The organism is Neobacillus citreus (assembly GCF_018343545.2).
GTDB classification, from domain to species: domain Bacteria; phylum Bacillota; class Bacilli; order Bacillales; family Cytobacillaceae; genus Neobacillus; species Neobacillus citreus.
In genome coordinates this window covers 1-51,979 of record NZ_JAGYPE020000042.1, presented here as the reverse complement: position 1 = coordinate 51,979, position 51,979 = coordinate 1, and the positions used below count along the sequence as shown (strand labels likewise).

Sequence of the window (51,979 nt, the reverse complement as noted above, 5' to 3'; positions counted from 1 at the left end):
AAGTGTCCGAACCCGGGTAACCTTCGGACAAAATCGTTCCGGACTTACTCGAAAAAAGTATTTGAACTAACCCCAATTGCTTTAAAGTGCTTATTCAAAATCCTTCTGATTCTCTTTTTAGATTCAACAACCCCGCACCATTCATAAACAACATTAGTCGTTATTTTCATCCCAGGAAAAAGCAGCTTAATTTCCCTCACACATCGCAAAACAGCGTCTGTCACCAACTCTTCATGCCCGCAATCCAAGCAAATACAATTCTTTCCTTCAATAGAAATCGAAAACGAGTCGCAGATTTTACAGGTATGTCCTTTTCTCAGCTGGTCATATCGATATGAAGGCAATTGTGTATAAGGTGATTTTTTAATATGGAGAGAAACTAGTTTATCTGCAAGCCTCTTGTGATAGTCAGTTAGCTTCAATGGCGACTTGTCCAATTTTTCTAAATAACTGGATACCTGTGTTGGAAAAATAAAGGGCTTGGTGAGGGGAGCCTGGTATAGCGTGAACTTGGGATTGATGAAAATCACCTTGGCTTCAATCGGCAGATTAACTCCGAGGTTCTGGAGCAATTGGCGGAGCAAAGAATTACTTTTATTTAACTGGTAAAGTGGATTAGTATATTCAGTCTTTGGCAGCTTATATAATCTATCTGATTCTGGTTCGGATTCTGGTCCTAACTCGTAAAAATAATTACCTTCATAATTTTTTACTTCACACAAATAAATCTGTCCAGGCACAATAATCAATGAGTCAATTTGAAAAGTTTGATTGTTTACCGTAAACAGCAAATCGTTTAAAATAAAGCATTCGCATCTGAGCTGTTCCGTCAGCTCATCAAACATTATCACTCCTTCATATCCCTTTTTTAGTCGTAGATAATGCTTCTTGTCATCATCTGATAAAGTCATCCGGGCATTTAACACTCTTAAAATGAGTAATTCTTCAGACTCGGTTCGCGGTTTATATGCCATTTAGCCACATCCTTTCTCCAAATTTATTTTAATAAAGAATGATTCTCCTAGGAATGAATATTTTGTTAACTTTTACCTGTAATAAAAATATGTTGAATAATTTCCGCTTTCCTGGTAAAATAAATTTCGTTGTCACAAAAGGAGTTCATTTGACAAAAGTTCTTTGCTTGTGATATAGTATCTAAGGTATAAATTGAATACTTGTTTCTAGGAAAAGAAGAAGCACCCGCTTCTCACCTGATTGACGCAGTTTGGCAGTTGGCAGGTTTTACGAGGACTTTTAGTTATTTTAACTTTGTTCGTAAAGTGTGGGTGTGTACATCCACACTTTTTTATTTGTACTTCTCATGGACTGCCAAACATAAAAAAATCTTGGTGGGGAGTATGTTTTTCCAAACGTTGTATTCTTGATTAAACCTTGGAGGTGGCTAATTATTAGCAAAGACATGTTAGTAAATGATGGGATTCGCGCTCGTGAAGTTCGCTTGATTGATCAAAATGGCGAGCAGTTAGGAATTAAATCCAAAATCGAAGCGCTGGAGATTGCCGGACGAGTGAATTTAGATTTAGTGCTTGTAGCACCAAACGCTAAGCCTCCGGTAGCCCGGATTATGGACTACGGCAAATTTAAATTCGAGAATCAAAAGAAAGAAAAAGAAGCTCGAAAGAACCAAAAGATTATCACGACAAAAGAAGTTCGTTTAAGTCCAACAATTGATGAGCACGACTTTAATACAAAGCTTCGCAATGCTATTAAGTTCTTGGAAAAAGGCGACAAGGTAAAGGCCTCCATCCGTTTCAAGGGCCGGGCAATTACCCATAAAGAAATCGGTCAGAAAGTATTAGACCGTTTTGCAGTAGAGTGTAAGGAAGTTGCTACGATTGAGTCTCATCCAAAAATGGATGGCCGTAGCATGTTCTTGGTTTTAGCACCTAAAATCGAAAAGTAATAAGGAGGACATCCCAATGCCAAAAATGAAAACTCACCGCGGCGCTGCTAAGCGTTTCAAGAAAACTGGATCTGGTCAATTAAAGCGTGACCACGCTTATACAAGCCACTTATTCGCAAACAAATCTACAAAAGCTAAGCGTAAGCTTCGCAAGTCTTCACTTGTATCTAAAGGTGATTTCAAACGCATTCGTCAACTATTAACTAACGTGAAGTAATCGATATAAGCATTGATTTAAACTAGGAGGGAAATTACATGCCACGTGTAAAAGGCGGTACAGTTACTCGCAAACGTCGTAAAAAAGTTCTTAAATTAGCTAAAGGTTATTACGGTTCAAAACATACATTATACAAAGTTGCTAACCAACAGGTTATGAAATCTTTAATGTATGCATTCCGCGACCGTCGCCAAAAGAAGCGCGACTTCCGCAAACTTTGGATCACTCGTATCAACGCAGCAGCTCGCATCAACGGTCTTTCTTACAGCCGTTTAATGCATGGCTTAAAGCTTGCTGGTATCGAAGTAAACCGCAAAATGCTTGCTGAATTAGCAATCAGCGATGCTAACGCATTTGCTGAATTAGCAAACGCTGCTAAAGCTCAAATAAATAAGTAATTAAAGATATGGCCATTCTCTCTGATGAGGATGGCCTTTTCTGTAGAGGAGATTTTTTATGGCAGGATTATGGGCAGCTATTATGGCTATAAACATAATTGCGTTCAGCTTAATGGGCGTTGATAAAAACAGAGCGAAGAAACATCAATACCGGATTCGGGAAAGAACGTTATGGCTTGCAGCGTTATTTGGCGGTGCTGTTGGCGCTGCGGTTGGGATGTACTTTTTCCGGCATAAAACAAAGCATCTGCAGTTCAAGATTGGCTTTCCGATTCTGGCAATCATCGATGTGATACTTATTATAAAGGGAGTGTTTTAAAAATGAACCTTGTGAAGTTGTTTCAAATGCAAAAGGCATTAGATTCGCATATTGAAGAAAAACACCAGCTTCAGGACGAGGATTTATTCAGCCGAAAAATTCTCGCCTTATTAGTTGAGCTTGGTGAGCTCGCTAACGAAACCCGCTGCTTTAAATTTTGGAGCGTTAAGCCTTCATCACCAAAAGATGTGATTCTTGAGGAGTTCGTTGATGGGGTGCATTTTATTTTATCGTTGGGGATTGAGTGCGGATTTGATCAAAAGGGAATGGAATTAATGGCTGCACAGCCTGAGTGTAGCGTGACAGAACAGTTCTTAAGTGTTTATGAAGGGGTCACAATTTTTCAAAAATCAAAAGGTTTTGAGGATTACCTGCGATTATTCGTAGCATATTTGCAGCTGGCAGCCCTGCTTGGGATATCTTATGAAGAAATGGAACAGGCATATTTTTCAAAAAACGAAGTAAATTATCAAAGACAGCAAAACAACTATTAATTTGTTAATTGTCAAATAGTTTCGTTATAATGAAAATGATCGTACATATAAAAGGGGGCTAAATAATGGCAAAAATGGATGAAACATTGACCATGCTGAAGGATTTAACCGATGCCAATGGAATTCCAGGCAATGAGCGTGAAGTGCGCGAAGTCATGAAAAAATACATAGCACCATATGCAGATGAAATCACCACTGACGGATTAGGCAGTTTAATTGCCAAAAAGGTTGGAAAAGAGGGCGGCCCTAAAATCATGGTAGCCGGTCACTTGGACGAAGTTGGCTTTATGGTGACGGCGATTGATGACAAAGGCTTCCTGCGCTTTCAAACGGTCGGTGGCTGGTGGGGCCAGGTGATGCTTGCCCAGCGAGTGACCATTGTAACAAGAAAGGGCAATGTAACAGGGATTATCGGATCTAAGCCGCCGCATGTTTTATCAGCGGAAGCCCGCAAGAAGCCAATTGAAATCAAAGATATGTTTATTGATATCGGTGCATCAAGCCGGGAGGAAGCATCTGAGTGGGGCGTGCGTCCTGGAGACATGGTCGTGCCATATTTTGAATTCACCGTAATGAACAATGAAAAGATGCTTCTTGCGAAAGCTTGGGATAACCGCATCGGCTGTGCGATTGCGATTGATGTTTTAAAGCAATTGCAAGGTGTTGATCATCCGAATGTTGTTTACGGCGTCGGAAATGTTCAAGAAGAGGTTGGCTTACGCGGTGCCAAGACAGCTACTTATAAAATCCAGCCTGATATCGGCTTTGCTGTTGATGTAGGTATTGCCGGCGATACACCTGGAATTAGCGAAAAAGAAGCGATGAGCAAAATGGGCAAAGGGCCGCAAGTGGTTGTCTATGATGCTTCAATGGTAGCGCACAAGGGATTGCGTGATTTTGTAACGGATACTGCGGATGAACTCAACATCCCTTACCAGTTTGAATCCATCCCAGGCGGTGGAACAGATGCTGGCTCCATCCATTTAACGCATAATGGTGTACCTGCACTGGCGATTACGATTGCGACTCGCTATATTCATTCACATGCTGCAATGCTCCATCGTGATGACTATGAAAATGCTGTTAAGCTGATTGTAGAGGTCATAAAGCGTTTGGATCGCGAGGCTGTTGACAAGATTACGTTTGAATAGGTTATTGGGGTCCCCGGTTGCTGTGTTTGCGCCGGGGATTTTTTGTATTTTGACGATTCGCCGATAGAGTGCTCCGATTCGCTGATAGAACTCAATAATTCGCCGATAGCCCCTACCCTCCCCTCAAAAAAACAGCCGCCAACCCATCGGCCAGCGGCTTCCAAACCAATTTTTAATGCTTTAACCCGCTTTCAAGCGTGCTAAGCATCTCTTTTTTCTCTTGTTCAGATGAATTTTGCCAAATAACTTCAAATAACACGCCCAAACCTGGCAGCATTTTCTCTTCTCCGCTTTGAATCGCATCGACAATGGTATCCTCTAATTGGTCTTGCGAATTATTGGAAACATTGTGAATTACAGCATTTCGCAAATTGAAATTCATAATGGGCCACTCCTTCTTTAAGCTTAAATTCTTTAGCTAATAGGGAATTATAAAATTCCCCAAATATATAATTCCCTAACGCATAAATTCAACTACGCTTCTGTCTTCGTCCTATCGGACTCGCCAATCAGCGAGTTTTCATTTATTATCATTTCTAATTTTGGTTTTAATATGTATTTTAATTGGGCTATAATGTTAAAATCAGAGTAATTTTTTAAAGGGGAAACAAAATTGAAATATATACAATCGCAGCAAAATCCGCAGGTTAAGCAATGGAAAAAGCTTTTAACGAAAAAAGAGCGAGACCGCTCAGATACATTTTTAGTGGAAGGCTTTCATTTAGTGGAAGAAGCACTTAAACAGGATGAACAGGTTTTAGAAATCATTATTTCTGAAAAAATAGGTGTGCCGCCTCGCCTCGATGCTGGTCAGACACCCATTTACATGGTGACGGAGGAAATCGCCGATTCCTTATCGGAAACGGAAACGCCCCAGGGGATTTATGCTGTCTGCCGGCAAACCGATCAAAAAACAGACTTGAAAAATGCAAAAACGTACCTCCTAATCGATGCTGTTCAAGATCCGGGAAATCTCGGCACGATGATTCGGACAGCAGATGCGGCGGGAATCGATGCGGTAATTGTAGGCAAAGGCAGCGTCGATGTCTTTAACGGAAAGGTTCTGCGTTCCGCTCAAGGAAGTCACTTTCACCTTTCAATCATAAGAGGCGACCTTCAAGAATGGACGGCAAAACTGAAAGAAAAAAATATACCTGTGTATGGAACAGCACTTGAGGGAGCTTCTGCATATACTGATATTTCAACCGGTGAAGCTTTCGCCCTGATTGTCGGCAATGAAGGGAGCGGCATGGATAAAGAACTTCTGTCCCAAACAACCGCCAACCTTTATATTCCGATTTACGGCAAAAGCGAATCGCTGAATGTCGCGGTTGCGGCAGGAATTCTTTTATATTACTTGAAAAAATAAATTTGAAACACTCAAAAAATTAGTATATAATAATCAACAATGTTGATATTTAAAAGACAATGACGGAGAAGAGTATCTTGTCAAATGGCCATTTTTAGGGAGAAAGTGCCGCGACTGAAAGCACTTTTATGGACAGGGCAGGAGAAGTTCACCTCCCGAGTCGGCATCGGGACCATTTCCGTTGGAGATGTAAAGATGCGCCCGGCTACAGCCGTTATCTGAATGAAGCGAACACAATATGTGTATACATACGTGTTTACAAGGGTGGTACCGCGATCTAATACCTCGTCCCTTTTTTGGGGGCGGGGTTTTTTATTTTTTACATAAAAAATAAAGGAGGAAACAAAATGCAAGAGCGTTTAAAAGAATTGCAGGAAGAAGCAATTCAGAAAGTGGAACAGTCTTCAAGCTTAAAAGACTTGAATGACATCCGTGTTGCATATTTAGGGAAAAAAGGCCCGATTACCGAGGTATTGCGTGGCATGGGCAAATTATCGGCGGAAGAGCGTCCGGTGATTGGAGCTCTCGCTAATGAAGTACGTGAAGCCATCGCTGCTAAAATCGAAGCTAAGCAAAATCACCTGGAAGAAGCTGCTGTCTTAGAAAAATTGGCTTCTGAAAGCATTGACGTCACCCTTCCAGGGCGTCCTGTTAAGGTTGGGAACCATCATCCATTAACAAAAATCATCGAGGAAATCGAAGACTTGTTTATCGGAATGGGCTATGAAATAGCAGAAGGACCTGAGGTAGAGCAGGATTATTATAACTTCGAAGCGTTGAACCTGCCGAAAGGCCACCCAGCCCGCGACATGCAAGATTCCTTCTACATTACGGAAGAAATCTTGCTTCGCACCCATACATCGCCGGTTCAGGCCCGGACGATGGAAAAGAACAACGGCAAAGGTCCGATCAAAATCATCTGCCCTGGTAAAGTATACCGCCGCGACAATGATGATGCGACGCACTCACATCAGTTCATGCAAATTGAGGGCTTAGTGGTAGGCGAAAATATCCGCATGAGTGACCTTAAGGGAACATTGGATGTATTTGCTAAAAAGATGTTCGGCCAAGACCGTGAAATCCGTCTTCGCCCAAGCTTTTTCCCATTCACAGAACCTTCCGTTGAGATGGATATTTCCTGTAAAGTATGCGGCGGCCATGGCTGTAATGTTTGTAAGCAGACAGGCTGGATTGAAATCCTTGGCGCAGGAATGGTTCATCCAAACGTACTTGAGATGGCTGGCTATGATTCAAAGAAATACACTGGATTTGCTTTTGGAATGGGACCTGAGCGGATTGCGATGCTGAAATACGGTGTTGATGATATCCGTCATTTCTATACAAATGATGTTCGTTTCTTAAAGCAATTTTCGGTGGAAGAATAGGAGGTTGACGATATGTTCGTTTCATATAAATGGCTCCAGGATTACGTAGACTTAACTGGAGTTTCGGCAAATGAATTAGCTGGAAAAATTACCAAAAGCGGGATTGAAGTAGAAGGTGTAGAAATCCTGAATGAGGGCATTAAGGGTGTAGTTGTTGGTCACGTTGTAGAACGCGTGCAGCATCCAAATGCCGATAAATTAAGCAAGTGCCAGGTTGATATTGGCGAAGGTGAGCCGGTTCAAATTATTTGCGGTGCACCGAATGTCGCCCAAGGACAAAAGGTTGCCGTTGCGAAAGTAGGCGCCGTGCTTCCAGGCAATTTTAAAATCAAAAAAGCGAAGCTTCGCGGGGAAGAATCAAATGGTATGATTTGTTCTCTACAAGAGCTTGGCATGGAAGGAAAAATTGTTCCTAAAGAATACGCAGAAGGAATCTTTGTTTTTCCAGCAGATGCAGAGGTCGGGACAGATGCACTTGCCTTGTTGAATCGCGACGACGAAGTTCTTGAACTTGGGTTAACGCCAAACCGTGCTGATTGCTTAAGCATGTTAGGTGTTGCTTATGAAGTGGCAGCGATTCTTGGCAGAGAGGTTACGCTTCCGGAAACAAGCCTAGAGCCGCTTAGTGAAAAGGCAACGGATTATGTAAAGGTTGTTGTCGAGGCGACTGAGGATAATCCGCTATACGTTGCGAAAATGATTAAAAATGTGAAAATCGGGCCGTCACCACTTTGGATGCAAACCCGCTTAATGTCTGCGGGAATCCGTCCGCACAATAACGTGGTTGATATCACAAACTACATTCTTCTCGAATATGGCCAGCCGCTTCATGCGTTTGACTACGACCGTTTAGGTTCAAAAGAAATCCTTGTCCGTCGTGCGAATGATGGCGAGAAATTTGTGACGCTTGATGATGTAGAGCGCACATTAACGGCTGACCATTTAGTGATCACGAACGGAACAGAACCTGTTGCGCTTGCTGGTGTAATGGGCGGTGCCAATTCTGAGGTAACTTCTGATACGACTACTGTGTTATTGGAAGCAGCTTATTTTAACGGAGCAACAGTAAGAAAAGCGTCTAAAGATCACGGCCTGCGCAGTGAAGCTAGCGCCCGGTTTGAAAAAGGGGTAGACCCGAACCGTGTACGTGTTGCTGGTGAACGTGCAGCTTACTTAATGGCTAAGTACGCTGGCGGTGAAGTGTTAGAAGGTGCAGCAGAGGTTGATACATTAACTGTTGAGCCGGCAGTGGTTTCAGTTACTCTTGAAAAAATCAATCGCGTACTTGGAACCGGCCTTGAAATGAAGGATGTGGAAGCCATCTTCAACCGCCTTCAATTTGGGGTTTCTGTTGAAGGGGACACGGTTACTGTAACGGCACCAACACGCCGCGGCGATATCAAAATCGAAGAGGATTTACTCGAAGAGGTTGCCCGCCTATTCGGCTATGACAACATCCCGAAAACCTTGCCGATTGGTTCCACAACACCAGGAAAGCTATCTGAATACCAAAAGAAACGCCGTGTCGTCCGTGCTTATTTAGAAGGAGCCGGTCTGTACCAGGCCGTAACTTATTCTTTAACAAGTGAAGAAAAAGCATCTCAGTTTGCTATGGAAAAGCGGGATTTCATTCGCCTGGCGATGCCAATGAGCGAAGACCGCAGTATACTTCGCCTAAGCATCCTGCCACAGCTGCTGGAAGTATTGAAATACAACAGTGCTCGTCAAAATGACAGCCTAGCAGTATACGAAACCGGAAATGTCTTTTTATCCAACGGTGTGGAAGTTCTTCCTGAAGAAAAAGAGCATTTGGCTGGAGCGATTACCGGTCTTTGGAACAATCATTCTTGGCAGGGCGAAAAGAAACCTGTTGATTTCTTCGTTTTAAAAGGTATTTTGGAAGGATTATTCGCAAAGCTAGGTCTGACAGAACGTGTCTCATATGTTCAAGCACAAGTAGAAGGCATGCACCCAGGGCGCACCGCTGAAATCCGGTTGGATGGCTCGAAAATCGGGTTTGCCGGCCAGCTGCATCCAAGCGTCCAAAAAGACCTAGATTTAAAAGATACCTATGTATTTGAATTATCATTAAAAGCAGTTCTTGGTGTAGAAACGGAAGCACTGCAATATCAGTCTATTCCGCGCTACCCATCCATTACAAGAGACATTGCTCTTGTAGTAAACAGAGAAACGGTGTCAGGCACGTTGAAGGATATTATCGTTAAAGCTGGTTCACCTCTTTTGAAAGAAGCTTATGTCTTTGATTTATATGAGGGCGATAAGATGGAGGAAGGCAAGAAGTCGATTGCGTTCTCATTGAAATATGTGGATCCAGAACGTACTTTGACAGATGAAGAGGTAACAAAGGTTCACGCGCGCGTGCTTGAGGCATTAAAAGAGCAAGCAGGTGCGGTTTTAAGGGGATAAGTATTAAAAAAGAGTATCCATTGGCGTGGATACTCTTTTTGCGTTTAGTTGTATTTTTCGTAGAGGGTGTCATATTGTTTTGCAAGGGAGATATCTAGGTCAGTTAAACCTCCAGCATGCCAGGAGGTTATTTTTAAAGTGACCATTTTATAGTCAATCGATATGAATGGATGGTGATTTTTTTCTTCGGATAATTGGGCGATGTCATTAACGAATGCAATCCCTTTTAAAAATTCTTGAAAGCGGTACTTTTTTACGATGAACTTGCCGTCCAGTTTCCAGCCGGTTAGACTATTAAGCACTAAAGCAACTTCTTCATCACTTAATCTCAATTTGACCCCTCCCCAAAATCTTACTTCTTCTTTTTATTAACTAATGCCAGCGCCTTATCCGTATTTGCAAAATGAATCTTCACAAACCCCGGCAGCACTCTTTGCCCTTTTTTCAAAATAAGCTTGGCAGCAGCCTCATCCACCTGAGACCCGGCCCCTTTCGGCAGGCGAAAACCGGCCGCTTCGCTGAGTTTATCGATGTATTGGATAAAAGCATACCGGGCGAGAATACTTGCTGCGGCCACGGCTAAATGGATGCCCTCGGCCTTCGTGCTGAAATAAACATTCTCCCTAACAATGGATTTCTGCCCTTTAAGATGCTGATAATAGGTTCCCGACTGCACAAATTGGTCAATTAAAACAGCGTCAGGCTTCTCCGGTGAAATTTTTTCTAAAACCTTCAATATCGCCTGGTTATGAAGCAATGCCTTCATTTTTCCCTGTGACATTCCTGCCGCCTGAACCTGATTATACTTTTCATTTTTTAATGTCATGAGGCTAAAGGGAACAATATCCTTGATCACCTTTGCGATTTCAATTATTTTGTCATCGTTTAAATCCTTCGAATCTCTAACTCCCAATTCTTTTAATAAAGGAATATCCTTTTTCCGTACATAAGCAGCGACAACCGTAATCGGACCGAAGAAGTCCCCAGTTCCGACTTCATCCGAACCAATGACAGACCATTCACTAAAACCGGCCGGAAGCCCCGCCCCTGCCTTGGCAGAGGAAGACGTCATTTTTCCATTGCCGGCTGCCTTCGTGGCAGGCCCGGCTCCTGAAGCGGCCCCGCCCCATCTTCCCGCTTCCTTCTCACAATCATTCCCCTGAAACAAAACCTTTCCCGATTTATAAGCGGTAATGGCACAACCGGGAGTTTTCGCGGCAAACACGCTTCCGGGCGGAACCTTATCCGTTAAATGCTTGCTGTAAAAGTCTTTCATCTTTAAAATTGTATTCATATTACATACTAAAACAACATTTGCCATTAAAAGCACCACATTTCTATTAAATATATTCATTATTACAACTTTTCGACTTTAATCTTTTCATGTTATGATATACTGTAGGATTCCTGAAAGGGGCATTAACATTGTCGAATACTCAGAAAAATAGAATTACCGTAGAAATTTACGGGCAACAATACGTGATCTTAGGCACGGAAAGTCCGAGTCATATTCGCTATGTAGCATCGTTGGTCAACGCTAAAATGCGCGAAATTAGTTCTAAGAATCCAGGACTCGAGGTAAATAAACTTGCAGTTTTAACAGCAGTTAACGCAGTCAATGATTATATCAAAATAAAAGAAGAGATGGAACGACTGACGATAGAACTTCAAAAAGAAAAGGAATAAAAACAATGTTAGATTTAGTAATTATTTTATTTTTGATTATTGGTTTTTTTGTCGGCCTTAAAAGAGGCTTTATTCTGCAGCTTGTACATTTAACAGGGTTCATCATTGCCTACATCGCCGCCTATATTTACTACGACGAACTTGCGCCAAAACTGACCCTTTGGATTCCTTACCCAAACCTTGGTGAGGATACGGCATTAAAAATTATCACTGATGCCGCAAACATGGAGACCGCCTTTTATCGGGCGATTGCTTTTGTTATTATCTTTTTTGCTGTAAAGGTGATTATGCAGATTATCGGGTCCATGTTTGATTTTATCGCCCATTTACCGGTACTAAGGCTGTTGAACGTATGGGCTGGTGGAATTTTAGGATTTTTGGAAGTCTATTTAATTATCTTTATTGTATTATATATTGGCGCCTTATTACCAATTGAGATTTTCCAAAATATGCTAGACGGCTCCTTCATGGCAAAGGCGATTGTGAATTACACCCCGGTCCTCTCACAGCAGATCAAGGACTGGTGGATCGAATATAAAGCTGCGTGAACTTCTCTAATGCAGAGAAGTTTTTCTATTGTTGGAAAAAAGGTTAAAATGAAAATGTGTTAATTAAAGGCAGGTGGAGTTAATGGAAGTGAATAAAAAAGAAGTTATTCGCCTATTAGAGACAATAGCGATTTATATGGAATTAAAGGGCGAAAATCCTTTTAAAATTTCAGCTTTTCGGAAGGCAGCCACAGCGCTTGAGACCGACGACCGAAGTTTAACAGAAATAGACGACTTTACAGCACTATCCGGTATCGGCAAAGGGACGGCTGCTGTTATCGAAGAATACATAAAGGAAGGTTCTTCCACCGTTTTAAAGGAGCTAAAGGAAGAGGTTCCGCCAGGTTTGATTCCGCTTCTGCAAATCCCAGGTCTTGGTGGTAAAAAAATCTCCAAGCTTTATCAGGAATTAGAAATTACCGATGTATCAAGCTTAAAAGAAGCATGTGAAGCCGGCCGAGTACAGGGGCTGGCGGGTTTTGGAAAGAAGACGGAGGAAAAAATCTTAAGTGCAATCTCGAACGTGGGGACAAGACCAGAGCGGCTGCCCCTCGCTTACATGCTTCCGATTGCGGAGTGGATTGAAGTGAACCTGGGGAAATTCACCAATATTGACCGGTTCTCAAGGGCTGGAAGCCTGCGGAGGATGCGGGAAACTATTAAGGATCTGGATTTTATCATTGCTACTGATCAGCCAGAAACTGTCCGTGAACAGCTGTTAAAATTGCCGAATATTAAAGAAGTGATTGGCGCAGGGGATACAAAGGTATCAGTTACCTTGGAATTTGATTATGATATATCCGTTGATTTCCGCTTGGTGAAGCCGGGGGAATTTATTACAACGCTGCACCATTTTACCGGTTCAAAGGACCATAACGTGCGGATGAGACAATTAGCTAAGGAACGCGGCGAAAAAATAAGTGAATACGGCGTTGAAAACTTGGAAACAGGGGAAATCCTCACCTTCTCTTCCGAAGAGGAATTTTTCAAGCATTTCGACCTTCCATTTATCCCTCCTGAAGTGAGAGAGGATGGCCGAGAAGTAGATACATTCAAAGCCGATGAGGAATTAATCGAACTTGAAGACATCAAAGGCGACCTGCACATGCATTCGGCCTGGAGTGATGGGGCCCATACGGTTGAACAAATGGTGGAGGCCTGCCGGGCCAGGGGCTATCAATACATGGCTATTACCGACCATTCTCAGTATCTGAAGGTGGCGAACGGATTAACTCGCGAAAGACTGTTGCAGCAAAAAGAAGAAATTAAGAAGCTAAATGAAAAATATGATGACTTTTTGATTTTATCTGGTGTGGAAATGGACATTTTACCGGACGGAAGTCTGGATTACGATGATGAACTTCTAGCGGAAATGGATTTTGTGATCGCCTCCATCCATTCAGCTTTTTCACAGCCAAAGGAAAAAATCATGGAGCGCCTAAAGAACGCTCTGCAAAATGCCCATGTTGATTTAATCGCCCATCCGACCGGCCGGAAAATTGGCCGTCGCGAGGGCTATGAAGTGGATATGGACCTACTGATCCAATTGGCGAAAGAAACGAACACAGCATTAGAGTTGAACGCGAATCCAAACCGGCTTGACCTTGCCGCAGAGCATTTACGGAAAGCCCAGGAGGCTGGCGTAAAAATATTAATCAACACCGACGCCCATCAATTGGATACATTAAAGCATATGGAAATCGGTGTGTCCGCGGCTAAAAAAGGCTGGATTAAAAAATCAACTGTAATTAATGCCCTGGATAAAAAGGACTTGCTTAATTTTCTGCATAATCGATAAAAAAGGAGGCTCGCCCTCATGCAAGATAGAGTTTTAAAGGTTTTAGAGTTTACCAAGGTCAGGGAGCAGTTGTTAGAGCATTCTTCCTCCTCCCTTGGAAGAGAAAAAATAAAAAATTTGGTGCCCTCAACAGACTATGATGAGGTCGTTAAGCTGCAAGCCGAAACAGATGAGGCGGCAACTGTTTTACGTATAAAAGGCAATGTACCGCTCTCAGGCATTCACGATATTCGCCCGCATATAAAACGCTCTGTAATTGGTGGTGTTTTGAGCCCGCATGAGCTTGTTCAGATTGCCAGCACAATTCATACAAGCCGCCAAATGAAGCGTTTCTTGGAGGAAATTGCTGAGGAAAGGACGGAAATTCCAATATTACTTGATCAGGTGGATCAAATTATTCCACTAACGGATCTCGAGCAGGCCATCAAAATGGCCATTGACGAAAGCGGTGAAGTCCTTGACGGCGCAAGCGAACTGCTTCGTTCGTTAAGACATCAGCTTCGTACCAGCGAAGCGCGGGTACGTGAAAAGCTGGAAAGCATGATTCGCTCTTCTAGTGCTCAAAAGATGCTTTCCGATGCGATTATAACGATTCGTAATGACCGTTTTGTCATACCTGTAAAGCAGGAATACCGCGGGCATTATGGCGGGATTATTCATGATCAAAGTTCATCGGGGCAGACGCTATTTATCGAACCTCAAGTGATTGTGCAGCTGAATAACCAGCTCCAGGATATCCGAGTGAAAGAGCATCTGGAGATTGAGCGGATTTTAATAGAGCTTTCCGCCAAGGCAGCAGAATACGAGAGTGAACTTCAGGTCATTGTAAAGATTTTGGCCAATTTGGATTTTGTTTTTGCAAAAGTCCGCTATGGGCGAAAGATAAAAGCGTCTATGCCGGCGATGAACAATGAGGGCAGAATCTCCTTATATAAGGCAAGACACCCCTTAATTCCTTTCGAGGAAGTGGTCGCGAACGATATTATGCTCGGCAAAGACTATACGACCATTGTCATTACCGGTCCAAACACCGGGGGAAAAACGGTTACCTTAAAAACGCTCGGCCTATGCACCTTGATGGCACAGGCGGGCCTGCAAGTACCAGCCCTGGATGGTTCTGAACTGGCTGTGTTCGGGGCCGTCTACGCCGATATTGGTGATGAGCAATCGATTGAACAAAGCTTGAGTACATTTTCCTCTCATATGGTGAACATTGTTGACATTTTAGAAAGGGTTGATTTCAACAGCCTCGTCCTGTTTGATGAACTGGGGGCTGGTACGGACCCGCAGGAGGGGGCTGCATTGGCCATTTCCATTCTAGACGAAGTTCATAATCGAGGAGCAAGGGTGGTTGCTACAACCCACTACCCGGAATTAAAAGCATACGGCTATAACCGTGAAGGTGTGTTAAATGCAAGTGTTGAGTTTGATGTAGAAACATTAAGTCCAACCTATAAGCTGCTCTTAGGCGTCCCAGGCCGGAGCAATGCTTTTGAAATCTCGAAACGGCTGGGCCTGAATGAGCGGGTCATTGGGGCCGCACGATCGCATGTAAGCGAGGATACAAATCAAATTGACAAGATGATTGCCTCTCTTGAAGAAAGTAGACGTCAGGCTGAAAACGACCGTGATGAGGCTCTTGATTATTTAAAGCAGGCTGAAATGCTGCACAAAGACTTGCAACAGCAAATGATCGAGTTTTATGAGAAGAAGGACTCGATGCTTGAGAAAGCCGCAGAAAAGGCGGAGGTAATCGTCGAAGAGGCGAAAAGAGAAGCGGAACAAGTAATTCGCGACCTTCGCAAGATGCGGACCGAAAAGCATGCTGATATCAAAGAACACGAATTAATTGAAGCAAAAAGGCGCCTAGAAGGTGCGGCACCGGAAATCAAGAAATCGGATAAGCTCATCAATAAGAAAACGAAACAGTATACTTTCACACCAGGGGATGAGGTAAAGGTACTTACGTTTAACCAAAACGGAATTCTGGTGGATAAAGTCTCGGATAACGAATGGCAGGTGCAGATAGGCATCTTAAAAATGAAGGTTAGAGAAAAGGATTTAGAATATATCGGTGCTTCTCAAACAAAACAAACGGAAATGAAGCCGCTGGCGATTGTTAGGGGGCGGGATTCCAATGTGAAGCTTGAATTGGACCTGAGGGGAGAACGTTATGAGGATGCTCTCTTAAAAGTGGAAAAATATATTGATGATGCCCTGCTGGCCAATTATCCGCGTGTTTCCATTATCCATGGAAAAGGAACAGGTGCATTGAGACAAGGAGTTCAGGAGTATTTGCGGAACCATCGCTCCGTCAAGAAAATCCGCTTTGGAGAAGCCGGTGAAGGCGGTTCAGGTGTCACCGTCGTTGAATTTAAATGAAAACTCGCCGATTGACAAGTCCGTTAGGACGAAGGCAGAGGAGTAGTTGAATTTATGCGTTCGGAATTTGAAAAAATTCCGATTAGCAAATAGATTCAGGGGAGAGTAGGCAATGGACCAGTTCTGGGAAAACGAATATATTCAAATAGCGGCCTATTACAGTGTTGTCATTTTATGTATGATTGTATTTTTAGCCATTTTCGAAATGGTTACGAAATACAAAAATTGGGATGAAATAAAGAAGGGAAATTTGGCTGTGGCAATGGCAACCGGCGGAAAAATTTTTGGCGTTGCCAATATTTTTAGACATACCATTGAAGACCACAGTTCATTGCTTTCCATGATTGGCTGGGGCATATACGGCTTTGTACTGCTGCTGGCCGGTTACTTTATCTTTGAATTTTTAACTCCAAAGTTTAAAATTGATGAAGAAATTCAAAATGATAATCGGGCTGTAGGCTTGATTTCGATGATTATTTCCATTGGGCTATCCTATGTCATCGGGGCAGGAATATCATAAGGGGAGAGAGTTTGTGGAAACATTAGCAAAAGTACTAATAGGATTATGCGGACTATTCGTGGTGCTGGGCGTTATCTATCTCTTATTTTAAATATAAGGAAAATCACCGTGTGAAATTATTGCACGGTGATTTTTTATTTTATAAACATAATGATTACGAAAAAAATCATGAATTTGAAACGTGAATAGACTAGATAAACTATTGCTTATTTAGTTGATAGACAAAAGGTAGTAATTATTTCAAGATATGGAAATGGAAATTGTTTATTGTAAAAATTTGTTCTATAATAGGTTTAGATGTTAGAATTTTCACAATTTAATAAACGTAAGGGGGCATATTATGTCGGAGTTAAAACCGTGGTTGAAAAATTATCCTAAAGAAGTACCTGCCACACTGGAATACTCCACAGAACCAGTACACAAATACTTGGAAGTAACAGCCAAGAAGTTTCCGGATAAAGTGGCACTCCACTTTATGGGGAAGGAGCTTACCTTTAAACAGCTCTATGAAGATGCCCAAAGCTTTGCCGGCTATCTGCAGGCAAATCTTGGAGTTCAAAAGGGTGACCGTGTTGCAATTATGCTTCCGAATAGCCCGCAAAACGTTATCTGCTTCTTCGGAATTCTGATCGCCGGCGGGGTAGTCGTGGAAACCAATCCATTATACACAGAACGAGAGCTTGAACACCAAATGAATGATTCTGGCGCAAAGGTCATTGTCACAATGGATATCCTTTATCCGCGCGTCGCAAAAGTAATGCCGCACACTGCTTTAAAACATATCATTGTTACCGCTATCAAAGATTTCCTCCCATTTCCTAAAAACTTAGTTTACCCTTACATCCAGAAAAAACAATACGGAATTGTTGTAAATGTAAAACATGAGGGCAGCACCCATTTGCTGACAGAGGTTTTAAAACAAAAGAAGAAAAAATTAATGGAATATGACTTCGATATTGATGAGGATATTGCCTTGCTTCAATATACCGGTGGAACGACCGGCGTGGCCAAAGGGGTCATGCTAACCCATAAAAATGTTAATGCCAATACCACGATGAACCAGGCCTGGGTCTTTAAAGTCCAGCCAGCAAAAGAAGTCATCTTGGGAATATTGCCGTTCTTCCATGTCTTTGGCTTAACCACAGTTATGATTCTGTCCGTAAAGATGGCCGCTAAATTAATTTTAATGCCTAAATTTGATGCGCTTGAGACGTTGAAAGCAATACAAAAACACCGAGTAACGCTTTTTCCGGGAGCACCAACGATTTTTATCGGCCTGTTAAAACATCCAGATTTGAAAAAATATGATTTATCCTCAATTGAGGCATGTATCAGCGGCTCGGCTCCGCTTCCGCATGAAGTCCAGGAAAGATTTGAGGCTATTACAGGTGGTAAGCTTGTCGAGGGCTATGGTCTTTCAGAAGCATCACCAGTTACTCACTCCAACTTCTTATGGGGGGCAGTAAGAGTTAAGGGCAGCATCGGCGTTCCGTATCCTGATACGGATTCCAAAATTGTATCTTCTGAAACGGGAGAAGAGATGCCTGCTGGAGAAATTGGCGAACTGATCATTAAAGGTCCGCAGGTAATGAAGGGATACTGGAATCGTCCCGAGGAGACAGCGCAAACAATAAAAGACGGCTGGCTGTATACAGGTGATCTGGGATACATGGATGAAAACGGTTATTTTTATGTGGTTGACCGGAAGAAAGACATGATTATCGCCGGCGGATTTAATATTTATCCGCGCGAAATAGAAGAAGTTTTATATGAACATCCCGATGTCGTCGAAGCAGTCGTCGCGGGTGTGCCTGACCCTTATCGGGGTGAAACGGTTAAGGCGTACATTGTTTTAAAAGAGGGCGCAACGGTTACCGCAGAGGAAATGAACAAGTTTGCCAGAAAATTTCTTACTGCTTATAAAGTGCCAAGACTTTACGAATTCAGAAGAGAACTTCCGAAAACCGCTGTAGGAAAAATACTGCGAAGAATACTGGTCGATGAGGAAATTCAAAAACTGGAAGAAGAGGCTAAAAAGCACGCATAACTTGCCAAATATTAATTTTTAAAATATTATGAAGAAAGTAGCTTGTCTTTCTTGACAGAAAGATATATAAAATCTATTATAAAAATATGAATGATTATTCATTCATATTTTTCTTTTTAATTTTGATTGGTTTGTAAATTTTTCTTCAAAGGGGGGAACGTAAGTGAAAAAAATGAAACCAAAATACATGCAAATTATCGATGCTGCAGTGATTGTCATCGCTGAAAACGGCTACCACCAAGCCCAGGTTGCAAAGATTGCCAAGCAAGCAGGAGTGGCTGATGGCACGATTTATTTGTATTTTAAAAACAAAGAAGACATCCTTATCTCACTCTTTGAAGAAAAAATGGGTAGTTTTGTTGAAAAAATAGATGAAGAAATTGCAGGAAAAAAGACAGCGGCAGAGAAATTATTAGTGTTGGTTGAAACTCATTTTCAGCTTCTATCGGAAGACCATCATATGGCAATCGTCACACAGCTGGAATTACGCCAATCCAATAAGGAATTGCGGATGCGGATCAATAATGTTCTGAAAGGCTACTTGCAGGTGATCGACAAGATTATCATTGAAGGCATAGAAACTGGTGAGTTCTCAGAAACCCTGGATGTTCGACTGGTCCGGCAAATGGTCTTCGGCACCATTGATGAAATCGTTACTTCATGGGTGTTGAACGAGGAGAAGTTTAATTTAACAGCGCTTGCACCTAAAGTCCATCGTCTTTTAATCAACGGGTTTGCAGGCTGCTAGATCACAAATTAGAGGAGGGATACTATGGAATATTTAAAATGGTCAGTGGAGGACTCCATCGCAACCATTACGTTGCAGCGTCCTCCGGCAAATGCGCTTTCATCAGGCCTTTTACGGGAATTAACCGCAGCACTAGATGAAATTGAACCAAGCCGCGAGATTAGAGCAGTTGTCATCCATGGTGAAGGCCGCTTTTTCTCGGCAGGTGCCGATATTAAAGAATTTACAACAGTAAGTTCTTCAGAAGGTTTTTCAAATCTTGGCAAATTTGGACAAGATTTGTTTGACCGGATGGAGAAGTTTCCAAAACCTATTATTGCCGCAATCCATGGTGCAGCACTAGGCGGCGGGCTTGAACTGGCAATGTCATGCCATATCCGTCTTGTTAGTGAAACCGCGAAACTAGGTCTTCCTGAATTGCAGCTTGGGATCATTCCAGGCTTTGCTGGTACCCAGCGTCTGCCAAAATATGTTGGAACAGCAAGAGCGGCGGAGATGATGTTAACCTCCGAGCCAATCACTGGATTGGAAGCGGTTCAATATGGGCTTGCTAACCATGCTTATCCGGAAAATGAAGTCTTAGAACAAGCCTATAAACTTGCAGGAAAAATTGCCAAGAAGAGCCCTGGCTCTGTCAAAGCCGCTATTGAACTATTAAACTATTCAAAAACAAAAGAATTTTATGAAGGTGTAAAGCGGGAATCAGAACTTTTTGGTGAAGTATTTGTTTCAAAAGATGCCAAAGAAGGCATTCAAGCTTTTATTGAAAAAAGAGAACCTCATTTTAAAGGTGAATAAACTTTCCTAGTCCTCCGAGCGAGTGCTCGCTAGGAAGCTTATTATATTTTTTTACAAAAAATTTTTTCAATCTTTCAAACTAAACAAATGTTTGAATATTTAGGAGGGTAACCATGAACATTTTTGTATTAATGAAAAGAACCTTTGATACAGAGGAAAAGATTGCGATTTCCGGCGGCAAAATCAATGAAGATGGTGCTGAATTCATCATTAACCCTTATGATGAATACGCCATTGAAGAAGCGATTCAGGTCCGTGATGCAAACGGCGGCGAAGTAACCGTTATTTCTGTCGGCAACGAAGAAGCTGAAAAGCAATTGCGTACTGCGCTTGCCATGGGTGCAGATAAGGCTGTTCTCATCAATACTGAAGATGACGTTGAAAATGGCGACCAATTTACAACTGCCAAAATTCTTGCTGAATACTTAAAAGATAAAAATGCTGACTTAATCCTTGGCGGAAATGTTGCCATTGACGGCGGATCTGGCCAGGTTGGACCGCGTGTGGCTGAACTTCTAAACATTCCTTACGTAACCACGATTACAAAGCTTGAAATCGATGGAACAAAGGCAACTGTTACTCGTGACGTTGAAGGGGATTCTGAAGTAATTGAAACAAGCCTTCCGCTTTTAGTAACTGCTCAGCAAGGCTTGAACGAGCCGCGCTATCCATCATTGCCTGGGATCATGAAGGCAAAGAAAAAGCCTCTTGATGAGCTGGAATTAGATGATCTTGATCTTGAAGAAGATGATGTGGAAGCTAAAACAAAAACAATTGAAATTTACCTGCCGCCAAAGAAAGAAGCAGGCAAGGTTTTATCTGGCGATTTAGCCGACCAAGTAAAAGAACTTGTTCAACTGCTCCACACTGAAGCAAAAGTAGTCTAATCGGTTTATCATAAAAATTGATTTGCAGGAGGTAAACACTAATGTCTAAAAAAGTATTAGTTTTAGGAGAAGTTCGCGACGGATCCTTACGTAATGTATCTTTTGAAGCAGTTGCTGCAGCTAAAACTGTTGCTGAAGGCGGAGAAGTAGTAGGAGTATTGCTTGGAGAAGCAGTACAAAGCCTTGGTGCAGAATTAATTCAATCCGGTGCAGACCGCGTCGTTGTTGTTGAAAACGAAAAATTAAAGCAGTATACATCAGATGGCTATTCTCAAGCACTATTAGCTGTCATTGACCAAGAAAAGCCAGAAGGTCTTGTTTTCGGTCATACAGCACTTGGAAAAGACCTTTCTCCAAGAATTGCTGCTAAGCTTTCATCAGGTCTAATTTCTGATGCTACAGCTGTTGAAGTGGCTGGAGGAAACGTTGTCTTTACACGACCAATCTATTCCGGTAAAGCATTCGAAAAGAAAATTGTGACTGACGGTTTAATCTTTGCTACTGTTCGTCCAAATAACATTGCTCCACTACAAAAAGATGAGTCAAGAAGCGGTGAAGTTTCTTCCCTTTCTGTGGAAATCAAAGACCTTCGCGCCATCGTTAAAGAGGTAGTCAGAAAAGCTACTGAAGGTGTAGACCTGAGCGAAGCAAAAGTCGTTATTTCCGGCGGACGCGGCGTGAAGAGCGCGGAAGGCTTTGCACCTCTAAAAGAATTGGCTGCTGTATTAGGTGGAGCAATTGGAGCTTCCCGCGGTGCATGTGACGCTGAATACTGTGATTACTCCCTGCAAATTGGCCAAACTGGTAAGGTTGTAACTCCAGACCTATACATTGCCTGCGGTATTTCCGGCGCTATCCAGCATCTTGCAGGTATGTCCAACTCTAAAGTTATTGTAGCCATTAACAAAGATCCTGAAGCAAACATCTTCAAAGTGGCAGACTACGGTATCGTTGGTGACTTGTTCGAAGTTGTTCCACTTTTAACTGAAGAGTTTAAAAAGCTTAAAGTTCATTCATAATAATTTATGAGGGCGAGCGGGATGTTCCGCTCGCCTTTATCATGAGTTTGCATAGAATACTTACTAGGCAAAATGGGAAAATTACCTGCGAAACAGATTATTAGCGTGATTTTCCAAACGATGTTATACTTTCGTTAGATTTAAGTAATAATTAGGGAGGCAATGAAAAATGGCTATTGCACACGTAACAGATCAAAACTTTACGGCTGAAACAGGTTCAGGTCTTGTTCTTGTAGATTTCTGGGCACCATGGTGCGGACCTTGCAAAATGATTGCGCCAGTTTTAGAAGAGCTTGATGCTGAAATGGGAGATAAAGTAAAAATTACGAAACTTGATGTGGATGAAAATCCGCAGACAGCTTCTAATTTTGGAGTAATGAGCATTCCAACTTTACTAGTGTTGAAAAACGGTGAAGTTGTTGATAAAACTGTCGGCTTCCAACCAAAAGAAGCTTTAGCAGGGTTACTACAAAAACATCTATAATCTTCAAAACAAAGAAACCTTAACCGGAATATCGGTTAAGGTTTTTTTATTTCTAGAGACTCCCACTTTAATTTACCTGCAGATTGTTTTAAAATTTATAAGTATATGATTAAAACGGCAGAGAGGAGAGCGGCCGGAATGAATGAAACCATTAAACAAAAGTTAACGCTGCTGCCGGATCAACCCGGCTGCTACTTGATGAAGGATCGTCAAGGATCGATTATCTACGTTGGTAAGGCGAAAGTATTAAAGAACCGTGTCCGGTCTTATTTTACCGGTTCGCATGATGGGAAAACACTTCGCTTGGTAAATGAGATTGAAGACTTTGAGTATATCGTGACCTCATCCAATATCGAAGCACTTCTGCTTGAATTAAATTTAATAAAAAAATATGACCCAAAATATAATGTCATGCTTAGGGATGATAAGACTTATCCATTTATTAAGCTGACTGCAGAAAGACACCCAAAGCTAATTATTACAAGAAAAGTAAAAAAGGATAAAGGTAAGTATTTTGGTCCATATCCCAACGTAGGCGCGGCCAACGAAACAAAGAAACTGCTTGACCGGATTTACCCGCTCCGCAAATGTTCTACGCTTCCTGACCGAGTTTGCCTCTATTATCACTTGGGGCAGTGCCTGGCGCCTTGCGTAAATGAGGTTTCTGAAGAACAGTATAAACAAATGACCGATGAAATTACCCGCTTTTTAAATGGCGGTTATAATGAAATAAAAAAGGACCTAACTGAAAAAATGCAGGCTGCCGCGGAAGAGCTTGATTTTGAAAGAGCAAAGGAATTCCGTGACAAAATCATTCATATTGAAACAATCATGGAAAAACAAAAGATCACGATGACTGATTTTACTGACCGTGATGTATTCGGCTATGCCGTTGACAAAGGCTGGATGTGTGTTCAAGTATTTTTTGTGCGCCAAGGGAAGCTGATTGAACGAGACGTTTCGATGTTCCCTATCTATAATGAGCCGGAAGAAGAAATCCTTACCTTCCTCGGCCAATTTTATCAAAAGACGAACCATTTTAAACCGAAGGAAATTCTCATCCAGGACGATGTGGATTTGCAGATGGCAGAGCAGTTATTGGAAGTAAAAGTCATTAAGCCGCAGCGGGGCCAGAAAAAGGACCTTGTCAAAATGGCAATTAAAAATGCGAAAATCGCCTTGAATGAGAAGTTCTCTCTTATTGAAAAAGATGAGGAAAGAACGATCAAAGCCGTTGAAAACCTTGGAGAAATGCTTGGCATATATACGCCTCACCGGATCGAGGCATTTGATAACTCTAACATTCAAGGGACAGACCCGGTGTCAGCGATGATTGTTTTTACAGACGGGAAAGCAAACAAGCGGGAATATCGGAAATATAAAATTAAGTCTGTTGAAGGCCCGGATGATTATGAATCGATGAGAGAGGTAACGAGACGAAGATACTCGAGGGCTCTAAAGGAAGAGCTTCCGCTGCCTGATTTGATCATCATTGACGGTGGAAAGGGACATGTGGAAGCTGTCCGTGATGTACTAGAAAATGAATTGGGGCTGGACATTCCTCTTGCTGGACTGGTCAAGGATGAGAAGCACCGCACATCACAGCTTATGTATGGGAATCCATTGGAAATTGTAGCGCTTGCCCGCAATAGCCAGGAATTTTATTTACTCCAGCGAATCCAGGATGAAGTTCACCGCTTTGCGATTACCTTCCACCGGCAGACACGCGGTAAAACTGCATTCCAATCCTTACTTGACGACATTCCTGGGATTGGCGAAAAACGCAAGAAGCAGCTATTAAAGGAATTTGGCTCCGTTAAGAAAATGAGAGAGGCAACCCTTGAGGAATTTAGAGAGATTGGCATCCCCCAAAATGTGGCAGAAGAATTAATAAAAAAACTTCAGTCACAGTAATTGTCACTCTAGTATTACTATGCTATAATGAATAAAAATTTAATAGACTATCACTTTTATAAGTAAAGTGAAGGTAGAGGTGCGAGCTTCAAGAGTAAAGGCCCGGAGAAGGATGAGCTTCAACGATGGGCTTTGAAAGGGAATGTTCGCCGAAGTTGGGAAACACTCATTATTTTCCTTGCTGGTTCGTCATTGAAAAAATGCCGGATTGTCAAGACTGTTGTCTTGGAGCGCTATCTTTCATTGTCTACTAACGCGAAAATGTTAATTTTGTGTTTTCAAAGCAATGGGATATGCTCCCATTGCTTTTTATTTTTTTACAAGAATGACTGAGAGAAGGGGAAGACATGGGCTTAATAGTACAGAAATTTGGCGGAACCTCCGTTGGCAGCATTGAAAAAATTCTAAATGTCGCAGAATGTGTGCGGGGGGAAAAGGAACGTGGAAACCAAGTAGTGGTCGTTGTTTCGGCGATGGGAAAATCAACGGACCAGCTTGTTAATATGGCAAAGGAAATATCAGAGCAGCCGAATAAGCGGGAAATGGATATGCTGCTCTCAACAGGTGAGCAAGTAACGATCGCATTGCTTTCAATGGCCTTAAACCAAAAAGGACTGGAGGCTGTTTCCTTTACAGGCTGGCAGGCTGGAATTATGACAGAGCCTGTTCACGGCAATGCGAGGATTTCGAAAATAAACACTGATGCTGTTCAAAACCAGCTTGATGCTGGAAAAGTCGTCATTGTGGCCGGATTCCAAGGGGTTACTGAAGACGGGGAAATCACTACGCTCGGACGCGGGGGTTCTGATACAACTGCCGTTGCGTTGGCGGCTGCGCTAAATGCGGATAAATGTGATATTTATACCGATGTAACCGGGGTATTTACAACGGATCCCCGTTATGTCAAGAACGCTCGGAAATTATTATCAGTATCGTATGATGAAATGCTTGAACTGGCCAATCTGGGTGCGGGAGTTCTACATCCAAGAGCGGTCGAGTTTGCAAAAAATTATAATGTAAGGCTTGAGGTCCGCTCTAGCATGGAGAAGGTTGAAGGAACTGTAATTGAGGGGGAAGCAACGATGGAACAAAATTTAGTCGTACGCGGAGTCGCGTTTGAAGATGGAATTACACGGGTTACTGTTTTAGGGCTTAGAAATTCATTAACAAGCTTATCAACTATTTTTACGACATTGGCCAAAAATCACATTAACGTGGATATTATTATTCAAAGCACAACAGATGAGGGCGCAGCCAATCTCTCCTTTTCCATCCATACCGATGATTGGATCCCAACCTTAAATGTGCTGGAAAACAATAAAGAAATACTTGCCTATGACCAGCTTGATGCAGAGAATAAACTGGCAAAGGTATCAATTGTTGGTTCCGGAATGATTTCTAATCCTGGTGTGGCTGCGAAAATGTTTGAGGTTCTTGCGAACAGCAATATTCCTGTAAAGATGGTCAGCACCTCAGAAATCAAAGTATCAGCTGTAGTAGAAGAAAAAAATATGCTCAAAGCAGTAGAAGCCCTGCACGAAGCATTTGAACTTGGGCAAAATTAAATGAAAATTCGCCGATTGGCGAGTCCGGCTGGACGGTTCATGAGGCGTAGTTGAATTTATGCCTTAAGAAAAGGGGGGCTTTTCCCCCCCTTTCTTTTAGTCTTTATCCCATTTGACGGTGAAGCAAACTTTGTTCGATTTTTTGACCGGGTGTTCGAAGGTTTCCACAATAGCCCCTTTTTGGACTTCGATTTGCTGAGCTAGAAAGCCGGCTTCAAGTTGAAAGAAGTTTTCCGCTTTTGATTTAACACGCGATACAATCATTGGACTTGCCAACTCGAATTCCAGCTCATTTTTTGTTTCCTTCTTAATTTCTAACTCACCCCATGAAGCTTTTGCAAAAAAATCTATCAGGCTTTCGTAGCTTTCCAAAGGATATTTTCGAGCGAGACGTTTCCCTGCCCAGTAAAGAATTTCAGGAGTGTCCTTGCCGAAAATCTCAGGGAGAAGAACTTCTCTAATTAATTCATAGCCAAATATAGAGACTGTCCTTGGTTCAGGCGTTTGTAGATCTTGGTCCATTACTGCACTATCTTTCATTTACTTCCCCTCTTTCTATCATTCTATTATATACAAATCGAGTTCTGTTTCAGTACAGTTTTCTAATAATGTAAAGAAGTCGCAAAGAAATTTATTATTTTACAATATATGTTCTTATTTCTTATCATAATTATCGTTTCCGATATAGGAAAAAAATTCTCCCGTAAGATGTTGGTAATTACAAGTAAAAATAAAGCGCTTACAAAACGATGACATGCTGAAATTCATATCTATCATAATATCAATATATTATAAAAATTTTAGTTTTCAACGCTTTTTTATGTATCCGTTTCCTTGACGCTCTATGATGTTGGGAGTAAAATGGACATGTCACATAATTGTCACAGTGATGCTAGGTTATATTAATGAAGGAAGTTAAAACTTAACATCATTTTTTAAAATTTAAAAGGGGGTAAATCAATGGCGGGGAATCGCGAATTTTTCAATCGGAGACTGCACTCGTTGCTTGGGGTTATCCCAATCGGGGTATTCATTGTTCAGCACCTGATTGTCAACCACTTTGCAACAGAAGGAGTGGAATCCTTCAACAAGGCAGCAAATTTCATGGGGACACTTCCGTTCCGTATTGTCCTTGAAACAGTAGTAATTTATTTACCTTTGCTGTTCCATGCAATCTATGGTCTGTACATTGCATTTACAGCAAAAAACAATGTTTCAAGATTTGGTTTCTTTAGAAACTGGATGTTCCTGCTTCAGCGTGTATCAGGGGTAATCACTCTTATTTTTATCGCATGGCATGTGTGGGAAACACGTATTGCCGCTGCATTTGGTGCTGAGGTTAACTTCCAAATGATGCATGATATTCTTTCTTCACCAGTCATGTTTGCATTTTATGTAATTGGTATTATTTCAGCTATTTTCCACTTTGCGAACGGATTATGGTCTTTCATGGTAAGCTGGGGTATTACGCAATCCCCACGGTCACAAACTATTGCTACATATTTTACGATGGTAGTTTTCGTACTTCTATCTATCGTAGCCGTTCAAACTCTATTAGCTTTTGTTTGATAAATTAATGATTTCTTGATTGGAAAAATATTGGATTTGGATTAAGGGAGTGAGTCACGATGAGTAAAGGTAAGGTGATCATTGTCGGTGGCGGATTGGCCGGCTTGATGGCAACTATTAAAGTTGCAGAACACGGAACTCCTGTAGAATTATTTTCTCTTGTTCCTGTTAAACGCTCTCACTCTGTTTGTGCCCAAGGCGGTATTAATGGAGCAGTAAATACTAAAGGTGAAGGGGATTCCCCATGGATTCACTTTGATGATACGGTTTACGGCGGAGATTTCTTGGCTAACCAGCCTCCGGTTAAGGCTATGTGTGATGCCGCGCCTGGTATTATCAATTTATTTGACCGGATGGGTGTTATGTTTAACCGTACTCCAGAAGGCTTATTAGACTTCCGCCGTTTCGGGGGAACTCAACACCACAGAACTGCATTTGCAGGTGCAACAACTGGTCAGCAGCTTTTATATGCATTAGATGAGCAGGTTCGCCGCCACGAGGTAGCAGGGCTTGTTACTAAATATGAAGGTTGGGAGTTTTTAGGTGCAGTCGTTGACGAGGAGGGCGTATGCCGTGGAATCGTTGCCCAAGACTTAAAAACAATGGAAATCAAATCATTCGTTGCGGATGCCGTAATTATGGCAACTGGCGGACCTGGTATTATCTTTGGTAAATCTACAAACTCAGTAATTAACACTGGTTCTGCAGCATCGATTGTTTATCAGCAGGGTGCATATTATGCGAACGGTGAAATGATTCAGATTCACCCAACTGCCATCCCTGGTGACGATAAACTTCGCTTAATGAGTGAATCTGCACGTGGTGAAGGCGGCCGTGTTTGGACATACAAAGACGGAAAGCCTTGGTACTTCCTAGAGGAAAAATATCCTGCATACGGAAACCTGGTACCACGTGATATCGCAACACGTGAAATTTTTGATGTCTGCGTTAATCAAAAATTGGGTGTTAACGGTGAAAACATGGTATTCCTTGACCTATCTCATAAGGATCCTCATGAATTGGATGTTAAACTTGGCGGTATCATTGAAATTTATGAAAAATTCGTTGGTGATGACCCGCGTAAAGTTCCAATGAAAATTTTCCCTGCCGTTCACTATTCAATGGGCGGACTTTGGGTTAATTATGACCAAATGACTAGCATTCCAGGCCTATTTGCTGCTGGAGAATGTGATTATTCTCAGCATGGTGCGAACCGTCTTGGCGCAAACTCACTGCTTTCTGCCGTTTTTGGCGGTATGGTTGCAGGACCAAATGCGGTTAGCTATATTGAAGGACTTGAGAAAAGCTCGGATGCTGTTTCTTCTACTGTCTTTGACCGTCATGTTAAAGAGCAGGAAGAAAAGTGGAACAATATTATGTCATTGGATGGCAATGAAAATGCCTACATTCTTCATAAAGAGCTTGGCGAGTGGATGACTGATAATGTAACAGTTGTTCGTTACAATGACAAACTGTTGAAAACAGACGAAAAGATCCAAGAACTGTTAGAGCGTTACCAAAAAATCAATATTAATGATACATCTAAATGGAGCAACCAAGGAGCAGCCTTTACAAGACAACTGCAAAACATGCTGCAATTGGCTCGCGTAATTACGCTTGGTGCATACAACCGTAATGAAAGCCGCGGCGCCCATTATAAACCTGAATTCCCTGAACGGAATGATGAGGAATTCATGAAGACAACAATGGCTAAGTTTACAGATGCGAAAACTGCCCCAGCTTTCCATTATGAAGATATTGATGTGTCTTTAATTCAACCACGGAAACGCGACTATACTACAAAACACTAAAAGGAAAGGGGAGAAGATAAAATGGCTGAAACTAAGACTGTAAAATTTATTATTCAACGTCAGGATAATGAAAATTCTGCCCCTTATGAGGAAGAATTTGAAGTTCCGTACCGCCCGGGGATGAATGTTATCTCGGCGTTAATGGAAGTTCGGAGAAACCCTGTTAATGCAAAAGGACAAGCTACCAGCCCAATTACTTGGGATATGAACTGTCTTGAAGAGGTTTGTGGTGCATGTTCAATGATTATCAACGGAAAGCCGCGCCAATCCTGTTCGGCGTTAGTCGATCAATTGGAGCAGCCGATCCGCTTAGCTCCAATGCGGACATTCCCTGTTGTGCGCGACCTTCAGGTTGATCGCAGCAGAATGTTTGATGCATTAAAGAGAGTGAAAGCGTGGATTCCAATTGACGGAACCTATGACCTAGGACCAGGACCTCGTATGCCTGAGAATAAACGCCAATGGGCTTACGAGCTTTCCAAGTGTATGACATGTGGTGTCTGCCTAGAGGCATGTCCGAATGTTAACAGTAAATCAAAATTTTTCGGACCGCAGCCATTATCACAGGTTCGTCTTTTTAATGCTCATCCAACAGGTGCGATGAATAAGGCTGAGCGGCTTGAAACCATCATGGGTGAAGGCGGTCTTGAAGGCTGCGGTAACTCACAAAACTGTGTTCAATCCTGTCCAAAAGGTATTCCATTGACTACCTCAATCGCAGCATTGAACCGTGAAACAACATTCCAAGCATTTAGAAACTTCTTCGGCTCCGACCGCGACTAATAATGTTAAAAACCTCCTTTTTACAATGAAAGGGAGGTTTTTTCTTGTCTGGAAATTATAGTCGTTTCTCTGCCCATTTGTTATACTTGAACTAATAGTATGAGCTTTTTGAAAAGGCAGGTATTTATGGTGAAAGCTAAGATTCCAATTCTTATTATATTGGCCGGGCTCATAGTTTTAGGTATCGGATTATGGCAGATTGCAGACACAAAAATGCAAACAAAAGCCTCCCTTCAAGAAGCAAAAAACTTAGTGCGTGAGCAGGCCAAAAAGGTTTCAAGCAATAATCAACCAGGACAGAAACAGGGTGAAAGCAAACCGCCGAATATGGGGGATACAGTCGGTCTATTGGCCATACCGAAGATAAAAGCGGAACTGGCGATCGTGGAAGGGACAAATCCCGATGATTTAGAAAGAGGAATAGGCCACTATAAAGGATCGTATTTTCCCGGCGATAAAGGGCAAATTGTTTTATCGGGACATCGCGATACCGTTTTTCGCCACTTAGGTGAACTGAAAGTAGGCGACTCCTTAAATATGCAAATGCCCTATGGTAACTTCAATTACGAAATAACCCATACGAAAATCGTGAAGTCAGACGATACCAGTATTATCACCTTGCAAAACAAAGAAGAAGAATTAATTCTAACAACATGCTACCCCTTCCGTTACGTCGGAAACGCCCCAAAACGATATATTATATATGCAATGCTAAAGAGCTCATAAAAGAAGGGCTCTTGTCTTTTTTTTAGAAAGTTTTTTTTTGGGAAGTTTTTTCATAAAATTCATATCTAACGAGTAAATATAGTCACTCCCCCTGACCAGTTCACATAAGATATGGTGACTAAATATATACCCACCCCCGGTGCATAACTGGCGAAGGCAAGGAGGGTTACAATACTTGAAGGAGAATGAATATACTCACAAGCCATTACTCACCAAACGAGAAAGAGAAGTATTCGAACTGTTAGTACAGGACAAAACAACAAAAGAAATCGCTAGTGAATTATTTATCAGCGAAAAAACAGTTCGGAATCATATTTCGAATGCCATGCAAAAGCTTGGTGTGAAGGGGCGATCACAGGCAGTTGTAGAACTCCTTCGTATGGGAGAGCTAGAACTTTAAACATGACCGGCATCCTTATGGGACGCCGGTTCATACATTTATATGGACAATTTTTTGTAATAACATAACAATACTTACCTCCTTTATCATCTTCAAGTCAGGAGATACTTTAGTAGTAAGGCTAAAGGAGGTAAGAAATACATTATGTCTAATACGCAAATTAAAGAGAAAAATTCTTGGCAAGAGGTCGTAAAGACGGTAAAAACTCTTGATCCGAATAAGCTTGAAATCATAAAAGCCACACTTCCGATTGTGAAGGATCATGGTGAACAAATAACCAAGCATTTTTATAAGCGTATGTTTAAGCAGCACCCGGAGCTTCTCAATATTTTCAATCAAACGCATCAAATAACAGGTCACCAGCCTAAAGCACTCGCAGATGCTGTTTACGGGGCAGCGGCAAATATTGAAGATTTCAGCCAAATTATGCCCGTTCTCGAGCGAATTGGTGAAAAACATCGAAGCCTGCAAATTAAGCCGGAGCACTATCCGATAGTTGGTGAAAATTTGCTGGGAGCCATCAAAGAAGTATTAGGCGATGCGGCAACACCAGAAATTATTGATGCATGGGCGGATGCATATGGGGTCATCGCAGATGTGTTTATTAGAATGGAAAATAAAATGTATAAAACGGCGGAGACAATGCCTGGCGGCTGGGCCGGCTACCGGAATTTTGTTGTGGAAAAAAAGGTGAAAGAAAGCGACGTCATCACGTCGTTTTACTTAAAGCCGCAAGACGGTAAGGAAATTGCCAGCTATATTCCCGGTCAATACATTACCGTAAAACTGGAGATTCCCGGTGAACAATACACCCATTTACGCCAGTATAGTTTATCAGATCGTCCCGGTCAGAATTATTACCGAATCAGTGTAAAACGGGAAGACCCAAAAGGGGATAACATTCCTGCTGGGATTGTTTCCACCTATTTGCACACTCATGTAAAAGAGGGAGATACGATTCCGATTACCGCACCTGCCGGTGATTTTTATTTAGATTTGGATACGAATCTTCCGCTAGTATTAATTAGCGGTGGGGTTGGTCTTACTCCGATGATGGCCATGTTAAACACAACCGTAAACGAAAGCTCAAATCGGGAAATTTATTATATCCATGCAGCCATAAACAGCCAACTGCATGCCTTCAGAGCCCATGTAAATGACCTGGCAGCTGGACATAAGAATGTCCACTCCTTCGTTATTTATGAAAAACCATCAGAAGATGATAAAGAAATGAAAAATTACGATAAAGAAGGATTTTTTAGCCTGGAGTGGCTGCAGCAAAGTTTACCAACCAAGGATGCCGATTTTTATTTCTGCGGACCGGAGCCTTTCATGAAAGTGGTTAATAAAGCTTTAAAACAATGGGGAGTTCCAGAAGAACGGATCCATTACGAATTTTTTGGCTCCTTTGGAAAGCTGGAAGAGATCGAATAATCCAACTGGCAGGATGAAGCACCTTCATCTTGCCAGTTTTTTTGAAAAGCTGACAAGACAGTTCCGGCTTGAAATTTTCCTGAAAAAAGTAGACAATAAGTACAAGCTTGAAAAGTATTTTTTATTTGGTCATGTCATGAGGAGAAGCCTATTTTAGGAGTGTAGAACAAATGAAACTCGAAAATTCCCAAAAAGTGACTGGGGACGTTGTCGCAAATATCGAAAAAGAACTGCGGTATATATCAGGCATAATTAAGCAAAAGGGAAGAGAGATGTTGAGTAATTATAAAATTACTCCTCCTCAATTCGTTGCCCTGCAATGGCTCTTTGAAGACGGAGATATGACAATTGGCGAGCTCTCTACTAAAATGTATTTAGCCTGCAGTACTACCACTGATCTGGTCGACCGTATGGAGAAAAATCTTTTGGTAGAGCGGGTGAAAGATACAAACGATCGCCGTGTTGTGAGAATCCATCTTCTCGAAGAAGGCAAGAGAATCATTGATGAAGTGATTAAAAAGCGTCAAGTCTATCTTGAAGAAGTCTTAAAAAACTTCAATAAGGAAGAAATTCAACTCTTGCAAAACAACTTAATAAAACTGCATCAGGAAATGAAGTAAGTCCAGTAGACGGATTGGCGAGCCAGAGGTTCGTTTATGAACGCAGTTGATATGATGCGTTCGAATATAAAGAAGTTGCTAACAGCAAAATGAGGCGAAAAGTTTGAAGCAAGCAATTGGTGTTATAGATTCTGGTGTCGGCGGCCTGACCGTTGCTAAAGAGGTCATGAGGCAGCTGCCAAACGAGAAAATCATCTATTTGGGTGATACCGCGCGCTGTCCCTACGGCCCAAGATCGACGAAAGAAGTAAAAAGATTTACATGGGAATTGACCCACTTTTTATTAGAAAAAAATATAAAAATGCTGGTAATTGCCTGCAATACGGCAACAGCAGCTGCGCTCGACGATATCCGCAGGGAATTATCGATTCCTGTGCTAGGGGTCATTAACCCAGGAGCAAGAGCGGCAATAAAACGGACAAAAAACTATCGTGTCGGAATTATTGGGACAGATGGAACTGTCAAAAGCGGTGCCTACGAAAAGGCATTAAAATCACTTAACAGCCGTCTTTTTGTCAAAAGTCAATCCTGCCCCAAGTTTGTGCCGCTGGTGGAAAGCGGTGAATACGATGGGCCGATTGCTGCGAAAATTGTGGATGAAGCGCTGCAGCCTTTATTGAATCAAAACCTGGATACGCTTATTTTGGGGTGCACCCATTATCCACTGCTCGAACCGTTGATCAAAAAAATCATGGGTGAAAAGGTTAGTGTCATTAGCTCAGGTGATGAAACGGCCAGGGAGATTAGTGCCATTCTCCAATATAAAGGACTCCTTGAATCAGACGAGCAGGAACCAGAGCATGAATTCTATACGACCGGCTCCACTAGGATTTTTTCAAAAATAGCGTCGCAATGGCTCGGCACCCCTATTGAAAACGTGAAAAAAATAAAATTGTAAAATAGAGTCCTTTGGTGGGCTCTATTTTTTTTGAAAAAAATTTAATAAATTTGTCCTATTTTTCTTTTCGAGGCGGTCTAATTTTTTCATAGGCTCGTATACATGATAGTACAAACAGTCTTAGGGGGGAAAAATATGTTCAAAAATAAAGCAAAAATTCTTGGCCTGGCTGTGCTCACTTCCACGGTTGTGCTATCCGGCTGCGGCCTATTTGGCAGTGAAACACAAAAGAAAATTGATCCGCCAAAAACGGTGACGACAACGAGTGAGAAGAACATCAATAAGGAAACAGCGGCCGAAAAGAAGGAAAATGCAGAGAATGTGTTGAAGACGGAGCTATATCTCATTGACAAGAATGGTTATGTTGTCCCACAAACATTAAATCTTCCAAAAACAAAATCAGTCGCTAAACAGGCGCTGGATTACTTAGTGGTGAACGGACCTGTAACGGATATGCTGCCGAATGATTTTAGAGCCGTTCTGCCTGAGGATACAAAACCATCGGTTAATATTAAAGATGGGGTTGCAGTCGTTGATTTTTCAAAGGAATTCAAAAACTATCAGCCTGAGGATGAATTGAAAATTCTTCAGTCAGTCACCTGGACCCTGACGCAGTTTGCTGGTGTCAATTCTGTTAAGCTGAAAATGAACGGCCATGAATTAACGGAAATGCCTGTAAAAGGAACGCCAATCAGCGAAAAGCTTTCCAGGGCAACAGGCATCAACTTAGATACAAAGGATGTAGTGGATATCACGAATACGAAGCCAATTACTGTATACTTTATTGGCGGTGAAGAAGGCTCCTACTATTATGTGCCAGTTACCCGCAGGGTGAAAGCAAGTGAGAAGGATCCAATCACAGCGGCAGTCAATGAATTAATCAAGGGCCCAAGTGAAAAATCGAACCTTGTTTCCGAATTTATGACTGACGTTAAACTAAATGAAACACCGAAATATCAGGACGGAACTGTCACCTTAAACTTTAACAAAAATATTTACGGCAGCTTTGAAGAGAAGGTGATTTCGCAAAACCTGCTGGATACTCTTGTGCTTTCCTTGACTGAACAGAAGGGCGTGCAAAAGGTAGCTGTTTTAGTTGACGGTAAAGCGGAATTGAAGAATGACAAGGGTAAGAAGCTTTCTGCACCGGTTACCCGCCCAGAAAAAGTCAATACAGGTAGTTTTTAAAAAATAATTTTTGTTATACTATATAATGACAATCAAAGAGGTTGGCTGACTGCCGCCTCTTTCTATTTTGTATTTAGTGTTTTTGTAAGGGGGGAGAGTCCCTTACAGTGACCACGGAGGAGGAGTTTGGGATATGGCGCGTGCAGACGGAAGAGAGCCATTGCAATTAAGACCCGTACATATTGAAACCAATTATTTAATGCATCCGGAAGGCTCGGTCCTTATTTCAGTCGGCAATACAAAGGTGATTTGTACCGCTAGCATTGAGGATAAAGTCCCGCCTTTTATGAGAGGGCAAGGCAAGGGCTGGATCACCGCGGAATATGCGATGCTTCCCCGGGCAACGGAAACAAGGAATATCCGAGAGTCCTCAAAAGGGAAGGTTACCGGCCGGACGATGGAAATCCAGCGATTAATCGGCCGTGCCTTAAGAGCGGTAGTGGATCTTGAAGCGCTGGGCGAGCGAACTGTTTGGATTGACTGTGATGTCATTCAGGCGGACGGCGGTACAAGAACAGCTTCGATAACGGGGGCTTTTGTGGCTTTGTCTCTTGCCTTACAGTCGTTTTCTGGGAAAAAATCATTATCGAAGTTTCCGATTACTGATTATTTAGCTGCAACGAGTGTCGGAATTTTAGAGGGCGGCCAAGTAGTGTTAGATTTAAATTACATAGAGGATTCCAAGGCACAGGTCGATATGAATGTTGTCATGACAGGAAGCGGCGAATTTGTTGAGCTGCAGGGAACGGGTGAGGAAGCGACATTTTCCTACAATGATCTCCAAGGGTTGCTTGGTGCTGCTCAAGAGGGGCTCATGGAGTTGTTTGAACAGCAAAAGGCGGCCCTTGGCGAGGAAATCATGCAAAAAATTGAAAATCGCAGAAAGAAATAGAGGAGATTCATATGAATGAAGTTATCATTGCCACGAAAAATCCCGGAAAGGCCAGGGAGTTTGAGCATATTTTTGCAAGCAGAGGAATTACAGTGCGGACGTTGTTGGACTTTCCGGAGCTTCCGGAGGTAGAAGAAACCGGGACAACCTTTGAGGAAAATGCCACATTAAAGGCGGAAACCATTTCGAAGGCACTTGGGAAAATGGTAATTGGCGATGATTCCGGACTAATCGTTGACGCGCTTGAAGGCCGTCCGGGCATCTATTCGGCCCGCTATGCTGGGGAACCGAAAAATGACTTGAATAACACGAATAAGGTACTTGCGGAGCTAGAGGGTGTTCCTGAGGAGCAGAGAACAGCACGCTTCTATTGTGCTTTAGCAGTTGCCATCCCTGGTCAGGAGACGTTTACGGTGTCAGGTACCTGTGAAGGCCGGATATTGGAAGAGCCAAGGGGTACCAACGGCTTCGGCTATGACCCGGTTTTCTTTGCTCCGGAAAAGGGAGTGGCAATGGCAGAGCTATCTGCTGATGAAAAAAATAAAATCAGCCATCGGGCGAATGCGTTAAGGAAATTGGATTCGGTGCTAGATTCGAAGCTGGAAAGCGCTGAAGGCAAATGAGCAAGGTATTGGTCGTAAGCGACAGCCATGGTATGACGAAAGAGCTTGAGGTAATCAGGGAAAGGCACTTGGCCGATGTCGATTTAATGATTCATTGCGGTGATTCCCAGTTGGACCCGGACCACAAGTCCTTAATGGGTTATTTTACGGTTGGCGGAAATTGTGATTTTGGCGGATTCCCGCTGGAGCTGGTAACGGACCTCTCTGGAAAAAAGATTTTCATTACCCATGGCCATCGATATTCGGTCAAAACTTCGTTGATGAAATTAACCTACAAAGCTCAAGAATCTGGTGCTGATATTGTCTGTTTTGGGCATTCGCATATCCTGGGGGCAGAGGTGATCGACGGTACCCTGTACCTGAACCCAGGCAGCATCCGCCTCCCACGCCAGCGTGTTGAAAAAACATACGTGATTCTTGACTTGCAGGAGAAAGTCATTAGGATGACTGTTTATGAATTAAACGGCAAGGAAATACCGGGATTGGCTCGTGATTTCAAGGTTAATTAATAATGGGGGGAGCGCCCCCCCAATTATTTCTCAGAAAAAATTTATAATCTGTTGACAATAAAATACTAAGGTAATATAATAAATCTTGTCTTTGATTACTGATTATGTCCCAGTAGCTCAGCTGGATAGAGCACACGCCTTCTAAGCGTGCGGTCGGGAGTTCGAATCTCTCCTGGGACGCCACTACTACATACCAAAATATATACTCACCTCATCAGGTGAGTTTTTTTTATGCTTTAAATATGTTACACTATTTTCCAATGATAACCTACAAGGACGGATTCTTATGAAAAAGCGGGAAAAAGTGAAAAAAATAGATAACGTGATTTTTTTCCCCGGAATGGAAAAAAGATTAACGGACAAAGGCTTAGAAAGCCTGCACAATAAAAAATATGCTGAAGCCATCAGGCTTCTCGAAGAGGCGAAAGAACTGGATCAGGATAACGATGATGTTTTAATCGGCCTGGTCCTTGCCTATTTTGAGGCTGGGAATTTTCAAAAGGCAAAGGTCCTTGCAAAGGAATTGCTTCATAAGGGAATCGGTGACTATTTTCAATTAGTGGATTTATACGTAACAGTGCTTATTCAGCTTCATGAATATCAGGAAATCGTCTCAACTATTGAGGTGCTCTTGGAGGAAAAAGAGATTCCGCCCGAAAGAATGGAGCATTTCTTAACCCTTCTCCAATTCAGCCGAAAAATGGCAGAGAACAAAAGCCTTGATCTGAGTAGTGAAGAGCCTAATGAGGATACCAATCCGGATTCATTAAATCTATTATCCTTAACCAGCCTGAACGAGCAAATGCTGGCCATTTCAAGACTTTCAGATAAAAACATCAGGCCTTATGTCCCCGAAATAGAAGACTACTTAAAAGCGGAAATAGGCCATCCCTTTTTAAAAACAATCCTATTAACTCTTTTAAAAGAGCAGGAAGTCGACAAAGACTTAAAAATGGTTAAATTTTCGGAAGAAATAACCATAAATCCGACAGGAATACCAGATGTAAGACATCAGCCGAAAATGACCTCTATTAAAGAACTGCTTGAGAATCGGCTTGAAAGCAGCAATCCTGTCCTCTTTGCCAGCATCAGTGAAATGGTAGAGCGCATTTTCTTTATCAGCTACCCATTCGAACTGGAGCCAGAGAATCCGGCTGCTTGGGCTGCTGGCTTTCAATATTTGGCGCAGGAATATATGGGGATAAACTCGGAAATAAATGAATTATCTAAAGACTATGACGTATCACCGGTTGAAATCACCCTTGCTATACAGGAAATAGAAGAAATTGAGAAAATTTCTTACCCTAATCTATAGCCTTCGCTGTTGAAAGAAACAAATCCTGTGTTATAATGTAAGGGTTGCATTGTGTAAAAAACTATTTTACAGCAAAAAAAAGTGGAAAATGGCTTCGTGGACAAGACATATTCCGAATTTAAATTCGTTACGAATGAAATGAGTAATAGATGTTGGAGGGAAAAGAATGACTGCAAAATGGGAAAAGTTAGAAGGAAACCGCGGTGTCCTTACAATTGAAGTAAGTGCAGATAAAGTAAACGAAGGTTTAGACGCGGCTTTCAAAAAAGTAGTAAAACAAATTAATGTTCCAGGCTTCCGTAAAGGTAAAATGCCTCGTGGAATGTTTGAAAAGCGCTTTGGTGTAGAAGCTCTATACCAAGATGCATTAGATTTTATTTTTCCAGATGCATACATGACTGCTATCGATGAAACTGGAATCGAGCCAATTGCTCAGCCTGAAAATGTTGATTTTGACCTTGAGCAAATGGGCAAAGACAAAGACTTTACTTTCAAGGCAACTGTTCAAGTAAAACCTGAAGTAACTTTAGGCGAATACAAAGGCCTTGAAGTAGAAGAGCTTGACGCTACTGTTTCAGAAGAAGATGTTCAAAAAGAATTAGAAGCTCTTCAAAATCGTCATGCTGAGCTTGTTGTGAAAGAAGAAGGAACTGCTGTACTTGGCGACACAGTTGTAATCGACTTTGAAGGCTTTGTTGATGGCGAAGCATTCGAAGGCGGCAAAGGTGAAAACTACTCTCTTGAACTAGGTTCAGGCTCTTTCATTCCTGGCTTTGAAGAACAACTTGTGGGCGTTGCTGCCGGCGAATCTAAAGATGTAGAAGTAACTTTCCCTGAAGAATACCATGCAGCAGAGCTTGCAGGTAAACCAGCTGTGTTCAAAACAACTGTTCACGAAATTAAAGGTAAAGAACTTCCTGCATTAGATGACGAGTTTGCTAAAGACGTAGACGATGAAGTTGAAACTTTAGATGCATTAAAAGAGAAAATCAAAACTCGTTTAGAAGACAGTAAAAAGCATGAAGCAGAACACAACCTACAAGATACACTAGTGGAAAAAGCTGCTGAAAATGCTCAAGTTGAACTTCCAGAAGTGATGATTGACAACGAAGTAAATCGTCTTCTTCAAGATTTTGAACAACGTCTGCAAATGCAAGGCATGAACCTTCAGCTTTACTATCAATTCTCTGGCCAAGACGAAGAAGCTCTTCGCCAACAAATGAAGGCTGATGCTGAGAAAAATGTTCGTGTAAGATTAACTTTAGAAGCTATTGCTAAGGCTGAAAACTTAGAAGTATCTGAAGAAGATGTAAATGCTGAGCTTGAAAAAATGGCAGGAATGTACAACATGCCTGTTGATAACATCAAAAAAGCTCTTGGCGGAACAGAAGGCATCAAAGAAGAACTTAAATACAAAAAAGCAATCGACTTTCTTGTTGAAAACAAGAAGTAATACGTAAATAGTTTCAAGGCACGATTTTTATCGTGCCTTGTTTTATACATTTTTTCAATTACATATTATAATAAGGACAGGGTAACCTTTTTTATAAACGGGTGGCAGGAATAAAATTTTTGCCGGCGAATTAATTAAATCCAAGATTGATTTTTAAAAATTATGGTTAAGCTGTTTGAGGTACATATTTCATTTTTTAAGCGAAGTCCAGACAAATAAAAAACATATTTTGAGAAAAGCTTTTTAGTTCCAGTCCGCCCGCTAAATGTGTTACAATGCAAAATACATACCTAATGAATTGTAGAAAAAATCGGATTTGTTTGGAATTTTCGCGAGCTTTAAATAAAGAAATAAGTCGTCTTAAGGGGTGAAAGGGTTGTTTAAATTTAATGATGAAAAAGGACAACTGAAGTGTTCATTCTGTGGAAAAACACAGGATCAAGTCCGCAAGCTTGTTGCCGGACCTGGAGTCTATATATGTGACGAATGTATTGAACTCTGCACAGAGATTGTGGAGGAAGAGCTTGGAACAGAGGAAGAAGTAGAATTTAAAGATGTTCCGAAGCCAAAGGAAATTTGCGAAATCCTTGATGAATATGTAATCGGACAGGATAAAGCAAAGAAAGCATTATCGGTGGCAGTTTATAACCATTACAAGCGGATCAATTCCAACAGCAAAATCGATGATGTCGAGCTTTCAAAAAGTAATATTTGTATGATTGGACCGACTGGTAGCGGTAAAACATTGCTCGCGCAGACATTGGCGCGCATCTTAAATGTGCCGTTTGCGATTGCAGATGCTACATCGCTTACAGAGGCCGGCTACGTTGGTGAAGACGTTGAAAACATCTTATTAAAATTAATCCAAGCTGCTGATTACGATGTAGAGAAGGCAGAAAAAGGGATTATTTATATTGATGAAATTGATAAAATTGCCCGTAAATCTGAAAATCCTTCGATTACCCGTGACGTTTCCGGTGAAGGCGTTCAGCAGGCATTATTGAAAATTCTTGAAGGAACGGTTGCGAGCGTTCCCCCACAAGGCGGAAGAAAGCATCCGCATCAGGAATTTATTCAAATTGATACAACAAACATCTTATTTATCTGCGGTGGAGCCTTTGATGGCATTGAGCCAATCATCAAGCGCCGTTTAGGACAAAAGGTTATCGGCTTTGGCGCTGATCCGAAACAACAACAGGAAATCAGTTCAAAAGAATTGCTTTCCAAGGTTCTTCCTGAAGACCTTTTACGCTTCGGCTTGATTCCTGAATTCATCGGCCGTCTGCCCGTTATTGCTAGCCTAGAGCAGCTTGACGAAGGAGCGTTAATTGAAATTTTAACGAAACCAAAGAATGCTCTTGTAAAGCAATATCAAAAAATGCTTGAAATCGATGATGTCGAGCTTGAGTTTGAAGAAGGAGCACTGCAGGAAATCGCGAAAAAGGCGATTGAGCGTAAAACCGGTGCCCGCGGCTTACGTTCCATCATTGAAGGCATCATGCTTGATGTTATGTTCGACCTTCCATCCCGCGATGATATTACCAAATGTATCATCACGAAGGATACAGTCGCGGACAACAGCGTTCCAAAGCTGATCCTTGAAGACGGTACGGTTGTTAAAGAAGAGAAATCTGCATAAATGGTGAGGACCCGGACCTATTGGTTCGGGTTCTTTTTATTGGGGTTAAGTGTTACTGTCGTATAAGTGCGCGTTACTGTCGGATAAACTGTTCCAACTGTCGTATAGGTGCTCGTAACTGTCGGATAACTGGCTCCAACTGTCGCTATGTGCGAAATACTCTCGGATATAAGCCGAATACTCTCGGATAATCGCGGATTACTCTCGCTTCTTAAATTTACTCTCGGATAAGAACAGAATACTCTCGCATAGCCCCGATTTACTCGCGCGTAACTGAATTTTACTCAAATCTTCATTTTTTCCACCCCCTTCAGTTTTTTCAATTCATGGTTTATTCCGCCAGCCTGCAGGAAATACTTATTAATATCTACAGGAGTTAATTAGATACTGGAGGGAAACGAAATGAGTTGGACGGGGATCGCCTTATTTATACAATTGTTTTTTGGAATCATCATTGGTCTTTATTTTTGGAATTTGCTTAAGAATCAGCGCACGCAGAAGGTGTCAATTGACCGGGAATCCCGGAAGGAAATGGAGCAGCTTCGCAAAATGAGATCTATTTCATTAACCGAACCGCTTTCAGAAAAAGTGCGTCCGACAAGCTTTCAGGATATTGTTGGCCAAGAGGATGGTATTAAATCTTTAAAAGCGGCTCTTTGTGGACCGAATCCGCAGCATGTGATCATCTACGGACCGCCCGGTGTCGGTAAAACGGCGGCAGCAAGGCTCGTTCTCGAAGAAGCCAAAAAGAATGCAAAGTCACCATTTAAAAAAGATTCCGTTTTTATAGAATTAGATGCCACAACGGCCAGATTTGACGAAAGAGGAATTGCTGACCCGCTAATCGGATCAGTTCATGACCCAATCTATCAGGGAGCTGGAGCAATGGGGCAAGCGGGGATTCCGCAGCCAAAACAAGGGGCAGTCACAAATGCTCATGGCGGTGTCCTCTTTATTGATGAAATTGGCGAACTGCACCCGATTCAGATGAATAAGCTGCTCAAGGTCCTCGAGGATCGCAAGGTATATTTGGAAAGTGCTTATTATCACGAGGAAAATACACAAATACCTACCCATATTCATGATATTTTTAAAAATGGACTTCCCGCCGATTTCCGCTTAATCGGGGCGACAACGCGGACACCAAGTGAAATTCCGCCCGCCATCCGGTCGCGCTGCATGGAAGTGTTCTTTCGCGATTTAAACCAAGAGGAAATTGTGAAAGTAGCACGAAAGGCGGCGGAAAAAGTCAATATGGAAATTAATGATTCCGGTGTCCATACTCTTTCTACATATGCCAGAAATGGCCGGGAAACCGTCAACATGATTCAGATTGCGGCGGGCCTTGCCATAACCGAAGATCGGCAATATATTAAGGACGAAGATATTGAATGGGTAATTCATTCCAGTCAAATGACACCGCGCATGGAACGGATGATTAATGATGCTGCGCAAGTCGGGCTTGTTAACGGCTTGGCAGTTTATGGACCAAATTCAGGAGCACTTCTCGAAATTGAAGTGACCGTTATTCCGGCAAAGGAGAAAGGATCCATTAACATTACCGGAATTGTCGAGGAAGAAAGCATTGGCGGACAAGGGAAATCAATCCGCCGTAAAAGTATGGCGCGCGGTTCAATTGAAAATGTCATCACCGTTCTCCGGTCGATGGGTGTTCCGGCGAATGATTATGATATTCATGTCAATTTCCCTGGGGGTGTGCCGATTGATGGTCCGTCCGCAGGTATCGCAATGGCGACAGGGATTTACTCCGCTATTTATAATATTCCAATTGATAACACGGTTGCGATGACAGGTGAAATCAGCATCCATGGAAACGTTAAGCCAATCGGAGGAGTCTATCCAAAGATAAAAGCGGCGAAAAAAGCAGGGGCGAAAACGGTCATTATTCCACAGGAAAATATTCAAACGATATTAAACGAAATAGACGGAATCCGAATTGTGCCTGTTACCCATCTGCACGAAGTTTTTGAGATTGCGTTTGTGAACGAATTTAAGAAGAATCATGCCGTGCCGGCTTCCGTTGAGTTAACAAAAAAAGAATCGATCTAAATTTCCCACTTCGGTTTGTCCTTAAAAGCAAACCGAAGTTTTTATTTGCGAATGCTGTAAATTACTTTTTCATAGCTTATTTTGAAGTAATTTTTTTGGTTAGGGAGAAACTAACGTATATTGAAAAAAGCGCTGTCTATAAAAATAGACACGTTAATTCAAATAAGATAGAATTGTACAAAGACTTATTCTGCATTAGCAGTATAAATTCATGTTTTTTGCATGTGGAGGTGCTGTATTTTGGCGAAAAAGAAAGAATTGATCGTCCCCCTCCTGCCGCTTCGGGGATTGCTCGTATATCCGACCATGGTTCTTCATTTAGATGTGGGCCGTGATAAATCGGTTCAGGCACTCGAAAAAGCGATGGTTGATGACCATATCATTTTTTTAACAACCCAAAAGGATGTTTCCATTGATGAGCCTGCCGAGGAGGATCTTTACCGATTTGGAACGTTAACAAAAGTGAAGCAAATGTTGAAGCTTCCAAACGGTACGATTCGGGTTTTGGTGGAAGGGTTAAGCAGAGCAGAAATCGTAACATTTCACGATGAGGACGATCATTATGCTGTCAGCGTTGTCACCTATGAAGATTCTGACACTAAAGATGTTGAAGACCAGGCTCTAATGAGAACCATGTTGGAATATTTTGAACAATACATAAAATTATCGAAAAAAATCTCGGCGGAGACATTTGCTACTGTTGCCGATATTGAAGAACCTGGAAGAATGGCGGACATTATCGCTTCCCATTTGCCGATCAAGCTGAAGGAGAAACAAGAAATCCTTGAGACAATCGAGATAAAGCAAAGAATGAACCGGGTGATTGACCGAATTTTTAACGAAAAAGAAGTCCTCAATCTTGAAAAGAAAATCGGTCAGCGGGTTAAGCGCTCGATGGAAAGAACGCAAAAGGAATACTATTTGCGCGAACAGATGAAGGCGATCCAGAAGGAATTAGGGGATAAAGAAGGCAAGACTGGCGAAATCGCCGACCTCACCAAGAAAATCGAAGAAGCGGGAATGCCGGAGCACGTTTATAATGCGGCCATGAAGGAACTGGATCGTTATGAAAAAGTGCCGACAAGCTCCGCTGAAAGTGCGGTCATCCGCAATTATATTGAGTGGCTGATTTCCCTGCCATGGTCGAAAAAGACAGAAGACGATATTGACATTCGTCGAGCAGAAAAGATTCTCAATGAAGAACATTACGGGCTTGAAAAGGTAAAGGAACGAGTACTCGAATATTTGGCTGTTCAGAAATTGACCAATTCCTTGAAAGGGCCGATTCTTTGTCTAGCTGGACCTCCGGGAGTAGGGAAAACAAGCCTTGCCAAATCGATTGCGACCTCACTTAACCGGAATTTTGTCCGTGTTTCGCTCGGGGGCGTCCGTGATGAATCCGAGATTCGTGGCCATCGCAGAACGTACGTCGGCGCGATGCCAGGCCGGATTATTCAGGGAATGAAAAAAGCAGGAACTATTAACCCGGTTTTCTTGCTCGATGAAATTGATAAAATGTCGAGTGATTTCCGCGGCGATCCATCTGCGGCACTTTTAGAGGTATTGGATCCGGAACAAAACCATAATTTCAGCGATCATTATATAGAAGAAACCTACGATTTATCGAAGGTCATGTTTATTGCTACCGCCAATAACCTTAGCACCATCCCAGGACCGCTGTTAGACCGGATGGAGATCATTACAATTGCGGGCTATACGGAATTGGAAAAGGTTCATATTACAAGGGACCATTTGCTGCCAAAGCAAATTAAGGAAAATGGACTTTCCAAGAGTACCCTGCAGGTTCGTGACGATGCGATTTTAAAGGTCGTCCGTTACTACACTCGCGAAGCAGGAGTTAGAAGCCTGGAACGCCAGATGGCCACCATCTGCCGGAAAACGGCGAAAATTATTGTTTCTGGAGATAAGAAGCGAGTTGTCATTACGGATAAAAATGTGGAAGAATTTTTAGGAAAACCAAGGTTCCGTTACGGCCAGGCTGAAGCAGAAGACCAGGTAGGAGTAGCGACCGGACTCGCTTACACAACTGTTGGCGGGGACACCCTGCAAATCGAAGTTTCGCTTGCACCTGGTAAAGGCAAGCTTGTTCTGACTGGTAAGCTTGGAGATGTCATGAAGGAATCTGCACAGGCTGCATTCAGTTATGTACGCTCTAAAGCAAAGGAACTTGGCATCGAAGAAGACTTTCACGAGAAACACGATATTCATATTCACGTACCGGAAGGAGCTGTTCCAAAAGACGGTCCATCTGCGGGAATCACCATCGCTACGGCATTGGTATCGGCGCTGACCGGCAGACCAATCCGACGTGAAGTGGGGATGACAGGTGAAATCACCCTCCGCGGCAGAGTCCTCCCGATTGGCGGACTCAAAGAGAAAACGTTAAGTGCTCACCGCGCTGGGCTGACAAAAGTTATTTTACCGAAGGATAATGAAAAGGATATTGATGACATTCCGGAAAGCGTCCGCGGTGAATTGGAATTTGTCCCGGTTTCCCATGTGGATGAAGTATTGAAGCATGCCCTTCGTGAAGGAGAAGCAAGATGAAAGTAACAAGTTCAGATATCGTCATTAGTGCGGTAAAGCCAGAGCAGTACCCTGACACGGATTTGCCAGAGTTTGCTCTGGCCGGCCGCTCGAATGTTGGAAAATCTTCATTTATTAATAAAATGCTAAATCGTAAGGGACTGGCGAGAATTTCCTCCAAGCCCGGGAAAACACAGACACTTAACTTTTATCTGATAAATGAAATCCTGCATTTTGTGGATGTTCCCGGCTATGGCTACGCAAAGGTTTCAAAAACAGAGCGGGCCGCATGGGGAAGAATGATTGAAACCTATTTTACAACGCGTGAGCAATTAAGGGCCGGTGTCCTGATTGTCGACCTAAGACATCCACCGACCGAAGATGATGTGATGATGTACGATTTTTTAAAGCATTATGAAATCCCATGCATAGTCATTGCCACGAAAGCGGATAAAATTCCAAAGGGGAAATGGCAGAAGCATGCCAAGGTTACCCGCGAAACATTAGATCTTGACGAAAACGACCAGATTGTCATTTTCTCTTCTGAAACAGGTGAGGGGAAAGATAAAGCTTGGTCCATACTTGAGAGTTATATGTAGAAACATAAAACGCCCGGCGGGTTTATCACCGCAGGGCGTTATTTTTTCTTTTTAAAAAGGAAGTATATACCAATGAGGATAAGAAGGACAGGCCAAAATTTCCAAACTAGACTCATCCCGTTCTGCAATAATCCGAAATACCCGGCAATCTTATCATAAAAAAGCAGCAATACAGCAACAATAAGAAAAAGGAAGGCTTGAAATAACCCTGATCCTGTTTTTTGAAAACGCAAGAAAAAGCCAATTGAAATGATCAGGATTAACATGCCAATCGTATTTTGCGGCCAGAAGGAAACGTGGCCAACCAGATGAAAGTGAAGTCCGAACCCGGTCATAATGACTCCCGGAAGAACTGCTTCGGACTCATTGCCAGAATAGCCTTGGCCTAAAAAGGCAATCCCGACAATGAACATAAGCGTAGGCCAGGTAAAAAATGCAGGGAACAAAGTCATTCCTATTTGCTGTAATAAAAAGTAAGCACCAAAACCGATTAAAATGATTCCAGGAAAAATTCTTTGACTTTTCATTAAAAAACACCACTTCCAGTAAGGTTCACTTGAAACTAGTCTGTTTTTTTGATACTGTACATAAGGAAGTATTCCTATTTAACCAACATATTCATTTTTCTATATTAACATATAGTGTCGTTTTATGTTCACATTTTTCGTGTTCTGACGGAAAATGTTCATGATATAATCAGTCTAGTTATTACTGTAAACATATTGGGGGTGTCCAAAACAAATGCATATTCTAGCGATCGGTCTAAATTATAAAACTGCCCCTGTTGAAATCCGCGAGCGGTTAACTTTTAATGAAACTGATGTTATGGATGCCGTCAAAAAATTAAGCACAAAGAAAAGCATCCTGGAAAATGTTATTTTATCAACATGTAATCGGACGGAAATCTACGCGGTCGTTGATCAATTGCATACAGGTCGTTACTATATTAAGGAGTTTCTCGCTGATTGGTTCGGAATGGAACAGGCGGAGTTCTCTTCGTTTCTTTTTGTTTATGAAGATGATGGTGCGGTCGAGCATCTATTTAATGTAACCTGTGGATTGAATTCCATGGTTTTAGGAGAAACACAAATCCTTGGACAGGTTCGAACAAGCTTTATGAATGCCCAAGAGCATGGGGCAACAGGTTCGGTCTTTAACCATTTGTTTAAGCAAGCCATTACTTTGGCAAAGCGTGCGCATTCTGAGACAGAAATCGGTGCTAACGCTGTATCTGTCAGCTATGCGGCGGTTGAACTGGCTAAGAAAATTTTTGGTTCTCTTGCCAATAAGCATGTGTTGATATTTGGTGCTGGAAAAATGGGCGAATTAGCTGTTCAAAACCTGCACGGCAATGGTGTAAGAAAGGTTACGGTTATTAACCGGACTTATGAAAAAGCGAAGGATCTTGCCGGACGTTTCGACGGTGAAGCAAGAACCATCGATGAATTGCAGAAATTGCTTGTCGAGGCCGATATTCTAATCAGCTCAACAGGTGCGAAGGATTTTGTCATTACAAAAGAGATGATGGCGGCGGTTGAGAAAAAGCGGAAAGGCAAGCCACTGTTTATGGTCGATATTGCCGTGCCGCGTGACTTGGATCCGCAAATAGCAGAACTTGAAAACGTCTTTTTATATGATATTGACGATCTAGAGGGAATTGTTGAGGCCAATCTTCAAGAGCGGAAGAAAGCAGCTGAAAAAATCATGCTGATGATTGAAAAGGAAGCGGTCGATTTCAAACAATGGCTTGGCATGCTTGGTGTCATTCCGGTTATTTCAGCACTCCGGGAAAAAGCACTCGCTATTCAAGCTGAAACAATGGAAAGTATTGAACGGAAGCTTCCAAATTTATCTGACCGCGATAAAAAGGTCTTAAACAAGCATACAAAGAGCATTATTAACCAGCTTTTAAAAGACCCAATTTTACAGGCGAAGGAATTGGCGGCAAGACCGGATGCCGAACAGGCAATGGACTTATTCATGAAAATCTTTAATATCGAAGAGCTGGCAAAGGAACACCATTCAAAAACAGCCGAAACGAATAAATTAACGGTTGTAGAAGCACAGGCTTCTTTTTAAATGGGGGCCTCGGCTATGTATGATGTCTTGATGACGAGGCTGCACGAATTTACGGTTGTTCTTTATGCCTTCAGTGTTCTTTTATATTTTTTCGACTTTATTCATCATAACCGGAAGGCAAATCGGATTGCCTTCTGGTTACTTGCATTTGTATGGGTTTCGCAAACTTTATTTCTTTTTTTCTATATGATGAAAACAGGAAGGTTCCCTGTCTTAACCATCTTTGAGGGGCTCTATTTTTATGCCTGGGTATTAATAACATTGTCAATTGTTATAAATCATTTATTACGAGTTGACTTTATTGTGTTTTTCACTAATATCCTTGGCTTTACGGTCATGACGATTCATACGTTTGCACCTATGCAATACCATTCCCATGTCATGGCTAAACAGCTGATATCTGAGCTGCTATTAATTCATATTACAATGGCAATACTGTCATATGGGGCCTTTTCATTATCATTTGTTTTTTCAGTGTTGTACCTACTTCAATATGATTTATTAAAAAGGAAGAAATGGGGTACAAGACTAATCCGTCTTGCCGATTTAGACAAACTTGAAAAATCATCTTACATATTAGCAATAATCGGCGTTCCAATGCTTCTGTTAAGCTTAATCTTGGGCTTGCAATGGGCGTTTCTGAAGCTTCCGGGAATGCCTTGGTATGACATTAAAATTGTCGGTTCCTTTATTTTACTCACAGCGTATAGCATTTATTTATATTTGCGGACAGTGAAAAATCTTTCAGGAAAGAAATTGGCGATTTGGAATGCCGGTTCTTTTCTAATTGTATTAATTAACTTTTTCTTATTTGGGCAACTATCATCATTCCATCTATGGTACTCGTAAATTAGGAGGCAGTCATGAGAAAAATTATCGTAGGATCCAGACGCAGCAAGTTAGCTTTAACGCAAACCAACTGGGTAATCGACCAGTTAAAAAAGATTGACCCCCGCTTTGAATTTGAAGTGAAGGAAATCGTCACCAAAGGTGATAAAATTCTAGACGTTACCCTTTCCAAGGTCGGCGGTAAAGGTCTTTTTGTAAAAGAAATTGAGCAGGCGATGCTTGATAAAGAGATTGATATGGCCGTCCATAGCATGAAGGATATGCCGGCTGTATTGCCTGAAGGGCTAACTATCGGCTGTATTCCGTTCCGTGAAGACCATCGCGATGCGCTGATTTCCAGGGACCATGTGAAATTAGCTGATTTAAAACCAGGTGCGATTATCGGAACAAGCAGTCTGCGCCGCAGTGCCCAGCTTTTGGCGAAACGCCCTGATTTAGAGATTAAATGGATCCGCGGCAATGTTGATACTAGATTGGCAAAATTGAAGGAAGAAGAGTACGACGCCATCATTTTGGCGGCAGCAGGCCTATCCCGCCTTGGCTGGGCGTCTGATGTCGTCACTGAGTTCTTGGATGCTGATATCTGCATTCCTGCGGTTGGTCAGGGAGCTCTATCTATCGAGTGCCGTGAAGATGACCGTGAACTTCATGAACTGTTTGAAAAATTCACTTGTAAGAAAACTGAAAGAGCAGTTCGGGCAGAGCGTGCCTTCCTGCAAAAAATGGAGGGCGGCTGTCAGGTGCCGATTGCCGGCTTTGCGCGTGTCGAGGATAACGATGAAATTGTCCTAAATGTGCTTGTAGGTTCTCCAGAAGGCCAGGAAATTTTTAAAGAAGAAGTACGCGGGCAAAATCCGGAAGAACTTGGGATTAAGGCGGCAGACCTTTTGATTGAAAAAGGAGCGAAGGATCTGATTGACAGGGTAAAGCGGGAGCTGGAGGGTCAATGAGTCCCTCCCTGCCTTTATTGAATAAAAGGGTACTTGTTCCGCGCGGGGAAGGCCAGGCGAAGTCATTTTCTGAGCTTGTTGAGAGATACGGCGGGATTCCGATTGAAATTCCGCTGATTGCCTTCCGCCCGATTGAAAAAAACCAGCGCCTTCAGGAAAGCCTAAAGGTGCTAGATACATATGACTGGATTATATTTACGAGCAGTGTCACGGTGGAGACGTTTTTTTCGTTTGTTGATCGTGTTGGGGCGGAATTCCCAAGGGTTGCGGTTATCGGCAAAAAAACTGAAAAAGTACTTAAGGAAAGAGGCATCCGGGTAGATTTTGTTCCCTCTGTCTACGTGGCTGAAGAGTTTGTTGAGGAATTTTTGCCTCATGTTGAGCGTGGCTGCCGGGTTTTGCTGCCAAAGGGAAACCTTGCCCGTGAATACATCGCAACTGGTTTACGAAAGGCCGGAGCTGTGGTGGACGAGCTGATTATTTACGAAAACTACATGCCTGAGGAAAGCCGAGAGAAACTTGCGAAGATGCTTTCCGAGCGGGAGTTGGACATCTTAACCTTTACGAGCCCATCGACGGTGGACCACCTGATGGACGTGGTTGGGGAGTATGGGCTGGCCGACCATCTGAATGGGTGTATCATCGCCTGCATCGGTCCAGTTACCGAGAAAAGGCTGCTTGAATACGGGCTGCCGATTCATGCCGCTCCGGAGGAATATACGGTTGATGAGATGGTTAAGAGTGTGATTGATTTTTTTGAAAAGATTGATGGGTGAACCGCAAGTTGGGAAGGGCTATCCGCAAGTTGAAAAGGGTAATCCGCAAGTGGGAGCAAGCCATCCGCAAGTTACATATTAAAATAGCTAAATTTAATGGAGGTATACACAATGGAACTTCAATTTTCACGTCATCGCCGTTTACGTTCAAGCGCCAGCATGCGTGCGC

The 51,979-nt window shown here is 42.2% G+C and carries 51 protein-coding genes, 1 tRNA gene, 1 riboswitch and 1 other annotated feature; of the genes, 46 read left to right on the top strand and 6 right to left on the bottom strand.

What is annotated here, in order from left to right:
• Nucleotides 1–44 precede the first annotated feature (44 nt).
• Entirely contained in the window at nt 45–974 is a 930-nt protein-coding gene (locus KHB02_RS19950) for a nuclease-related domain-containing protein (protein WP_213144641.1), read from the bottom strand.
• Between the two features lie 208 nt (nt 975–1,182).
• Nucleotides 1,183–1,314: a sequence feature (ribosomal protein L20 leader region), on the top strand.
• 106 nt (nt 1,315–1,420) lie between these two features.
• Between KHB02_RS19950 and infC the strand changes: the two genes are divergently transcribed.
• The 6 genes from infC to KHB02_RS19920 all read left to right on the top strand — a co-directional run bounded on the left by infC (nt 1,421) and on the right by KHB02_RS19920 (nt 4,503).
• Complete coding sequence (gene infC / locus KHB02_RS19945; RefSeq protein ID WP_277398316.1) at nt 1,421–1,924, top strand: translation initiation factor IF-3; 504 nt, start codon at nt 1,421–1,423, stop codon at nt 1,922–1,924.
• 16 nt (nt 1,925–1,940) lie between these two features.
• Nucleotides 1,941–2,141 carry a 50S ribosomal protein L35 gene (gene rpmI, locus KHB02_RS19940; RefSeq protein ID WP_213119942.1) on the top strand — a complete coding sequence of 67 codons (201 nt, stop codon included), beginning with the start codon at nt 1,941–1,943 and terminating at the stop codon, nt 2,139–2,141.
• Nucleotides 2,142–2,179: 38 nt separating this feature from the next.
• Nucleotides 2,180–2,539, top strand: a complete 360-nt coding sequence (rplT, locus tag KHB02_RS19935) for a 50S ribosomal protein L20 (RefSeq protein WP_213144642.1) — start codon at nt 2,180–2,182, stop codon at nt 2,537–2,539.
• A gap of 58 nt (nt 2,540–2,597) precedes the next feature.
• Entirely contained in the window at nt 2,598–2,858 is a 261-nt protein-coding gene (locus KHB02_RS19930) for a DUF1294 domain-containing protein (RefSeq protein WP_213144643.1), read from the top strand.
• 2 nt (nt 2,859–2,860) lie between these two features.
• A complete protein-coding gene (locus KHB02_RS19925) occupies nt 2,861–3,352 on the top strand; it encodes a dUTP diphosphatase (protein WP_213144644.1) in 492 nt (163 codons plus the stop codon).
• A gap of 65 nt (nt 3,353–3,417) precedes the next feature.
• Nucleotides 3,418–4,503, top strand: coding sequence for a M42 family metallopeptidase (locus KHB02_RS19920; protein WP_213119946.1), 1,086 nt, complete (start codon nt 3,418–3,420; stop codon nt 4,501–4,503).
• 172 nt (nt 4,504–4,675) lie between these two features.
• Here the strand turns inward: KHB02_RS19920 and sspI are convergent, their stop codons facing one another.
• Complete coding sequence (gene sspI, locus KHB02_RS19915; protein WP_213144645.1) at nt 4,676–4,885, bottom strand: small acid-soluble spore protein SspI; 210 nt, start codon at nt 4,883–4,885, stop codon at nt 4,676–4,678.
• A gap of 231 nt (nt 4,886–5,116) precedes the next feature.
• On the opposite strand from sspI, the gene KHB02_RS19910 reads away from it, so the two are divergent.
• From KHB02_RS19910 to pheT, 4 genes are all read left to right on the top strand, one after another.
• Nucleotides 5,117–5,872 (top strand): TrmH family RNA methyltransferase, encoded by a 756-nt coding sequence (locus KHB02_RS19910; protein WP_213144646.1) that lies wholly within the window; start codon nt 5,117–5,119, stop codon nt 5,870–5,872.
• An 84-nt stretch (nt 5,873–5,956) separates the two neighbouring features.
• Nucleotides 5,957–6,094 (top strand): hypothetical protein, encoded by a 138-nt coding sequence (locus tag KHB02_RS19905; RefSeq protein ID WP_241113983.1) that lies wholly within the window; start codon nt 5,957–5,959, stop codon nt 6,092–6,094.
• A 125-nt stretch (nt 6,095–6,219) separates the two neighbouring features.
• Entirely contained in the window at nt 6,220–7,257 is a 1,038-nt protein-coding gene (gene pheS, locus KHB02_RS19900) for a phenylalanine--tRNA ligase subunit alpha (protein WP_213144647.1), read from the top strand.
• Nucleotides 7,258–7,269: 12 nt separating this feature from the next.
• Nucleotides 7,270–9,684, top strand: coding sequence for a phenylalanine--tRNA ligase subunit beta (pheT, locus tag KHB02_RS19895; RefSeq protein WP_213144648.1), 2,415 nt, complete (start codon nt 7,270–7,272; stop codon nt 9,682–9,684).
• A 44-nt stretch (nt 9,685–9,728) separates the two neighbouring features.
• Here the strand turns inward: pheT and KHB02_RS19890 are convergent, their stop codons facing one another.
• Complete coding sequence (locus KHB02_RS19890; protein ID WP_213144649.1) at nt 9,729–10,016, bottom strand: 4a-hydroxytetrahydrobiopterin dehydratase; 288 nt, start codon at nt 10,014–10,016, stop codon at nt 9,729–9,731.
• A gap of 20 nt (nt 10,017–10,036) precedes the next feature.
• Nucleotides 10,037–11,005 carry a ribonuclease HIII gene (gene rnhC, locus KHB02_RS19885; protein ID WP_213144650.1) on the bottom strand — a complete coding sequence of 323 codons (969 nt, stop codon included), beginning with the start codon at nt 11,003–11,005 and terminating at the stop codon, nt 10,037–10,039.
• A gap of 104 nt (nt 11,006–11,109) precedes the next feature.
• Between rnhC and zapA the strand changes: the two genes are divergently transcribed.
• From zapA to KHB02_RS19820, 13 genes are all read left to right on the top strand, one after another.
• Complete coding sequence (gene zapA / locus KHB02_RS19880; RefSeq protein WP_213144651.1) at nt 11,110–11,370, top strand: cell division protein ZapA; 261 nt, start codon at nt 11,110–11,112, stop codon at nt 11,368–11,370.
• Between the two features lie 5 nt (nt 11,371–11,375).
• Complete coding sequence (locus KHB02_RS19875) at nt 11,376–11,918, top strand: CvpA family protein (protein WP_213144652.1); 543 nt, start codon at nt 11,376–11,378, stop codon at nt 11,916–11,918.
• Between the two features lie 82 nt (nt 11,919–12,000).
• Nucleotides 12,001–13,716, top strand: coding sequence for a DNA polymerase/3'-5' exonuclease PolX (gene polX / locus KHB02_RS19870; protein WP_213144653.1), 1,716 nt, complete (start codon nt 12,001–12,003; stop codon nt 13,714–13,716).
• Between the two features lie 18 nt (nt 13,717–13,734).
• On the top strand, nt 13,735–16,098 hold the full coding sequence (locus KHB02_RS19865; protein WP_213144654.1) for an endonuclease MutS2: 2,364 nt from the start codon (nt 13,735–13,737) through the stop codon (nt 16,096–16,098).
• A 112-nt stretch (nt 16,099–16,210) separates the two neighbouring features.
• Entirely contained in the window at nt 16,211–16,618 is a 408-nt protein-coding gene (locus KHB02_RS19860) for a DUF350 domain-containing protein (RefSeq protein WP_213144655.1), read from the top strand.
• Nucleotides 16,619–16,958: 340 nt separating this feature from the next.
• Nucleotides 16,959–18,665 carry an AMP-binding protein gene (locus KHB02_RS19855; RefSeq protein WP_213144656.1) on the top strand — a complete coding sequence of 569 codons (1,707 nt, stop codon included), beginning with the start codon at nt 16,959–16,961 and terminating at the stop codon, nt 18,663–18,665.
• Between the two features lie 163 nt (nt 18,666–18,828).
• Nucleotides 18,829–19,413, top strand: coding sequence for a TetR/AcrR family transcriptional regulator (locus KHB02_RS19850; RefSeq protein WP_213144657.1), 585 nt, complete (start codon nt 18,829–18,831; stop codon nt 19,411–19,413).
• A 24-nt stretch (nt 19,414–19,437) separates the two neighbouring features.
• On the top strand, nt 19,438–20,211 hold the full coding sequence (locus tag KHB02_RS19845; RefSeq protein WP_213144658.1) for an enoyl-CoA hydratase: 774 nt from the start codon (nt 19,438–19,440) through the stop codon (nt 20,209–20,211).
• A gap of 113 nt (nt 20,212–20,324) precedes the next feature.
• Nucleotides 20,325–21,098, top strand: coding sequence for an electron transfer flavoprotein subunit beta/FixA family protein (locus KHB02_RS19840; RefSeq protein ID WP_213144659.1), 774 nt, complete (start codon nt 20,325–20,327; stop codon nt 21,096–21,098).
• Nucleotides 21,099–21,139: 41 nt separating this feature from the next.
• Nucleotides 21,140–22,117, top strand: coding sequence for an electron transfer flavoprotein subunit alpha/FixB family protein (locus KHB02_RS19835; RefSeq protein ID WP_213144660.1), 978 nt, complete (start codon nt 21,140–21,142; stop codon nt 22,115–22,117).
• A 169-nt stretch (nt 22,118–22,286) separates the two neighbouring features.
• Nucleotides 22,287–22,601, top strand: a complete 315-nt coding sequence (gene trxA, locus KHB02_RS19830) for a thioredoxin (protein WP_213144661.1) — start codon at nt 22,287–22,289, stop codon at nt 22,599–22,601.
• 138 nt (nt 22,602–22,739) lie between these two features.
• A complete protein-coding gene (gene uvrC, locus KHB02_RS19825; protein WP_213144662.1) occupies nt 22,740–24,515 on the top strand; it encodes an excinuclease ABC subunit UvrC in 1,776 nt (591 codons plus the stop codon).
• 66 nt (nt 24,516–24,581) lie between these two features.
• Nucleotides 24,582–24,759: riboswitch (Lysine riboswitch) on the top strand.
• Nucleotides 24,760–24,862: 103 nt separating this feature from the next.
• On the top strand, nt 24,863–26,080 hold the full coding sequence (locus KHB02_RS19820) for an aspartate kinase (protein WP_213144663.1): 1,218 nt from the start codon (nt 24,863–24,865) through the stop codon (nt 26,078–26,080).
• Between the two features lie 96 nt (nt 26,081–26,176).
• On the opposite strand, the gene KHB02_RS19815 is transcribed toward KHB02_RS19820, so the two are convergent.
• Complete coding sequence (locus KHB02_RS19815; protein ID WP_213144664.1) at nt 26,177–26,620, bottom strand: YslB family protein; 444 nt, start codon at nt 26,618–26,620, stop codon at nt 26,177–26,179.
• Nucleotides 26,621–27,040: 420 nt separating this feature from the next.
• Between KHB02_RS19815 and KHB02_RS19810 the strand changes: the two genes are divergently transcribed.
• The 19 genes from KHB02_RS19810 (at nt 27,041) to yihA (ending at nt 47,156) form a co-directional block, all read left to right on the top strand.
• On the top strand, nt 27,041–27,649 hold the full coding sequence (locus KHB02_RS19810) for a succinate dehydrogenase cytochrome b558 subunit (RefSeq protein WP_213144665.1): 609 nt from the start codon (nt 27,041–27,043) through the stop codon (nt 27,647–27,649).
• A 59-nt stretch (nt 27,650–27,708) separates the two neighbouring features.
• A complete protein-coding gene (gene sdhA, locus KHB02_RS19805) occupies nt 27,709–29,460 on the top strand; it encodes a succinate dehydrogenase flavoprotein subunit (protein WP_213119970.1) in 1,752 nt (583 codons plus the stop codon).
• Nucleotides 29,461–29,481: 21 nt separating this feature from the next.
• The gene (gene sdhB / locus KHB02_RS19800; RefSeq protein WP_213144666.1) at nt 29,482–30,243 is read left to right on the top strand and encodes a succinate dehydrogenase iron-sulfur subunit; all 762 of its coding nucleotides are present in this window, start codon (nt 29,482–29,484) and stop codon (nt 30,241–30,243) included.
• 126 nt (nt 30,244–30,369) lie between these two features.
• On the top strand, nt 30,370–30,969 hold the full coding sequence (locus KHB02_RS19795) for a class D sortase (protein ID WP_277398314.1): 600 nt from the start codon (nt 30,370–30,372) through the stop codon (nt 30,967–30,969).
• 175 nt (nt 30,970–31,144) lie between these two features.
• Nucleotides 31,145–31,369, top strand: a complete 225-nt coding sequence (gerE, locus tag KHB02_RS19790) for a spore germination transcription factor GerE (RefSeq protein ID WP_019154738.1) — start codon at nt 31,145–31,147, stop codon at nt 31,367–31,369.
• 144 nt (nt 31,370–31,513) lie between these two features.
• Complete coding sequence (gene hmpA / locus KHB02_RS19785; protein ID WP_213144667.1) at nt 31,514–32,803, top strand: NO-inducible flavohemoprotein; 1,290 nt, start codon at nt 31,514–31,516, stop codon at nt 32,801–32,803.
• Nucleotides 32,804–32,973: 170 nt separating this feature from the next.
• Nucleotides 32,974–33,423: a MarR family winged helix-turn-helix transcriptional regulator gene (locus KHB02_RS19780; protein WP_213144668.1), complete on the top strand. Its 450-nt coding sequence runs from the start codon at nt 32,974–32,976 to the stop codon at nt 33,421–33,423.
• Nucleotides 33,424–33,526: 103 nt separating this feature from the next.
• Nucleotides 33,527–34,321, top strand: a complete 795-nt coding sequence (gene racE, locus KHB02_RS19775; protein ID WP_213144669.1) for a glutamate racemase — start codon at nt 33,527–33,529, stop codon at nt 34,319–34,321.
• A 135-nt stretch (nt 34,322–34,456) separates the two neighbouring features.
• Nucleotides 34,457–35,509, top strand: coding sequence for a GerMN domain-containing protein (locus KHB02_RS19770; protein ID WP_213144670.1), 1,053 nt, complete (start codon nt 34,457–34,459; stop codon nt 35,507–35,509).
• A 133-nt stretch (nt 35,510–35,642) separates the two neighbouring features.
• Nucleotides 35,643–36,401: a ribonuclease PH gene (gene rph / locus KHB02_RS19765; protein ID WP_213144671.1), complete on the top strand. Its 759-nt coding sequence runs from the start codon at nt 35,643–35,645 to the stop codon at nt 36,399–36,401.
• An 11-nt stretch (nt 36,402–36,412) separates the two neighbouring features.
• Nucleotides 36,413–37,024: an XTP/dITP diphosphatase gene (locus KHB02_RS19760; RefSeq protein WP_213144672.1), complete on the top strand. Its 612-nt coding sequence runs from the start codon at nt 36,413–36,415 to the stop codon at nt 37,022–37,024.
• Nucleotides 37,021–37,533, top strand: coding sequence for a metallophosphoesterase family protein (locus KHB02_RS19755; protein WP_213144673.1), 513 nt, complete (start codon nt 37,021–37,023; stop codon nt 37,531–37,533). Before KHB02_RS19760 ends, KHB02_RS19755 begins: the two co-directional genes overlap by 4 nt.
• 106 nt (nt 37,534–37,639) lie before the next feature.
• Nucleotides 37,640–37,716 (top strand) — tRNA-Arg (locus KHB02_RS19750).
• Between the two features lie 103 nt (nt 37,717–37,819).
• Nucleotides 37,820–38,848, top strand: coding sequence for a tetratricopeptide repeat protein (locus tag KHB02_RS19745; RefSeq protein ID WP_213144674.1), 1,029 nt, complete (start codon nt 37,820–37,822; stop codon nt 38,846–38,848).
• 166 nt (nt 38,849–39,014) lie between these two features.
• Entirely contained in the window at nt 39,015–40,301 is a 1,287-nt protein-coding gene (tig, locus tag KHB02_RS19740; RefSeq protein ID WP_213144675.1) for a trigger factor, read from the top strand.
• Nucleotides 40,302–40,677: 376 nt separating this feature from the next.
• Nucleotides 40,678–41,940, top strand: coding sequence for an ATP-dependent protease ATP-binding subunit ClpX (clpX, locus tag KHB02_RS19735; protein WP_213144676.1), 1,263 nt, complete (start codon nt 40,678–40,680; stop codon nt 41,938–41,940).
• A gap of 402 nt (nt 41,941–42,342) precedes the next feature.
• A complete protein-coding gene (lonB, locus tag KHB02_RS19730) occupies nt 42,343–44,010 on the top strand; it encodes an ATP-dependent protease LonB (RefSeq protein ID WP_213144677.1) in 1,668 nt (555 codons plus the stop codon).
• Nucleotides 44,011–44,250: 240 nt separating this feature from the next.
• Nucleotides 44,251–46,578 carry an endopeptidase La gene (lon, locus tag KHB02_RS19725; protein ID WP_213144678.1) on the top strand — a complete coding sequence of 776 codons (2,328 nt, stop codon included), beginning with the start codon at nt 44,251–44,253 and terminating at the stop codon, nt 46,576–46,578.
• A complete protein-coding gene (gene yihA, locus KHB02_RS19720) occupies nt 46,575–47,156 on the top strand; it encodes a ribosome biogenesis GTP-binding protein YihA/YsxC (RefSeq protein WP_213144679.1) in 582 nt (193 codons plus the stop codon). The genes lon and yihA overlap by 4 nt, the downstream gene beginning before the upstream one ends.
• 38 nt (nt 47,157–47,194) lie before the next feature.
• Here the strand turns inward: yihA and KHB02_RS19715 are convergent, their stop codons facing one another.
• Nucleotides 47,195–47,683: a LiaF transmembrane domain-containing protein gene (locus KHB02_RS19715; RefSeq protein ID WP_213144680.1), complete on the bottom strand. Its 489-nt coding sequence runs from the start codon at nt 47,681–47,683 to the stop codon at nt 47,195–47,197.
• 214 nt (nt 47,684–47,897) lie between these two features.
• Between KHB02_RS19715 and hemA the strand changes: the two genes are divergently transcribed.
• Genes hemA through KHB02_RS19695 form a run of 4 tightly spaced genes read left to right on the top strand, consistent with a single transcriptional unit; the run spans nt 47,898 to nt 51,810 of the window.
• The gene (hemA, locus tag KHB02_RS19710; protein ID WP_213144681.1) at nt 47,898–49,235 is read left to right on the top strand and encodes a glutamyl-tRNA reductase; all 1,338 of its coding nucleotides are present in this window, start codon (nt 47,898–47,900) and stop codon (nt 49,233–49,235) included.
• A 15-nt stretch (nt 49,236–49,250) separates the two neighbouring features.
• Nucleotides 49,251–50,084 carry a cytochrome c biogenesis protein gene (locus KHB02_RS19705; protein ID WP_213144682.1) on the top strand — a complete coding sequence of 278 codons (834 nt, stop codon included), beginning with the start codon at nt 49,251–49,253 and terminating at the stop codon, nt 50,082–50,084.
• Nucleotides 50,085–50,098: 14 nt separating this feature from the next.
• Nucleotides 50,099–51,034 carry a hydroxymethylbilane synthase gene (gene hemC, locus KHB02_RS19700; RefSeq protein WP_213144683.1) on the top strand — a complete coding sequence of 312 codons (936 nt, stop codon included), beginning with the start codon at nt 50,099–50,101 and terminating at the stop codon, nt 51,032–51,034.
• The gene (locus KHB02_RS19695) at nt 51,031–51,810 is read left to right on the top strand and encodes a uroporphyrinogen-III synthase (protein ID WP_213144684.1); all 780 of its coding nucleotides are present in this window, start codon (nt 51,031–51,033) and stop codon (nt 51,808–51,810) included. Before hemC ends, KHB02_RS19695 begins: the two co-directional genes overlap by 4 nt.
• Nucleotides 51,811–51,979: the final 169 nt, after the last annotated feature.

Coding starts and splice junctions, on each gene's coding strand:
- KHB02_RS19950 (WP_213144641.1), bottom strand. CDS start 974: ATGGCATATAAACCGCGAACCGAGTCTGAAGAATTACTCATTTTAAGA.
- infC (WP_277398316.1), top strand. CDS start 1,421: ATGTTAGTAAATGATGGGATTCGCGCTCGTGAAGTTCGCTTGATTGAT.
- rpmI (WP_213119942.1), top strand. CDS start 1,941: ATGCCAAAAATGAAAACTCACCGCGGCGCTGCTAAGCGTTTCAAGAAA.
- rplT (WP_213144642.1), top strand. CDS start 2,180: ATGCCACGTGTAAAAGGCGGTACAGTTACTCGCAAACGTCGTAAAAAA.
- KHB02_RS19930 (WP_213144643.1), top strand. CDS start 2,598: ATGGCAGGATTATGGGCAGCTATTATGGCTATAAACATAATTGCGTTC.
- KHB02_RS19925 (WP_213144644.1), top strand. CDS start 2,861: ATGAACCTTGTGAAGTTGTTTCAAATGCAAAAGGCATTAGATTCGCAT.
- KHB02_RS19920 (WP_213119946.1), top strand. CDS start 3,418: ATGGCAAAAATGGATGAAACATTGACCATGCTGAAGGATTTAACCGAT.
- sspI (WP_213144645.1), bottom strand. CDS start 4,885: ATGAATTTCAATTTGCGAAATGCTGTAATTCACAATGTTTCCAATAAT.
- KHB02_RS19905 (WP_241113983.1), top strand. CDS start 5,957: ATGGCCATTTTTAGGGAGAAAGTGCCGCGACTGAAAGCACTTTTATGG.
- pheS (WP_213144647.1), top strand. CDS start 6,220: ATGCAAGAGCGTTTAAAAGAATTGCAGGAAGAAGCAATTCAGAAAGTG.
- pheT (WP_213144648.1), top strand. CDS start 7,270: ATGTTCGTTTCATATAAATGGCTCCAGGATTACGTAGACTTAACTGGA.
- rnhC (WP_213144650.1), bottom strand. CDS start 11,005: ATGGCAAATGTTGTTTTAGTATGTAATATGAATACAATTTTAAAGATG.
- KHB02_RS19875 (WP_213144652.1), top strand. CDS start 11,376: ATGTTAGATTTAGTAATTATTTTATTTTTGATTATTGGTTTTTTTGTC.
- polX (WP_213144653.1), top strand. CDS start 12,001: ATGGAAGTGAATAAAAAAGAAGTTATTCGCCTATTAGAGACAATAGCG.
- KHB02_RS19865 (WP_213144654.1), top strand. CDS start 13,735: ATGCAAGATAGAGTTTTAAAGGTTTTAGAGTTTACCAAGGTCAGGGAG.
- KHB02_RS19860 (WP_213144655.1), top strand. CDS start 16,211: ATGGACCAGTTCTGGGAAAACGAATATATTCAAATAGCGGCCTATTAC.
- KHB02_RS19855 (WP_213144656.1), top strand. CDS start 16,959: ATGTCGGAGTTAAAACCGTGGTTGAAAAATTATCCTAAAGAAGTACCT.
- KHB02_RS19845 (WP_213144658.1), top strand. CDS start 19,438: ATGGAATATTTAAAATGGTCAGTGGAGGACTCCATCGCAACCATTACG.
- KHB02_RS19840 (WP_213144659.1), top strand. CDS start 20,325: ATGAACATTTTTGTATTAATGAAAAGAACCTTTGATACAGAGGAAAAG.
- KHB02_RS19835 (WP_213144660.1), top strand. CDS start 21,140: ATGTCTAAAAAAGTATTAGTTTTAGGAGAAGTTCGCGACGGATCCTTA.
- trxA (WP_213144661.1), top strand. CDS start 22,287: ATGGCTATTGCACACGTAACAGATCAAAACTTTACGGCTGAAACAGGT.
- uvrC (WP_213144662.1), top strand. CDS start 22,740: ATGAATGAAACCATTAAACAAAAGTTAACGCTGCTGCCGGATCAACCC.
- KHB02_RS19820 (WP_213144663.1), top strand. CDS start 24,863: ATGGGCTTAATAGTACAGAAATTTGGCGGAACCTCCGTTGGCAGCATT.
- KHB02_RS19815 (WP_213144664.1), bottom strand. CDS start 26,620: ATGAAAGATAGTGCAGTAATGGACCAAGATCTACAAACGCCTGAACCA.
- KHB02_RS19810 (WP_213144665.1), top strand. CDS start 27,041: ATGGCGGGGAATCGCGAATTTTTCAATCGGAGACTGCACTCGTTGCTT.
- sdhA (WP_213119970.1), top strand. CDS start 27,709: ATGAGTAAAGGTAAGGTGATCATTGTCGGTGGCGGATTGGCCGGCTTG.
- sdhB (WP_213144666.1), top strand. CDS start 29,482: ATGGCTGAAACTAAGACTGTAAAATTTATTATTCAACGTCAGGATAAT.
- KHB02_RS19795 (WP_277398314.1), top strand. CDS start 30,370: ATGGTGAAAGCTAAGATTCCAATTCTTATTATATTGGCCGGGCTCATA.
- hmpA (WP_213144667.1), top strand. CDS start 31,514: ATGTCTAATACGCAAATTAAAGAGAAAAATTCTTGGCAAGAGGTCGTA.
- KHB02_RS19780 (WP_213144668.1), top strand. CDS start 32,974: ATGAAACTCGAAAATTCCCAAAAAGTGACTGGGGACGTTGTCGCAAAT.
- KHB02_RS19770 (WP_213144670.1), top strand. CDS start 34,457: ATGTTCAAAAATAAAGCAAAAATTCTTGGCCTGGCTGTGCTCACTTCC.
- rph (WP_213144671.1), top strand. CDS start 35,643: ATGGCGCGTGCAGACGGAAGAGAGCCATTGCAATTAAGACCCGTACAT.
- KHB02_RS19760 (WP_213144672.1), top strand. CDS start 36,413: ATGAATGAAGTTATCATTGCCACGAAAAATCCCGGAAAGGCCAGGGAG.
- KHB02_RS19755 (WP_213144673.1), top strand. CDS start 37,021: ATGAGCAAGGTATTGGTCGTAAGCGACAGCCATGGTATGACGAAAGAG.
- KHB02_RS19745 (WP_213144674.1), top strand. CDS start 37,820: ATGAAAAAGCGGGAAAAAGTGAAAAAAATAGATAACGTGATTTTTTTC.
- tig (WP_213144675.1), top strand. CDS start 39,015: ATGACTGCAAAATGGGAAAAGTTAGAAGGAAACCGCGGTGTCCTTACA.
- lonB (WP_213144677.1), top strand. CDS start 42,343: ATGAGTTGGACGGGGATCGCCTTATTTATACAATTGTTTTTTGGAATC.
- yihA (WP_213144679.1), top strand. CDS start 46,575: ATGAAAGTAACAAGTTCAGATATCGTCATTAGTGCGGTAAAGCCAGAG.
- KHB02_RS19715 (WP_213144680.1), bottom strand. CDS start 47,683: ATGAAAAGTCAAAGAATTTTTCCTGGAATCATTTTAATCGGTTTTGGT.
- hemA (WP_213144681.1), top strand. CDS start 47,898: ATGCATATTCTAGCGATCGGTCTAAATTATAAAACTGCCCCTGTTGAA.
- KHB02_RS19705 (WP_213144682.1), top strand. CDS start 49,251: ATGTATGATGTCTTGATGACGAGGCTGCACGAATTTACGGTTGTTCTT.
- hemC (WP_213144683.1), top strand. CDS start 50,099: ATGAGAAAAATTATCGTAGGATCCAGACGCAGCAAGTTAGCTTTAACG.
- KHB02_RS19695 (WP_213144684.1), top strand. CDS start 51,031: ATGAGTCCCTCCCTGCCTTTATTGAATAAAAGGGTACTTGTTCCGCGC.